This window comes from Enterobacter sp. Cy-643 (assembly GCF_011752815.1).
GTDB lineage: Bacteria > Pseudomonadota > Gammaproteobacteria > Enterobacterales > Enterobacteriaceae > Cedecea.
In genome coordinates, this window is record NZ_VWWV01000003.1 from 115,344 (window position 1) to 173,014 (window position 57,671).

49 protein-coding genes and 1 riboswitch (2 of these 50 cut by a window edge) are annotated in these 57,671 nt (G+C 54.3%); of the genes, 19 read left to right on the plus strand and 30 right to left on the minus strand.

Annotation, left to right across the window (positions count from 1 at the left end):
• From murE to leuO, 9 genes are all read right to left on the minus strand, one after another.
• A protein-coding gene (gene murE / locus F3J29_RS13585) for a UDP-N-acetylmuramoyl-L-alanyl-D-glutamate--2,6-diaminopimelate ligase (RefSeq protein ID WP_166866836.1) crosses the window boundary here: on the minus strand, positions 1-787 show its 5' portion. The gene continues 701 nt to the left of window position 1, outside the view; the window shows 787 of its 1,488 coding nt (coding positions 1-787); the start codon lies at positions 785-787; the stop codon falls past the left edge of the window.
• Positions 774-2,540 carry a peptidoglycan DD-transpeptidase PBP3 gene (gene ftsI, locus F3J29_RS13590; protein ID WP_166866838.1) on the minus strand — a complete coding sequence of 589 codons (1,767 nt, stop codon included), beginning with the start codon at positions 2,538-2,540 and terminating at the stop codon, positions 774-776. The genes murE and ftsI overlap by 14 nt, the downstream gene beginning before the upstream one ends.
• Before the next feature lie 15 nt (positions 2,541-2,555).
• Positions 2,556-2,918: a cell division protein FtsL gene (ftsL, locus tag F3J29_RS13595; protein ID WP_008461776.1), complete on the minus strand. Its 363-nt coding sequence runs from the start codon at positions 2,916-2,918 to the stop codon at positions 2,556-2,558.
• Complete coding sequence (rsmH, locus tag F3J29_RS13600; RefSeq protein ID WP_166866840.1) at positions 2,915-3,856, minus strand: 16S rRNA (cytosine(1402)-N(4))-methyltransferase RsmH; 942 nt, start codon at positions 3,854-3,856, stop codon at positions 2,915-2,917. The genes ftsL and rsmH overlap by 4 nt, the downstream gene beginning before the upstream one ends.
• A gap of 2 nt (positions 3,857-3,858) precedes the next feature.
• Positions 3,859-4,317: a division/cell wall cluster transcriptional repressor MraZ gene (gene mraZ / locus F3J29_RS13605; RefSeq protein ID WP_038475605.1), complete on the minus strand. Its 459-nt coding sequence runs from the start codon at positions 4,315-4,317 to the stop codon at positions 3,859-3,861.
• Positions 4,318-4,879: 562 nt separating this feature from the next.
• On the minus strand, positions 4,880-5,884 hold the full coding sequence (gene cra / locus F3J29_RS13610; protein ID WP_008461770.1) for a catabolite repressor/activator: 1,005 nt from the start codon (positions 5,882-5,884) through the stop codon (positions 4,880-4,882).
• Between the two features lie 176 nt (positions 5,885-6,060).
• On the minus strand, positions 6,061-6,552 hold the full coding sequence (gene ilvN / locus F3J29_RS13615) for an acetolactate synthase small subunit (RefSeq protein ID WP_166867520.1): 492 nt from the start codon (positions 6,550-6,552) through the stop codon (positions 6,061-6,063).
• Positions 6,553-6,554: 2 nt separating this feature from the next.
• Complete coding sequence (gene ilvI / locus F3J29_RS13620; RefSeq protein ID WP_166866841.1) at positions 6,555-8,279, minus strand: acetolactate synthase 3 large subunit; 1,725 nt, start codon at positions 8,277-8,279, stop codon at positions 6,555-6,557.
• A gap of 406 nt (positions 8,280-8,685) precedes the next feature.
• On the minus strand, positions 8,686-9,630 hold the full coding sequence (gene leuO / locus F3J29_RS13625; protein WP_166867523.1) for a transcriptional regulator LeuO: 945 nt from the start codon (positions 9,628-9,630) through the stop codon (positions 8,686-8,688).
• 427 nt (positions 9,631-10,057) lie between these two features.
• On the opposite strand from leuO, the gene leuL reads away from it, so the two are divergent.
• From leuL to leuD, 5 genes are all read left to right on the plus strand, one after another.
• Positions 10,058-10,141 carry a leu operon leader peptide gene (leuL, locus tag F3J29_RS22880; protein WP_139827388.1) on the plus strand — a complete coding sequence of 28 codons (84 nt, stop codon included), beginning with the start codon at positions 10,058-10,060 and terminating at the stop codon, positions 10,139-10,141.
• Positions 10,142-10,231: 90 nt separating this feature from the next.
• Positions 10,232-11,809 carry a 2-isopropylmalate synthase gene (gene leuA / locus F3J29_RS13635; RefSeq protein WP_166866843.1) on the plus strand — a complete coding sequence of 526 codons (1,578 nt, stop codon included), beginning with the start codon at positions 10,232-10,234 and terminating at the stop codon, positions 11,807-11,809.
• On the plus strand, positions 11,809-12,900 hold the full coding sequence (gene leuB / locus F3J29_RS13640; RefSeq protein ID WP_166866845.1) for a 3-isopropylmalate dehydrogenase: 1,092 nt from the start codon (positions 11,809-11,811) through the stop codon (positions 12,898-12,900). The genes leuA and leuB overlap by 1 nt, the downstream gene beginning before the upstream one ends.
• 2 nt (positions 12,901-12,902) lie before the next feature.
• A complete protein-coding gene (gene leuC, locus F3J29_RS13645; protein WP_166866846.1) occupies positions 12,903-14,303 on the plus strand; it encodes a 3-isopropylmalate dehydratase large subunit in 1,401 nt (466 codons plus the stop codon).
• Between the two features lie 11 nt (positions 14,304-14,314).
• Positions 14,315-14,920 carry a 3-isopropylmalate dehydratase small subunit gene (leuD, locus tag F3J29_RS13650; RefSeq protein ID WP_166866848.1) on the plus strand — a complete coding sequence of 202 codons (606 nt, stop codon included), beginning with the start codon at positions 14,315-14,317 and terminating at the stop codon, positions 14,918-14,920.
• A gap of 36 nt (positions 14,921-14,956) precedes the next feature.
• Here leuD and F3J29_RS13655 read toward each other — a convergent pair whose 3' ends face one another.
• Complete coding sequence (locus F3J29_RS13655; protein ID WP_166866850.1) at positions 14,957-16,135, minus strand: sugar efflux transporter; 1,179 nt, start codon at positions 16,133-16,135, stop codon at positions 14,957-14,959.
• 112 nt (positions 16,136-16,247) lie between these two features.
• Positions 16,248-16,427 carry a glucose uptake inhibitor SgrT gene (gene sgrT / locus F3J29_RS13660; protein WP_008461749.1) on the minus strand — a complete coding sequence of 60 codons (180 nt, stop codon included), beginning with the start codon at positions 16,425-16,427 and terminating at the stop codon, positions 16,248-16,250.
• Positions 16,428-16,514: 87 nt separating this feature from the next.
• Between sgrT and sgrR the strand changes: the two genes are divergently transcribed.
• From sgrR to thiQ, 4 genes are all read left to right on the plus strand, one after another.
• Positions 16,515-18,173, plus strand: a complete 1,659-nt coding sequence (sgrR, locus tag F3J29_RS13665; RefSeq protein ID WP_166866853.1) for an HTH-type transcriptional regulator SgrR — start codon at positions 16,515-16,517, stop codon at positions 18,171-18,173.
• 49 nt (positions 18,174-18,222) lie between these two features.
• A riboswitch (TPP riboswitch) is annotated at positions 18,223-18,324 on the plus strand.
• A 31-nt stretch (positions 18,325-18,355) separates the two neighbouring features.
• Entirely contained in the window at positions 18,356-19,339 is a 984-nt protein-coding gene (gene thiB, locus F3J29_RS13670; RefSeq protein WP_166866855.1) for a thiamine ABC transporter substrate binding subunit, read from the plus strand.
• Positions 19,315-20,925, plus strand: coding sequence for a thiamine/thiamine pyrophosphate ABC transporter permease ThiP (gene thiP / locus F3J29_RS13675; RefSeq protein ID WP_166866857.1), 1,611 nt, complete (start codon positions 19,315-19,317; stop codon positions 20,923-20,925). The genes thiB and thiP overlap by 25 nt, the downstream gene beginning before the upstream one ends.
• The gene (thiQ, locus tag F3J29_RS13680; RefSeq protein ID WP_166866859.1) at positions 20,909-21,607 is read left to right on the plus strand and encodes a thiamine ABC transporter ATP-binding protein ThiQ; all 699 of its coding nucleotides are present in this window, start codon (positions 20,909-20,911) and stop codon (positions 21,605-21,607) included. Before thiP ends, thiQ begins: the two co-directional genes overlap by 17 nt.
• On the opposite strand, the gene F3J29_RS13685 is transcribed toward thiQ, so the two are convergent.
• On the minus strand, positions 21,604-22,371 hold the full coding sequence (locus tag F3J29_RS13685; protein WP_166866860.1) for a DedA family protein: 768 nt from the start codon (positions 22,369-22,371) through the stop codon (positions 21,604-21,606). The genes thiQ and F3J29_RS13685 overlap by 4 nt on opposite strands.
• Positions 22,372-22,580: 209 nt before the next feature.
• On the opposite strand from F3J29_RS13685, the gene polB reads away from it, so the two are divergent.
• From polB to rluA, 3 genes are all read left to right on the plus strand, one after another.
• On the plus strand, positions 22,581-24,941 hold the full coding sequence (polB, locus tag F3J29_RS13690; protein ID WP_166866862.1) for a DNA polymerase II: 2,361 nt from the start codon (positions 22,581-22,583) through the stop codon (positions 24,939-24,941).
• Positions 24,942-25,163: 222 nt separating this feature from the next.
• Entirely contained in the window at positions 25,164-28,070 is a 2,907-nt protein-coding gene (gene rapA, locus F3J29_RS13695; protein WP_166866864.1) for an RNA polymerase-associated protein RapA, read from the plus strand.
• A gap of 136 nt (positions 28,071-28,206) precedes the next feature.
• Complete coding sequence (gene rluA, locus F3J29_RS13700; protein ID WP_008461732.1) at positions 28,207-28,866, plus strand: bifunctional tRNA pseudouridine(32) synthase/23S rRNA pseudouridine(746) synthase RluA; 660 nt, start codon at positions 28,207-28,209, stop codon at positions 28,864-28,866.
• A 30-nt stretch (positions 28,867-28,896) separates the two neighbouring features.
• Here the strand turns inward: rluA and djlA are convergent, their stop codons facing one another.
• Positions 28,897-29,715 carry a co-chaperone DjlA gene (gene djlA / locus F3J29_RS13705; protein ID WP_166866866.1) on the minus strand — a complete coding sequence of 273 codons (819 nt, stop codon included), beginning with the start codon at positions 29,713-29,715 and terminating at the stop codon, positions 28,897-28,899.
• Between the two features lie 181 nt (positions 29,716-29,896).
• Between djlA and lptD the strand changes: the two genes are divergently transcribed.
• Genes lptD through apaH form a run of 6 tightly spaced genes read left to right on the plus strand, consistent with a single transcriptional unit; the run spans position 29,897 to position 36,655 of the window.
• Positions 29,897-32,263, plus strand: a complete 2,367-nt coding sequence (lptD, locus tag F3J29_RS13710; RefSeq protein ID WP_166866868.1) for an LPS assembly protein LptD — start codon at positions 29,897-29,899, stop codon at positions 32,261-32,263.
• 58 nt (positions 32,264-32,321) lie between these two features.
• Positions 32,322-33,614: a peptidylprolyl isomerase SurA gene (gene surA, locus F3J29_RS13715; RefSeq protein WP_166866870.1), complete on the plus strand. Its 1,293-nt coding sequence runs from the start codon at positions 32,322-32,324 to the stop codon at positions 33,612-33,614.
• Positions 33,607-34,596: a 4-hydroxythreonine-4-phosphate dehydrogenase PdxA gene (gene pdxA, locus F3J29_RS13720; RefSeq protein ID WP_166866872.1), complete on the plus strand. Its 990-nt coding sequence runs from the start codon at positions 33,607-33,609 to the stop codon at positions 34,594-34,596. The genes surA and pdxA overlap by 8 nt, the downstream gene beginning before the upstream one ends.
• Complete coding sequence (gene rsmA / locus F3J29_RS13725) at positions 34,593-35,417, plus strand: 16S rRNA (adenine(1518)-N(6)/adenine(1519)-N(6))-dimethyltransferase RsmA (protein ID WP_166866874.1); 825 nt, start codon at positions 34,593-34,595, stop codon at positions 35,415-35,417. The genes pdxA and rsmA overlap by 4 nt, the downstream gene beginning before the upstream one ends.
• 3 nt (positions 35,418-35,420) lie before the next feature.
• Positions 35,421-35,798 (plus strand): Co2+/Mg2+ efflux facilitator ApaG/CorD, encoded by a 378-nt coding sequence (gene apaG / locus F3J29_RS13730; RefSeq protein WP_166866876.1) that lies wholly within the window; start codon positions 35,421-35,423, stop codon positions 35,796-35,798.
• Positions 35,799-35,803: 5 nt separating this feature from the next.
• Positions 35,804-36,655, plus strand: coding sequence for a bis(5'-nucleosyl)-tetraphosphatase (symmetrical) ApaH (apaH, locus tag F3J29_RS13735; RefSeq protein ID WP_166866878.1), 852 nt, complete (start codon positions 35,804-35,806; stop codon positions 36,653-36,655).
• 37 nt (positions 36,656-36,692) lie between these two features.
• On the opposite strand, the gene folA is transcribed toward apaH, so the two are convergent.
• From folA to ribF, 13 genes are all read right to left on the minus strand, one after another.
• Positions 36,693-37,172 carry a type 3 dihydrofolate reductase gene (gene folA / locus F3J29_RS13740; RefSeq protein ID WP_166866879.1) on the minus strand — a complete coding sequence of 160 codons (480 nt, stop codon included), beginning with the start codon at positions 37,170-37,172 and terminating at the stop codon, positions 36,693-36,695.
• 205 nt (positions 37,173-37,377) lie between these two features.
• Positions 37,378-39,240 carry a glutathione-regulated potassium-efflux system protein KefC gene (kefC, locus tag F3J29_RS13745; RefSeq protein ID WP_166866881.1) on the minus strand — a complete coding sequence of 621 codons (1,863 nt, stop codon included), beginning with the start codon at positions 39,238-39,240 and terminating at the stop codon, positions 37,378-37,380.
• The gene (kefF, locus tag F3J29_RS13750; protein WP_166866883.1) at positions 39,233-39,763 is read right to left on the minus strand and encodes a glutathione-regulated potassium-efflux system oxidoreductase KefF; all 531 of its coding nucleotides are present in this window, start codon (positions 39,761-39,763) and stop codon (positions 39,233-39,235) included. Before kefF ends, kefC begins: the two co-directional genes overlap by 8 nt.
• A gap of 104 nt (positions 39,764-39,867) precedes the next feature.
• Positions 39,868-40,101: a YgdI/YgdR family lipoprotein gene (locus F3J29_RS13755; protein WP_166866885.1), complete on the minus strand. Its 234-nt coding sequence runs from the start codon at positions 40,099-40,101 to the stop codon at positions 39,868-39,870.
• 139 nt (positions 40,102-40,240) lie between these two features.
• On the minus strand, positions 40,241-43,465 hold the full coding sequence (carB, locus tag F3J29_RS13760; protein WP_166866887.1) for a carbamoyl-phosphate synthase large subunit: 3,225 nt from the start codon (positions 43,463-43,465) through the stop codon (positions 40,241-40,243).
• Between the two features lie 18 nt (positions 43,466-43,483).
• Positions 43,484-44,632 (minus strand): glutamine-hydrolyzing carbamoyl-phosphate synthase small subunit, encoded by a 1,149-nt coding sequence (carA, locus tag F3J29_RS13765; protein WP_166866889.1) that lies wholly within the window; start codon positions 44,630-44,632, stop codon positions 43,484-43,486.
• 459 nt (positions 44,633-45,091) lie between these two features.
• Positions 45,092-45,913, minus strand: coding sequence for a 4-hydroxy-tetrahydrodipicolinate reductase (gene dapB / locus F3J29_RS13770; protein ID WP_166866891.1), 822 nt, complete (start codon positions 45,911-45,913; stop codon positions 45,092-45,094).
• A gap of 159 nt (positions 45,914-46,072) precedes the next feature.
• Positions 46,073-46,990 carry a ribonucleoside hydrolase RihC gene (gene rihC, locus F3J29_RS13775; protein WP_166866893.1) on the minus strand — a complete coding sequence of 306 codons (918 nt, stop codon included), beginning with the start codon at positions 46,988-46,990 and terminating at the stop codon, positions 46,073-46,075.
• Positions 46,991-47,061: 71 nt separating this feature from the next.
• Positions 47,062-48,012 carry a 4-hydroxy-3-methylbut-2-enyl diphosphate reductase gene (ispH, locus tag F3J29_RS13780; protein ID WP_166866895.1) on the minus strand — a complete coding sequence of 317 codons (951 nt, stop codon included), beginning with the start codon at positions 48,010-48,012 and terminating at the stop codon, positions 47,062-47,064.
• On the minus strand, positions 47,993-48,463 hold the full coding sequence (gene fkpB / locus F3J29_RS13785; RefSeq protein WP_039300323.1) for an FKBP-type peptidyl-prolyl cis-trans isomerase: 471 nt from the start codon (positions 48,461-48,463) through the stop codon (positions 47,993-47,995). Before fkpB ends, ispH begins: the two co-directional genes overlap by 20 nt.
• Before the next feature lie 3 nt (positions 48,464-48,466).
• Entirely contained in the window at positions 48,467-48,973 is a 507-nt protein-coding gene (gene lspA / locus F3J29_RS13790) for a signal peptidase II (RefSeq protein WP_039290186.1), read from the minus strand.
• The gene (ileS, locus tag F3J29_RS13795) at positions 48,970-51,786 is read right to left on the minus strand and encodes an isoleucine--tRNA ligase (protein WP_166866897.1); all 2,817 of its coding nucleotides are present in this window, start codon (positions 51,784-51,786) and stop codon (positions 48,970-48,972) included. The genes lspA and ileS overlap by 4 nt, the downstream gene beginning before the upstream one ends.
• A gap of 32 nt (positions 51,787-51,818) precedes the next feature.
• Positions 51,819-52,751 (minus strand): bifunctional riboflavin kinase/FAD synthetase, encoded by a 933-nt coding sequence (gene ribF / locus F3J29_RS13800; RefSeq protein ID WP_166866899.1) that lies wholly within the window; start codon positions 52,749-52,751, stop codon positions 51,819-51,821.
• A gap of 326 nt (positions 52,752-53,077) precedes the next feature.
• Between ribF and rpsT the strand changes: the two genes are divergently transcribed.
• Complete coding sequence (gene rpsT, locus F3J29_RS13810) at positions 53,078-53,341, plus strand: 30S ribosomal protein S20 (protein ID WP_008461694.1); 264 nt, start codon at positions 53,078-53,080, stop codon at positions 53,339-53,341.
• 64 nt (positions 53,342-53,405) lie between these two features.
• On the opposite strand, the gene nhaR is transcribed toward rpsT, so the two are convergent.
• The 4 genes from nhaR to dnaK all read right to left on the minus strand — a co-directional run.
• Entirely contained in the window at positions 53,406-54,299 is an 894-nt protein-coding gene (gene nhaR, locus F3J29_RS13815) for a transcriptional activator NhaR (protein WP_166866901.1), read from the minus strand.
• 66 nt (positions 54,300-54,365) lie between these two features.
• Entirely contained in the window at positions 54,366-55,538 is a 1,173-nt protein-coding gene (gene nhaA / locus F3J29_RS13820) for a Na+/H+ antiporter NhaA (protein ID WP_166866903.1), read from the minus strand.
• 196 nt (positions 55,539-55,734) lie between these two features.
• A complete protein-coding gene (gene dnaJ / locus F3J29_RS13825) occupies positions 55,735-56,868 on the minus strand; it encodes a molecular chaperone DnaJ (RefSeq protein ID WP_166866905.1) in 1,134 nt (377 codons plus the stop codon).
• Between the two features lie 84 nt (positions 56,869-56,952).
• On the minus strand, positions 56,953-57,671 hold the end of the coding sequence (dnaK, locus tag F3J29_RS13830; protein ID WP_166866907.1) for a molecular chaperone DnaK. Its footprint extends 1,204 nt past the window's final position; 719 of the gene's 1,923 nt are visible here — the last part of the coding sequence; the start codon falls outside the window, past its right edge — the gene reads right to left on this strand; its stop codon occupies positions 56,953-56,955.

Here is a 57,671-nt window from a genome sequence, read left to right on the forward strand (position 1 = left end):
TTTCCATGGTGACCGCCACGGCATCCGGCAGGCGCGCCAACCAGCGGTGACCCACTTCGTCATCGGCGTTGATGATCGCCTGACCGCAGTCATGCTCGGAAAACAACAGCCACTTAGCGGCTTCGTAATTCGCCATATCACCGTGATAATCAAGGTGATCGCGGCTTAAGTTGGTAAATACCGACGCAGCAAACTTCAGCGCCGCCACGCGATGCTGAACCAGACCATGGGATGAAACTTCCATGGCACCAAAGGTTGCGCCTTGGGTTTTCAGGCTCGCCAGCACGTGCTGCACGTCTACCGCAGAGCCCGTGGTATTTTCTGTCGGCACAACCTGCCCAAGCAGACCATTGCCCACGGTTCCCATCACGGCACTGGTTTCACCCAACAGCTGCGCCCACTGCGCTAATAGTTGAGTGGTTGTCGTTTTGCCGTTAGTGCCGGTGACGCCAACCAGACGTAAGGATTCAGAAGGCTGATGATAGAAACGGCCAGCCAGCGCAGACAGCCGCTGATGCAGCTGGCTCAGGTAAATGACCGGTACGCCATGCATCTCGCGAACTTCACCATCTGCAGCTTCACCGTCCGCTTCTGCGATCACGGCAGCCACACCCTGTGCTATCGCCTGCGGGATATAACGACGCCCGTCCGCCTGATGACCGACCACGGCCACAAAAAGATCGCCCGCAGCCGCCACGCGACTGTCGAGTGTCATCTCTCGCAGCGCTCTCGCAGGTAGCCCGGCTACCCACGGAGCAAGAAGGTCGCTCAAATTACGATCTGCCACCTGATGCCTCTTTCTGATTAATTACAAATTCGCTTTTCTCACCGGTTGCCAGCGCATCCGGCTCGATGTTCATGGTGCGCAGTACGCCGCCCATGATGGCACCGAACACAGGTGCAGATACGGCACCGCCGTAATACTTACCGCCCTGCGGGTCATTGATAACCACCACCAGCGCGAAGCGAGGCTGGCTGGCTGGCGCAACGCCTGCGGTGTAAGCAATGTATTTATTGATGTACTTACCGTCCGGGCCGACTTTTTTCGCCGTACCGGTTTTAATCGCAATACGGTAGCCCTTAATGGCCGCCTTCACTCCGCCGCCGCCGGGCAGCGCCACGCTTTCCATCATGTGCACCACGGTGCGGACGGTAGATTCAGCAAAGATACGCTCGCCGGGAACCGGCGGGTCAACTTTGGTTATCGACAGCGGGCGATAAATGCCATAGCTGCCAATCGTTGCGTAGACTCGCGCTAACTGTAACGGGGTTACCATTAGCCCATAGCCGAAAGAGAAGGTGGCCCTCTCTATGTCAGACCACCGTTGTTTTTGAGGATATAAGCCACTGCGTTCCCCGACCAACCCCAAATTGGTCGCTTTTCCCAGTCCAAAACGTGAGTAAGTATCTACTAACGCTGAGGAGGGCATCGCTAACGCCAGCTTCGAAACACCGACGTTACTCGACTTCTGTAACACCCCGGTAAGGGTCAATTCGCTGTACCGCGCCACATCTTTGATCTCATGACCATTAATGCGGTACGGAATCGTATTCAGTACGCTATTTTCATTTACTACGCCCCGCTGCAGCGCGGTCATCACCACCATTGGCTTAACGGTGGAACCCGGCTCGAAGACGTCGGTGATGGTACGGTTACGCATCACGTCTTTTGCCGTGCCGGTTAGATTGTTCGGGTTGTAGGACGGGCTGTTCGCCATCGCCAGGACTTCACCGGTATTCACGTCAACCAAAACAGCGCTGCCCGATTCGGCTTTGTTGAAGGCAACGGCGTTATTCAGTTCGCGATAAACCAGCGCCTGCAAGCGTTCATCAATGCTCAAAGCCAGGTTATGTGCGGCCTGGCTGTCGGTGGAGGAAATGTCTTCGATAACGCGCCCGTAGCGATCTTTACGCACAATGCGCTCGCCCGGTTGACCGGTGAGCCATTTATCAAAGCTTTTTTCCACCCCCTCGATCCCTTCGCTGTCCACGTTGGTGAAACCGATGAGGTGAGCGGTCACTTCTCCGGATGGATAGTAGCGACGGGACTCCTGACGAAGGTGGATCCCCGGAAGTTTAAGCTTTTTGATGTAGTCGCCAATATCCGGGTTAACCTGACGCGCGAGATAAATAAATCGCCCATTGGGATTGGTGTTCACGCGGGATGAAAGCTGGTCGAGAGGCATTTTCAGTGCATCGGCCAGCGCCTTCCAGCGGTTGTCCAGCGTCACTCCGCCAGCGTCATGCAATTCTTTCGGGTCGGCCCAGACCGCATTCACCGGGACGCTAACCGCAAGAGGGCGCCCCGCGCGATCGCTTATCATGCCGCGGGAGGTGGAGACCTCCTGTACCCGCAGTGAACGCATATCACCCTGACGTACCAGCATGTCCGGGTTGATTATCTGCAGCCAGGCAACACGGCCCAGCAGAAAAGTCAGCGCCAACAAAATGCAACCGCAGAGCAACGCAAAACGCCAACTCACAAAGTTGGCCTGTTCTTCCTGACGTTTTGGTTTAAGCGTTTTTGCCGCTGCTCTCATCTGCCGCACTATTCCTTATTGCTGAACTACGATGTTTTCCTGCGAAGGATCGACATGCTGCAATTGCAGCTTTTCCGTCGCGATCCTTTCTACCCGGCTGTGATCGCCGAGCGCATTTTCTTCGAGAATCAGGTTACGCCATTCAATATCCAGCGCATCACGCTCGAGTACCATCTGCTCGCGCTGTGCGGTGAGCAGACGAGTATGGTGCGCCGTCGTGACCACGGAAACCGCGGTCACAATAATCGCGACGAACAAGCAAAGTGCCAGTTTCCCATGACGCAGAAGATCGCCACCAATCACGGCAGGCAATGCGTGGCGCTCGTTGCTGCCGAGCTGCGTCACTCTGCTGAGGGTTTCTGTCACCCGATTGATCATGCGTTAGTCCTCTCCGCAATACGCAAAACAGAACTACGGGCGCGCGGATTTTCCGCCACTTCTTCTTCACCAGGCATTAGCTTACCCAGCGCTTTCAACTGGCGACCGCCCAGTTTATTCAGCTGCGCTTCCGTCATCGGTAAACCGGCTGGGACCTGTGGTCCTCGGCTGTTTTCACGCATAAAGCGTTTAACGATGCGATCCTCCAGAGAATGGAAACTGATGATCGATAAACGGCCACCGGGAGATAACGCCTCCAGCGAACCCTTCAGCGCTTTCTCAATTTCATCCAGCTCGCTGTTGATCCAGATACGGATAGCCTGGAATGTTCGGGTCGCTGGGTGCTTAAACTTATCTTTCACCGGCATAGCGGCAGAGACAACGGCCGCCAGCTCTTTGGTACGCGTCATCGGCTCTTCGCGATTGCGTTCAACGATGGCGCGCGCAATGCGCTTACCAAAACGTTCTTCACCAAAGGTTTTAATAACCCAGGCAATATCGGCTTCTTCCGCCGTCATCAGCCATTGGGCTGCGGATTGGCCGCGCGTTGGGTCCATACGCATATCCAGCGGCCCATCACGCATAAACGAAAAACCGCGTTCTGCATCATCCAGCTGAGGAGAAGAGACGCCGAGATCCAGCAAAATGCCGTCAATCTTACCGTCCAGTTCGCGCTCACGTGCGTAATCTGCAAGCGCAGAGAATGGGCCATGAATGATGGAGAAGCGTGGGTCATCGATAGCGCTAGCAGCAGCAATTGCCTGCGGATCGCGGTCGATCGCCAGTAGCCGTCCTTGCTCACCGAGCTGAGACAGAATCAGGCGTGAATGGCCACCGCGACCAAAAGTGCCATCAATGTAGATGCCATCGGGACGAATATTCAGGCCGTTAACGGCCTCGTCCAGCAGCACCGTAGTATGTTTAAAATTTTCCATCATTTCTAAAGTGACAAGTCCTGCAGACGATCCGACAAGGTGTTTGTCGAACCCTGCTCAGCGTCGATATCTTCCTTGACCTGTTGATGCCAGGTCGCTTCATCCCACAGCTCAAACTTATTGAACTGGCCGACCAGCATGACTTCTTTGGTAAGCCCGGCGTGCTGCCGTAAAACGGGCGCCAGCAGCAGTCGCCCGGCGCTATCCATCTGACATTCACTGGCATGTCCCAATAACAGACGCTGTACGCGGCGTTCTGCGGGATTCATGCTCGACAGACGGGCAAGCTTTTGTTCAATGATTTCCCACTCGGGAACGGTATAAAGCAGCAGGCAGGGGTGATGGATGTCGATGGTGCAAACCATCTGACCTTCTGAGGTTTCGATCAGCTTTTCCCTATAGCGGGTAGGTACGGCGAGCCGCCCCTTGCTGTCGAGATTGACTAACGTTGCCCCACGGAACATGCCAGCCTCACCCTTTAATGACCCATTTCACCACTTTAACCCACAAATTCCCACATAAAGGAGTTTACGGAGGGGAGGAAAACCTTGTCAAGCCAGCCAGGCCGCTTACGGGAATAAATTCCCGCGCCTAAGCGATTGATAAATGGCTGGCGTAAAAAAGCCCGCAATGGCGAGGCAAAATTAACGTTATGAATATTTGAAAGAAAAAGACCAATAAACATCAACAGCGTTAAAACGACCAAATACTTGTCTGGAGAAATATTAAGTACCCAGTTTGCGACGCGGGCGGCATTTTAAGGTATTTCAAGGCGGGTGAACAGCGCCAGATGCCCGTCTGGCGCTGGCTCTGTGCAAGACAGAAGTAAAGAGAGGTTGCTAATGATTAATAATCCAACATTTCTTAACTGCTGGTGTGTAACAAAATAATACAAAGAACAGATTTATTTCTCGATGGGGATTTTTTTACCTGATTTTTCCCGCCTAATTAATTGCCTTAAAAAATAAGGGTAAATATACGGGAAAAATCTTAATTAACTTTAAGTGACTGATAATGATCTCTTTATCAGTAACGACTTAAGCTACCCCGACGATAAAGATTGCGGCGAATTCGGGTTAACCCAGGCTTCGGCTTACGTGGCTCATCAAGGCTTGCCAGCACCAATTCCAGCACGCGCTCAGCAACATCGCGGTGACGCTGTGCGACCGCCAATACCGGGCATTGCAGGAAATCCAGCAGCTCATGGTCGCCAAAGGTGGCGATCGCCAACTCCGAAGGCAGCCGTCCCTGGCGGCGCAGTGTAACATCCATCACTCCCTGCAGCAGTGCGAAGGACGTCGTGTACAGCGCATCCGGCATCTCGTGAGTTTCCAGCCATTTTTCAAAAAGCTGAGCGGCAGCTTCACGCTCATAGCTGTTGGCATAGAGGTAATTGACGGTACGAGGATCGTCTTTCCAGGCAGTACGGAACCCTTGCTCACGCAGGAAGCTTACGGACAGTTCAGGTAATGCACCAAGGTAAAGGATATTTTCACCAGGGAATTTCCGCAGTTCTTCTGCCAGCATTTCTGCATCGTCCTGATCGGCACCGACAACGCTGGTGAAATGTTCACGGTCTAAGGCACGATCGAGCGCAATAATCGGGAACGAATCGTTTGCCCAGCGCTGATAAAAAGGATGCTCCGGCGGCAAAGAGGTAGATACAATAATGGCATCAACCTGACGCTGCAGAAGATGCTCGATACAGCGCATTTCGTTGTCAGGTTGATCCTCAGAGCAAGCGATCAGCAACTGATAGCCGCGCTGGCGGGCCTGGCGCTCAAGATAATTTGCTATACGGGTGTAGCTGGTGTTTTCCAGATCTGGGATCACCAGCCCGATAGAACGCGTGCGTCCTGCACGAAGCCCGGCGGCTACCGCATTAGGGTGGTAGTTATGCTCACGTACTACCGCCATAACTTTCTCAACGGTTTTATCGCTGACGCGATACTGCTTTGCTTTTCCGTTGATGACGTAGCTTGCCGTGGTCCGCGACACGCCAGCCAGACGCGCGATTTCATCCAATTTCACTGTAGCCCCTTACTCTCCAGGTGATCCATACCCATGCCATGGCTATGGTTAACGACATTCACATCTAAGCGCAGAATAATAACTCCAGCAACCGCTTTTGCAGGCGGTTGTTTTCTTATTTGCAAAAAAAAGCCCGGCAGTGATTACCGGGCATGTGAATTAGATCACATTCGTGACTAACGCATGATCTTATCGCCGCGCGAAACGCCAACAATGCCTGAACGGGCCACTTCGACAATTTTGGCAACATCGCGGATCGTATCAAGGAAGGCGTTGAGCTTATCGCTGGTGCCGGCAAGCTGGACGGTGTAAAGCGTTGGCGTCACATCAATGATTTGCCCACGGAAAATTTCCGTGCTTCGCTTCACCTCTTCCCGCCCGTATCCGCTGGCCTGCAATTTTACCAGCATGATTTCACGTTCAACGTAGGCTCCCTGCCCCAGCTCGCTGACGCGTAACACATCAACCAGCTTATGCAGCTGCTTCTCAATCTGCTCCAGTACCTTTTCATCACCCACGGTTTGGATAGTCATGCGAGAAAGCGTGGGATCATCCGTAGGCGCTACGGTAAGGCTTTCAATGTTGTAGCCCCGCTGGGAAAACAGACCAATGACCCGGGACAGCGCGCCTGATTCGTTTTCCAGTAATACAGATAATATCCGGCGCATATTCAGGTTCTCTCCGTTTTGCTGAGCCACATTTCATCCATACCGCCACCGCGAATCTGCATCGGATAAACGTGTTCTGTACCATCAACTGTGACATCTACAAACACCAGTCGCCCTCCGCGCACCGTTTCCAGCGCCTGAGCAAGTTTGCTTTCCAGCTCTTCTGGCTTAGTGATACTAATTCCCACATGGCCATACGCTTCCGCCAGGCGAACAAAGTCCGGGAGTGACTCCATATAAGACTGGGAATGGCGGCCCGAGTAAATCATGTCCTGCCACTGCTTCACCATGCCGAGATAGCGATTGTTAAGGTTCAAAACCAGAACCGACAAGCCGTACTGCAGCGCGGTGGAAAGTTCCTGGATATTCATCTGGATACTGCCATCGCCGGTAACGCAAATAACCATCTCATCCGGCAGCGCCATCTTCACGCCAAGTGCTGCAGGAAGGCCGAAGCCCATCGTGCCTAAACCGCCGGAATTTATCCAACGGCGTGGCTTATCGAACGGATAATAGAGCGCGGCAAACATTTGGTGCTGGCCCACATCGGAGGTGACATAAGCATCCCCGTTCGTCAGACGATAAGCGGTTTCAATAACAGCCTGCGGCTTGATAGCCTGGCTATGGCGATCGAACTCAAGGCAGTGACGAGCCCGCCACTGTTCAATCTGTTGCCACCAGTCCCGAATATCATCCCCGGATTGCTGAATATCTTCCTGACCAAGCAAGTCCAGCATTTGTGTCAGAGCCTGACGCGCATCTCCCACAATCGGGATATCTGCCGCTACGGTTTTGGAGATAGACGTGGGGTCAATGTCAATATGCAACACTGTCGCATTCGGGCAGTATTTAGCGAGATTGTTCGTGGTTCGGTCGTCAAAGCGCACGCCAACGGCAAAGATAACGTCCGAATGATGCATCGTCATGTTGGCTTCGTAAGTACCGTGCATGCCAAGCATGCCCAGCGACTGCCGGTGTGTGGCCGGGAATGCACCCAGCCCCATCAGCGATGAGACCACCGGTATATTGAGCTTTTCAGCAAGCACCAACAATTCTGCCTCACAGGCTGAATTGATCGCCCCACCGCCGACGTACATCACCGGTTTTTTAGCCGCAATCAGCGTCTGCAGGGCACGCTTGATCTGCCCTTTATGGCCCTGCGTCGTTGGATTATAAGAGCGCATACTAACGGCGTCTGGCCAGGCATACGGCAACTTATTCAGCGGACTCATGATGTCTTTGGGTAAATCAACGACCACCGGCCCTGGGCGGCCGCTAGAAGCAAGCCAGAATGCTTTTTTGATGATCCCCGGTATGTCCTCGACCTGTTTTACCAGGAAGCTGTGTTTTACAACAGGTCGGGAGATACCGACCATGTCGCACTCCTGAAAGGCGTCGTAACCAATCAATGAAGTTGCAACCTGCCCGGACAACACAACCATCGGGATTGAATCCATATAGGCGGTTGCGATGCCGGTGATGGCATTTGTGGCACCGGGCCCCGAAGTCACCAGCACAACGCCGGTTTCCCCCGTAGCACGGGCCAGGCCGTCGGCCATATGCACGGCAGCCTGCTCATGGCGCACCAGCACATGATCGATTCCGCCCATAGTGTGAAGCGCATCGTAAATATCGAGAACGGCGCCTCCCGGATAGCCGAATACTTGTTTCACGCCCTGATCGATTAACGACCGGACGACCATCTCGGCTCCTGACAACATCTCCATGGTTTTGCCTCCAGGCTCACGTTTTTGACCGCATGCGGAAGTCATTTCCGCACCGTCGCTGCGACAGGTTGTGTCTCTGCCTGTATCATTTTTATAGGTTTAGCCCATTAACATAACCGCTCAAGATCCGTCAGGCAATTACCCACCAGAGCAACCTGAAGAGAAGAAATTACGCTCACCGCTATAAAAATCAGGCATAGCGGAGCGATCGACTAAATAGAGAGGGTGACTAATGACGAATATGCCAAAGATGCGGAGAAACACAGTATGTTATGTATTAATTTAGCATTATTAATGCTGCAAGGACGGTGCCACCAGAAAATGCGAAAGTACAAAATACTGCCTTTCTAACATAAAAAAGTGGAAACGGGCTGTTGAGGCCCGGGAATCCATAATACAAGTAACGTTATTGACATAAGCTTTTTGCTATCTGATTTTGCATCCACAAATGCCCCTTATCTTGCCCGCTTGAGTCATACCAGGATAAATAACAAGTACGCTGACTTTTGATAAAAGGCAAGGTAAACACTTTTAGATTCAATTCATTAGAGGCACCATCAACCAACCAGCGTGGCGCTACAGCCACCAGCCGTGTTTGTGAAACCACGTTTAATACACAGGTCATCGCCATTCCCTGGTAGGCAATCGCATTTTGCTTATTCAACGTGTCATACCACGGCGAACTGAAAGAACCATAACATTCAGGGGAAGTCACCGCATGTTGCTGATTATAGAATTCACGCATCGTTAATGGAGAACAAAAACCAGGATGCTCCGGGCCGGTAACTAAAACGATTTCATCCTCAAACAGTGGAATTTTTTTAAACTCAGAGCGCGAGATTTCATCATAGCAAATCAAAAAATCAACTTCCTGATAGCGTAGCTGTCGCTCAATATCTTCGTTCAAAAAAGATTTAAACATTAATTGAACATTCGGCGCCGTATATTTTATCGTACCTAAAATGCGTGACATTATTTTACTGTCCAAAGGACTGGCAACGCAAAGCGTAAACTGCCGCTTGCTCCTCAAAGGATCAAAGTCCCCTTCCGGTAGCTCATTCTGAACCATTTGTAAGGCATCACGAATCACGTCATAAAGCTGAAAAGCTCTGGCCGTTGCTTGTATCGTCCGCCCATTGCGAACAAATAGCTCATCTTTGAAGGTGGTTTTCAACCGGGACACGGCGTTGCTGACCGCAGGCTGAGACATCCCCAGCAACCTGGCTGCACCGGTAATACTTTGTGCTCTCATTACCGTGTCAAAAACGGTCAGCAGGTTTAAGTCTACATTACGTAACAGAGGTCTTATTGCATCCAGAGTCTCCCGACTCTTATGTATTTTAGAATCCATTTTTACTCCAGTAATAAATTGAGTTCCATTCCACAATGCATAAGCTGGAAGTTTCATTTTAATATCTTTCTGACAAGGATTTATAACGACTCAATTAACCAGAACAGTTATTACTGAAGCAATAAAACCACGCAATAAAAACCAGTAAGTCACCGGATGGGTAATAAAAAATCTGTCAGCCCATGAACAATACATCAGTTCTATCATATTCATAAGATGAATTATTTAAATTCAGCCTGTTCTCAGACGATATTACGCCTTTTAATCTTAATTAATATATTAAGAAAAGACATTTTCTCGGTATCTTTCACTGAGCAAACACGACGAACTCATCGGCCTGGCGATCCCACAGCCAGCCTAAAGGTTGACACCTGCGTTGAGATCAAGTACCAATAAATACATCACGAAATTGCACAGGGCTTGAAACATGAACCGCACCGTCCGCCTACTTGGTCTACTACTAAACGCATCTTACTTGCGCGGTAGACTGGTGGGCGACAATCAGCGTTGATTCAAGCCTCCAGACAGAAAAAACCCGCGCCAATGCGCGGGTTTTTTTATGCTCGTCGCGAAGGCACCCAAAGAGATAAAGGACCGAACCATGAGCCAGCAAGTCATTATTTTTGATACTACATTGCGCGACGGCGAACAGGCTTTACAGGCAAGCCTGAGCGTAAAAGAGAAGTTGCAGATCGCTATGGCGCTGGAGCGTATGGGCGTCGACGTCATGGAAGTCGGCTTCCCTGTCTCTTCCCCGGGCGATTTCGAATCAGTGCAGACCATTGCTCGCAATATCAAAAACAGCCGTGTTTGCGGCCTGGCTCGCTGCGTTGAGAAAGACATTGATGTTGCCGCTGAATCCTTGAAAGTCGCTGAAGCCTTCCGTATTCATACTTTTATTGCCACCTCGCCAATGCACATCGCCACCAAGCTGCGCAGCACACTGGACGAAGTGATTGAACGCGCCATCTATATGGTTAAACGCGCCCGTAATTACACCGATGACGTAGAGTTCTCCTGTGAAGATGCTGGACGTACGCCGATTGCAGACCTGGCTCGCGTAGTGGAAGCCGCCATCAACGCAGGCGCAACCACCATTAACATCCCGGATACCGTCGGCTACACCATGCCGTTTGAGTTCTCTAACATCATCACCGGCCTGTATGAGCGCGTGCCAAACATTGATAAGGCAATCATTTCCGTGCATACCCACGACGATTTGGGGCTGGCGGTGGGTAATGCCATGGCGGCGGTCCATGCGGGCGCTCGTCAGGTGGAAGGCGCAATGAACGGCATCGGTGAACGGGCGGGTAACTGTTCACTGGAAGAAGTCATCATGGCTATCAAGGTGCGTAAGGACATTATGAACCTGCACACCAACATCAACCATCAGGAAATCTGGCGCACCAGTCAGATGGTTAGCCAAATCTGCAATATGCCAATTCCGGCCAACAAAGCTATTGTCGGTACCGGCGCCTTCGCGCACTCCTCCGGAATTCACCAGGACGGCGTGCTGAAAAATCGCGAAAACTACGAAATCATGACGCCAGAATCCATCGGCCTGAATCAGGTACAGCTGAACCTGACCTCACGCTCCGGCCGGGCCGCGGTGAAGCACCGCATGGACGAGATGGGTTACAAAGAGGCTGATTACAATCTGGATAACCTGTATGACGCCTTCCTGAAGCTGGCAGATAAAAAAGGCCAGGTATTTGACTACGACCTGGAAGCATTGGCCTTCATCAACAAGCAGCAGGAAGAGCCAGAGCACTTCAGCCTGGATTATTTCAGCGTGCAGTCTGGTTCTAACGGTATCGCGACGGCATCCGTGAAGCTGGTTTGCGGCGAAGAGGTCAAAGCCGAAGCAGCAAACGGTAACGGCCCGGTGGATGCCGTCTACCAGGCAATTAACCGCATCACCGAATACAACATTGAGCTGGTGAAATACAGCTTAACCGCCAAAGGCCAGGGCAAAGACGCGCTGGGTCAGGTGGATATCGTGGTGGATTACAACGGCCGCCGATTCCACGGTGTGGGTCTGACAACCGACATCGTCGAATCATCAGCCAAAGCCATGGTCCACGTGCTGAACAACATCTGGCGTGCTGGTGAAGTCGAAAAAGAATTGCAACGCAAAGCTCAACATCAGAATAAAGAACAAAATCAGGAAACCGTGTAATGTCGAAAAATTACCATATTGCAGTTTTGCCGGGTGACGGTATTGGCCCGGAAGTCATGGCTCAGGCCCTGAAAGTACTGGATGCAGTCCGCAATCGCTTTGATATTCGCATCAGCACCAGTACCTATGACGTCGGCGGTGCCGCCATCGATCGCCACGGCAGTCCTCTGCCGCAGGCCACGGTCGAAGGTTGTGAACAGGCCGACGCGATTCTGTTCGGTTCCGTAGGCGGCCCAAAGTGGGAACACCTGCCGCCAGCAGAACAGCCTGAGCGTGGTGCCCTGCTGCCGTTGCGTAAACATTTTAAACTTTTTAGCAACCTGCGCCCGGCGCGTCTGTATCAGGGGCTGGAAGAGTTTTGCCCGCTGCGCGCCGACATCGCGGCAAACGGCTTCGACATTCTGTGCGTTCGCGAACTGACCGGCGGGATTTACTTCGGCCAGCCGAAAGGCCGCGAAGGTAGCGGTATACACGAGAAAGCCTACGACACTGAAGTTTACCACCGCTTTGAGATCGAGCGGATTGCGCGCATCGCCTTTGAGTCTGCCCGCAAGCGCCGCAGCAAAGTGACCTCTATTGATAAAGCCAACGTGCTGCAAACGTCTCTGTTATGGCGTGAAATCGTCAACGAAATCGCCAAAGAATACCCGGATGTGTCGCTGTCTCACATGTATATCGACAACGCCACCATGCAGTTAATTAAAGATCCGTCGCAGTTCGACGTTCTGCTGTGTTCCAACCTGTTCGGCGACATTCTGTCCGACGAATGCGCCATGATCACCGGATCTATGGGCATGCTGCCTTCTGCCAGCCTCAACGAACAAGGTTTTGGCTTATACGAACCTGCGGGCGGTTCAGCACCGGATATCGCCGGGAAGAACATTGCCAACCCTATCGCGCAAATCCTGTCGCTGGCGCTGCTGTTGCGCTATAGCCTGGATGCCGAAGAGGCCGCGCAGGCTATCGAAAGCGCCATTAATCGCGCGTTAGAAGAAGGCCACCGTACCGGGGATTTAGCCCGCGATGGTCACGCAGTCAGCACCGACGAAATGGGCGATATCATTGCCCGCTACATCGCTCAGGGGAAATAATCATGGCCAGGACCTTATATCAGAAGTTGTACGACGCCCACGTCGTGTATGAAGCCCCGGAAGAGACACCGCTGCTGTATATCGATCGCCATCTGGTGCATGAAGTGACTTCCCCTCAGGCCTTTGATGGATTGCGCGCCCATGGCCGTCCGGTTCGTCAGCCGGGAAAAACCTTCGCCACTATGGATCACAACGTGTCGACCCAAACTAAGGACATCAACGCCTCCGGCGAGATGGCCCGCATTCAGATGCAGGAGCTGATGAAGAACTGCCAAGAGTTTGGCGTTGAGCTGTACGATCTGAATCACCCTTATCAGGGCATCGTTCACGTTATGGGGCCAGAACAAGGGATCACTCTGCCGGGCATGACTATCGTGTGCGGCGATTCCCATACCGCGACTCACGGCGCATTCGGCGCGCTGGCTTTTGGGATTGGTACTTCCGAAGTTGAGCACGTCCTGGCCACGCAGACCCTGAAACAGGGGCGCGCGAAAACCATGAAAATTGAAGTCCAGGGCAAAGCCGCCCCAGGGATCACGGCTAAAGACATCGTGCTGGCAATCATCGGCAAAACCGGCAGCGCAGGCGGCACCGGTCATGTGGTTGAATTCTGCGGAGACGCTATTCGTGCCCTGAGCATGGAGGGTCGTATGACGCTGTGCAACATGGCCATTGAAATGGGGGCTAAAGCCGGGATTGTTGCGCCGGATGAAACCACTTTCAGCTATGTAAAAGGCCGTTTGCATGCCCCGAAAGGAGCCGACTGGGATGAGGCCGTCGAATACTGGAAAACCTTCAGCACCGACGAAGGCGCACAATTTGACACTATCGTCACCTTAGACGCCGCCGACATCGCTCCACAGGTTACCTGGGGAACCAACCCAGGTCAGGTGATTTCCGTCACCGATATCATTCCTAACCCGGAGTCCTTTAGCGATCCGGTGGAGCGTGCCTCGGCAGAAAAAGCGCTGGCCTATATGGGCCTGAAGCCGGGTATTCCGCTGACCGAAGTGGCTATCGATAAAGTCTTTATCGGCTCCTGCACCAACTCACGTATCGAAGACCTGCGCGCGGCAGCTGAAGTTGCCAAAGGTCGTAAAGTCGCACCAGGCGTGTTGGCAATGGTTGTGCCAGGCTCAGGCCCGGTCAAAGCTCAGGCCGAGTCTGAAGGACTGGATAAGATCTTCATTGAAGCCGGTTTTGAGTGGCGCTTGCCTGGCTGTTCCATGTGTCTGGCCATGAACAACGACCGCCTGAACCCTGGCGAACGTTGCGCCTCCACCAGCAACCGCAACTTCGAAGGCCGTCAGGGCCGCGGCGGGCGTACTCATCTGGTCAGCCCAGCGATGGCAGCTGCAGCCGCCGTTTCCGGTCATTTTGCCGACATTCGTACACTGAAATAAGGGGAACTACCATGGCAGAGAAATTTATCCAACATACCGGCCTGGTCGTTCCGCTGGATGCGGCAAACGTCGATACCGATGCCATCATTCCTAAGCAGTTTTTGCAGAAAGTCACTCGCACCGGTTTTGGCGCCCATCTGTTTAACGACTGGCGTTTTCTGGACGATGCCGGGCAAGTGCCTAACCCTGAGTTCGTGCTGAACTACCCGGAATTTAAAGGCGCTTCAATTTTGCTGGCACGCGAAAACTTCGGCTGCGGCTCTTCCCGAGAGCACGCCCCGTGGGCATTAACCGACTACGGTTTCAAAGTGGTGATTGCCCCAAGCTTCGCGGACATCTTCTATGGCAACTCGTTTAACAACCAGCTGTTGCCGGTTATCTTAAGCGATGAGCAGGTAGATGAACTGTTCAAGCTGGTCGATGCCCAACCCGGCATTAAATTTGTCGTCGACCTTGAAGCGCAGACGGTTCAGGCGGGCGATAAAAGTTATGCGTTTGAGCTGGATAGCTTCCGCCGTCACTGCATGCTGAACGGCCTGGACAGTATCGGCCTGACGCTGCAGCACGAAGCCGCCATCTCAGGCTACGAGCAAAAACTGCCGGCATTTATGCGCTAATTCCTTTTCCCCTCTCGCTCATGAGAGGGGAAAATTTTAAACGTTCTTAACCCGGCTAGTCAGGAACAGCGCGACCACCGCAAGCGACGCCATCAGCCAGTAAACAGAGTAGTGACCAAGACCTTCCGCCAACGCGCCCTGAAGTAACCCAGCCAGAATCACACCCGTTGAAATACTGTTGGTGAATAGCGTCGTTGCAGATCCCGGTCTTCCCGGCATCAAATCCTGGAACCACAGCATACCTATTCCCGCAATGATCCCGATAAACACCGCATTGAACAGCTGTAAGGCAACAAGTGCCGTTTTTGAGTGGAACAGAATCAGCCCAACATAAAACAGGATGCCAGCAGCAACCGCCGCCACCATCATGTTACGTTTTCCAAAGCGCTTCACATAGTAGCCGGCGAGGATCATCGCGGGGATCTCAATCCCTGCAGCCGTCCCCATTAATAACCCCGCCAGCTCATCCGGCAGCCCAAGATCCTGGCTTATCCACAGCGGCATATCGATGATGTACATGGTGTTGCAGGTCCACATCAGCATCGAAGCAATAAACAGCATCCGCACATTACTGTCTTTCCAGCCGCTGACCTGCGTTATCGCCACCTCCGCGGGCTGTTCAGCTCTCGGCACGGACGGCAGCGCGAAAATAATCAGCGCCAGTGAAATAACGAATATCCCGGCAGCGATAAGAAACATCGTGGTAAAGCCATATTTCAGCGCCAGCATAAAAGAGAGCGGCGGCCCAATAACCCACGCCAGAGAAAGCTGCGCCCGCATGATCGAGCTGAACATCACTACTTCACGGGCGGAACGGTCGGCGTACTCACGCGCCAGGGCAAAGATCTGCGGCATTGCGGTATTGGCGATTGAAGCAAACATCACGCCAAGCGTAATCAGCGTCAGATAATGACGATTAAAGGCAAAAAGAACGCAGTTTGCTACCGCCATCGCGCAGCAAACCATAATCAGTTTGCGCCTGTCGCCCCGGCTATCTGACCTTTTAGCCAGCAGCAAACTGACGCCAATCCCGGCAATCGCGTTAACGGTGTAAAACAGGCCAACCCAAAACGGCCGCACTTCAACCTCGCGAGTTAAAAAGAGGCTAAGCGTCGGTGCCTGAAGCGCACCGGCCACGCCAATCATAAAAGAGACGGCCATGAAGGCAGCGTATACAGGGTTAAAACGGCGTGCGCGGGTCAAAAACCAGAGCATGGAGTGTCCTTAAAAGGAGATATCGTCAGAGGTATTTGCTAACTGCATAAAGATTAAACGAAAAAAGCCAGCAGTAAACAGCTGCTGGCCGGTGAAAAGCACCAATACTCAGTCACACATGAGTCGGCGCGTTGGCGTTCTCGGGCATCGGGGTTGTAACCTCCCACTGCATCAAGTCTTCGAGCATCCTTAGTCTTTGCTCCACCGTCAGGCGAGCCAGCCATCCAGAGCAAACAAACTGTGTTGCGGCAAAGTACTGTTGGAAAAACTTCGCAGGTGATGACCGCTTCATAAACACCTCCTCGCTTCATCGACAGTCATTATTGACGTAATATAGGGAGAGTTAAATTGATGAGTTTCCGCCAGGAGTTCCTCTTTTATGTCTTCGTCACGTCTGCAACAACAATTCATCCGCCTGTGGCAATGCTGCGAAGGCAAACCTCAGGAAACCACCCTGAATGATTTGGCAGATTTGCTGAGCTGTTCCCGCCGCCATATGCGCACGCTGCTTAATGCGATGCAGGAAAAGGGCTGGCTAAGCTGGCAGGCGGAAGCCGGACGAGGCAAGCGCTCGCAGCTCACTTTCCTCTATACCGGGCTGGCGCTTCAGCAGCAGCGGGCGGAAGATCTGCTGGAGCAGGATCGCATCGATCAGCTGGTTCAAATCGTCGGCGACAAAGCTGCCGTCCGCCAGATGCTTATCTCTCATCTTGGCCGCAGTTTTCGCCAGGGCCGACATATTCTGCGTGTCCTTTACTATCGCCCGCTGTTAAACCTGCTGCCCGGTTCGGCGCTGCGTCGCTCCGAAACCCACATCGCCCGCCAGATTTTTAGCGGCCTGACGCGCATAAATGAGGAAAATGGGGAACTCGAAGCGGATATCGCTCACCACTGGCAGCAAATTTCCCCTTTACGCTGGCGCTTCTTCCTGCGTCCCGGCATCCATTTTCACCACGGGCGTGAGCTGGACATGCTGGATATCATCTCTTCCCTGCAGCGCATCAACGCCCTGCCGCTTTTTGCCCATATCACGCAAATCACCTCGCCGACTATCTGGACACTGGATATCCACCTTAGCCAGCCGGATGACTGGCTGCCGTGGCTGTTAGGCAGCGTGAACGCCATGATCCTGCCGCGCGAATGGACAACGATGACAAATTTCGCCAGTCAGCCCATCGGCACGGGCCCCTATTCCGTGGCGCGGAACAACCGCAACCAGCTGAAGATCCACGCCTTTGATGATTACTTTGGCTTCCGGGCACTCATTGACGAGGTCAACTTTTGGGTACTGCCGGAAGTTGGCGAGGAGTCCAGCTGTGGCGTGCAGCTCCAGGGCATGCCGGACAGCGAAAAAGCCGTGGAAAGCCGCCCGGAAGAAGGTTGCTACTACCTGCTGTTCGACAGCCGATCCAGCCTGGGCATCAATCAAAGCGTGCGCCAATGGATTGGGCATGTGCTGTCCCCGGTCAACCTTATCTACCGCGCTACAGAGCAGTATCAGCAGTACTGGTTCCCGGCTTATGGTTTGCTCCCCCGTTGGCACCATTCGCGCCCCGGGCCGCTGCTCGCGAAACCTGCCGGGCTGGAGAGCATAACGCTCACCTACTACCGCGACCACGTGGAGCACCGGATAATCAGCAGCATCATGACCGAACTACTGGCAGAGCAGGGCGTGAAGCTGGTTGTGCAGGAGATAGACTATGCTGAATGGCATCAGGGCGAGGCCGAAAGCGACATCTGGTTGAACAGCGTAAACTTCACCATGCCGCTGGAATACTCCCTGTTTGCCCAGCTTTACGAAGTCCCGCTGATTCAAAAATGCATCCCTGGCGACTGGCAGGGCGATGCCCGTCGCTGGCACAGCAAAACGCTGGCTCTGCCGGAATGGTGCAAGCAAATGCTGGAGCGCAATGACGTTATCCCATTGATTCACCACTGGTTGCGCATTGAAGGCCAGCGCAGTATGCGCGGGGTGAGGATGAACACGCTAGGCTGGTTTGATTTTAAGTCAGCCTGGTTTGCCCCACCGGGCCCATAACGCTTTCGTAACATTACTTCCGTAACCCAAAGGAAATCAGTAGAATCCTCCCTGCTCAACGGGGTGCCAGGACAGTTTGTCCGCGCTGAGATAATACCCGTCGAACCTGATCCGGATAACGCCGGCGAAGGGATTTGAGACACTCAACTCAATTCCTTTGCCCCCTTTTACTGAGGTGCAAAGTGTTCAAAAAATTTCTGCCGCTGCTGGCGCTGGCCGCCATGCCTGTTTTCGCTAAACCTGTATTAACCGTTTACACCTACGACTCGTTCGCCGCCGACTGGGGCCCTGGCCCGGCGGTGAAAAAAGCCTTTGAGGCCGACTGTAACTGCGAGCTGAAATTTGTCGCGCTGGAAGACGGCGTTTCTCTGCTGAACCGCGTACGCATGGAAGGCAAGAACAGCAAAGCAGACGTCGTGCTGGGGCTGGACAACAACCTGGTAGAGGCCGCCACGCAAACCAAACTGTTTGCCCCCTCTAACCTGGAAAACGCCACCCTTCAGGTGCCTGGCGGCTGGAAAAACAGCACCTTCGTGCCTTACGATTACGGCTACTTTGCTTTCGTATACGACAAGAACAAGCTAAAAAACCCGCCAAAAAGCCTGAAAGAGCTGGTTGAAAGCGATCAAAAATGGAAGGTCATTTACGAAGATCCGCGCACCAGCACCCCAGGGCTTGGCCTGCTGCTGTGGATGCAAAAAGTGTACGGCGATAAAGCCCCTGAAGCCTGGCAAAAGCTGGCGAAAAAAACCGTCACCGTGACCAAAGGCTGGAGCGAAGCTTACGGCTTGTTCCTGAAAGGGGAAGCTGACCTGGTACTGAGCTATACCACCTCCCCGGCCTACCATATTATCGAAGAGAAGAAAGACAATTACGCCGCCGCGGACTTCAGCGAAGGACATTACCTGCAGGTTGAAGTTGCGGGCCGACTGGCGAACAGCAAGCAGCCGGAACTCGCCGAGAAATTTATCAAATTCATCACCACGCCAGGTTTCCAGAACACCATTGCTACCGGCAACTGGATGTATCCGGTGACCAACGTGGCATTACCTGCGGGCTTCGACAGCCTGGTGAAGCCGCAAACCACGCTGGAATTTCTCCCTCAGCAGGTGGCCACCCAGCGCGCAGTATGGATCAATGAATGGCAACGCGCCGTCAGCCGCTAATCCCAGGCTGGCTGTATCCAGGGCTCTTTGCCGCAACGCTGGTCGTGGCGGTAGCCCTGGCGGCTTTTCTGGCGCTGTGGCTTAACGCTCCGCAGACGGATGTCTTTGCCATATTACAGGACGACTATCTTTGGCACGTCCTGCGCTTCTCCTTCTGGCAGGCATTTCTTTCCGCCGCACTTTCCGTTTTCCCGGCAATATTTTTAGCCCGCGCGCTCTACCGTCGACGTTTTCCTGGCCGGCTGGCGCTGCTGAGGCTGTGCGCCATGACGCTGGTGCTGCCGGTACTGGTCGCCGTTTTCGGCATTCTTTCCGTTTATGGGCGAGAAGGCTGGCTGGCCACGCTCTGCGGCTGGCTGGGCTTTGAATGGCACTTTTCCCCTTATGGCCTGCAGGGCATTCTGCTGGCGCACGTCTTCTTTAATATGCCGATGGCGACCCGTCTTCTGCTGCAGGCGCTGAACAATATCCCTTCGGAACAGCGTCAGCTGGCGGCACAGCTGGGGATGCAGGGCTGGCATTTCTTCCGTTTCGTCGAGTGGCCCTGGCTGCGCCGCCAGATACTCCCGGTTGGCGCCCTGATTTTTATGCTTTGCTTCGCGAGCTTCGCCACCGTGCTTTCTCTGGGCGGCGGTCCGCAGGCAACCACCATCGAGCTGGCCATCTTTCAGGCATTAAGCTACGACTATGATCCCGCCAAAGCGGCATTGCTGGCTCTGCTGCAAGTGGCGTGCTGCCTTGGCCTGGTGTTGTTGAGCCAGAAGTTAAGTAAGGCGATTCCCGTCGGCGTCAGCCAGCTTCAGGGCTGGCGCGATCCGCAGGATTCCCTGCGCCGAAAACTTAGCGATGGCCTGCTCATTTTACTCGCCCTGCTGCTGCTTCTCCCGCCGCTGCTGGCGGTGATGGTCGATGGGATTAACGGCAGCATGGGCAGCGTGCTGCAGCAGCCTGCCCTCTGGGATGCGCTCTGGACTTCACTGAGAATTGCCATTGCCGCCGGGCTTATCAGCGTGATGCTGACGCTGATGCTGCTTTGGAGTTCGCGTGAGCTTCGACTGCGTAACCAGCGCTTCGCCGGGCAGATCATTGAACTTAGCGGCATGTTGATTCTGGCGATGCCGGGCATCGTCCTCGCCACCGGCTTCTTCTTGCTGCTAAACAATACCGTGGGCCTGCCGCAATCCGCCGACGGCATTGTTATTTTTACTAATGCGCTGATGGCGATTCCCTACGCCCTGAAAGTGCTCGAAAACCCCATGCGAGACCTGGCGGAACGTTACTCTCAGCTTTGCCAGTCACTGGATATCCGCGGCTTTAATCGCCTGCGATTTATTGAGTTAAAAGCGCTGAAACGCCCAATAGCCCAGGCGCTGGCCTTTGCCTGCGTCCTGTCGATTGGTGATTTCGGCGTAGTGGCGCTGTTCGGCAATGAAGACTTCCGCACGCTGCCCTTCTGGCTGTATCAGCAGATCGGCTCTTACCGCAGCCAGGACGGCGCGGTCACAGCGCTACTTATGCTGTTGCTTTGTTTTATGCTGTTTACCTTGATTGAAAAACTTCCGGGGCAAGATGCTAACTCTGACTGATGTAACCTGGCTGTACCAGCACTTACCCATGCGCTTTTCACTGAAGGTGGCGACTGGGGAACGAATTGCTATCCTGGGGCCAAGCGGGGCGGGGAAAAGTACGTTGCTGAGCCTGGTCGCCGGGTTCCTGCAGCCGGCCAGCGGCAGCATCGTCATTGACGGCGTGGATCACACCCGGACACCGCCTTCAGCCCGCCCGGTTTCCATGCTTTTCCAGGAAAATAATCTGTTTAGCCATTTGACCGTCCGGCAAAATATCGCCCTGGGCATGCATCCGGGAATGAAACTTGATCAAGCCCAGAGGCAGCGGCTGCGGGAGATAACGGAACGCGTGGGGTTAACTGACATGCTGGACCGCCTGCCGTCTCAGCTTTCCGGCGGCCAGCGGCAGCGTGTTGCCCTGGCCCGCTGCCTGGTTCGTCAGCAGCCCGTTTTGCTGCTGGACGAACCTTTCTCTGCGCTGGATCCGGCACTGCGCAAAGAGATGCTGCAGTTACTCAATGAGCTATGCCGGGAGCAACGGCTGGCGCTGCTGATGGTCTCTCACAGCATTGAAGATGCCGCCCGCATCGCCAGCCGCAGCATCGTGGTGAAAGACGGGCGCATTGCATGGGACGGCGATACCGGCACGTTGCTCAGCGGTGAGGCAAGCGCCTCCGCGCTGATGGGGATCGGCACCTAGTGAGACAGCACCTTCCGCAGGATCTCCCAGTACACAGGCATCAATGGATGCTGCAACAAGGCCACAAAACTGCCAATGCCCGCCACCAGCATAAGCGGAGCCAGCCAGTTTAGTCGGGATGGCGGTAAATAGCGGGTCAGGCGATCCGAGCCGCTCTTACCGCCACGATACCAACGCCAGCATAGCCATGCGGCCAGCCAAAGCAGTAAAGCTACAGCCAAAAGCAGCCACTTGAAGCTGGCGCTTTTCATATCTGCGGGAATATCAATGGCCGCTCCGGCGAGGATCCCCGGCAAAAAATAGAGCGGCGGCCAGAGCAGGCACCCGATGATATTCGGCGGCAGAAACTTCGCCAGCGGTAAATCCAGCATGCCGGCAACCATCGGCACCAGCGGGCGCGTAGGGCCAACAAAGCGTCCCACCAGAATCGTAAACATGCTGTGCTGATGCAGCGCGTGTTCAGTTTTATCCAGCAGCGCCTTATTCTTTTTCATGAATGACCAGCGGTGCAGCGGCCCTTTGAAACGCTGTCCAAGCCAGAACGAGATCCAGTCGCCCAGCAGACAGCCGGCGATCCCGGCGCCCCAGGCATAATAAAAATTCACCTGGCCACTGCCGATCAGCGCCCCAAGTCCGGCCATCATCACTGTACCAGGCAGGATAAGCCCCACCAGCGCCAGCGACTCAAAAAAGGCCACCAGCATCACCGCGAGAAGCGAATATGCAACTGACTGTGTAATAAAGTGTTCCAGTAAGGCTTCCATAAGCTTTCCGTCGATGAGCGAGCGGGCGATTCTCCAGAATTAACGTGACAGGCGTCAAGGTCTCATTTCTATGAATAAAGAATAGACGCTAAAGTTCCGGACATTTCGCACTCTGCATCAACGCATAGCCGACAACACTGTATATAAATGCAGTAACCAACGGGCTTTTGCGCTATAATCGAAACACTTTTCCTGAGAGAGAATGCAGCGTGTCTCAAGCTCGTCAGGGGTTTCTGCTGACCAGGCACTGGCGAGACACCCCGCGCGGTACCGAAGTGGATTTCTGGCTGGCCACGGATGATGGCCCGCTTAAGGTGCGCCTGCCGCCGCAGGAATCTGTGGCTTTTATTCCCCAGTCGCAGGTAGCCCAGGCGCAGCGTCTGCTAGCCGCTGAAAACGCGTTCCGTCTGACGTCCCTTGAACTCAAAGACTTCCATCGCCAGCCGGTGGCCGGCCTTTATTGCCAGCAGCACCGCCAGTTAATGCGGCTGGAGAAACTGCTGCGTGACGGCGGCGTGACGGTCTATGAGGCAGATATTCGCCCCCCGGAACGCTTCCTGATGGAACGCTTTATTACCGCACCGGTCTGGTTTAGCGGCCATCCTCAGGGTGACGTGCTGCTGGATACCCGCCTGAAGCCTGCGCCGGAATACCGCCCGCCGCTGAAATGGGTCTCGCTGGATATCGAAACGAATCGACACGGGGAGCTGTATTGTATCGGCCTTGAAGGCTGCGGGCAGCGTCACGTCTATATGCTGGGGCCTGAAAACGGCGATGCTAGCGGGCTGGACTTTACGCTGGAATACGTCGCCAGCCGCCCTTTACTGCTGGAGAAACTGAATAGCTGGTTTGCCGAGCACGATCCCGACGTATTGATCGGCTGGAACGTCGTGCAGTTCGATCTGCGCGTGCTGCAAAAAATGGCCGAACGCTACCAGGTTCCGCTCCGCCTGGGCCGCGGCAACAGCCCGTTAGAATGGCGTGAGCACGGCTTTAAGCAGGGCGTTTTCTTTGCCCAACTTGCGGGTCGGGTGATTATCGACGGTATCGAAGCGCTAAAATCGGCGTTCTGGAATTTCTCTTCGTTTTCGCTGGAAACGGTCTCCCGTGAACTTCTCGGTGAAGGGAAGTCGATTGATAATCCCTGGGATCGCATGGATGAAATTGACCGCCGCTTTGCCGAAGACAAACCCGCGCTGGCTACCTATAACCTCAAAGACTGCGAGCTGGTCACGCGCATTTTTCATAAGACTGAGCTGATGCCATTCCTGCTGGAACGGGCGACGGTCAACGGGCTCCCGCTGGATAAACACGGCGGCTCGGTAGCCGCTTTCAGCCACCTTTATTTCCCGCGTATGCATCGTGCAGGCTATGTCGCCCCCAATCTGGGCGAGGTTCCGCCGCAGGCAAGCCCCGGCGGCTATGTGATGGATTCGCGCCCGGGGCTGTATGACTCCGTGTTGGTACTCGATTATAAAAGCCTGTATCCGTCGATTATCCGCACCTTTTTAATCGATCCGGTCGGCCTCGTGGAAGGTACAGCCCGGCCAGATGTGACGCATTCCGTTGAGGGGTTCATTGGCGGCTGGTTCTCCCGCGACAAACACTGCCTGCCGGAGATCGTAAGCCAGATCTGGCATGGCCGGGACGAGGCAAAACGCCACGGCAACAAACCGCTTTCTCAGGCGCTCAAGATCATCATGAATGCCTTTTACGGGGTACTGGGCACCAGCGCCTGTCGCTTTTTTGATCCGCGCCTGGCTTCATCGATCACCATGCGTGGTCACGAGATCATGCGCCAGACAAAAGCGCTGATTGAATCCCAGGGCTATGACGTTATATACGGCGATACGGATTCAACCTTTGTCTGGCTGAAAAAGGCCCAGAGCGAAGAGGACGCGGCACAGATTGGCAAGCAGCTGGTTGGGTACGTCAACACCTGGTGGCAACAGCATCTGAAAAACACGCTGAATCTCGACTGCGCCCTGGAACTGGAATACGAGACGCACTTCTGTCGTTTTCTGATGCCAACCATCCGGGGAACGGAGCAGGGCAGCAAAAAGCGCTACGCCGGGCTCATTCAGGAAGGCGACGAGCAGCGTATGGTATTTAAAGGGCTTGAAACGGTGCGCACCGACTGGACGCCCCTCGCCCAGCAGTTCCAGCAAACGCTCTATTGGCGAATTTTCCGCGGTGAGCCCTATCAGGACTACATCCGTGAAACCATTGCCAGCCTGATGGCGGGTGAACTGGATTCACAGCTGATTTATCGCAAACGCCTTCGTCGCCCATTAAGCGAATACCAGAAAAACGTGCCGCCTCACGTTCGTGCGGCAAGGCTTGCCGATGAGCACAACCAACGTCTGGGCAGGCCGGCGCAATACCAAAACCGCGGCACGATAAAATATGTCATGACCCTGAGCGGCCCGGAGCCGGTTGATTATCAGCAATCTCCGCTGGATTATGACCACTACCTTACTCGCCAGCTGCAGCCCGTCGCCGAGGGGATTTTGCCCTTCCTTGAGGACGACTTTGCTACACTGATGACAGGGCAGATGGGGCTATTTTAAAAATACTCTACATAACTCAGCTGACGGCAAGGCGCTAAGAGAGTGCGGTCCGCGCCGTCGTAATTTGAAGCATGACGAGTGCGTGACGAATCCGTTGCCATCCAGTACCATAGCGCCCTTTCTTCGAATCCTTAGACCCAATTTTAAACAACTGCGCCGCCTGTGCGCGGTTGCCATGCTATTGCCTGCAAATTTAAGTCACTGAAATAGAGCCGAAAACTTATGCCTTTTACACTTGGTCAACGTTGGATCAGCGATACCGAAAGCGAACTGGGACTGGGAACTGTGGTGGCGCTGGATGCGCGTATGGTTACCCTGCTCTTCCCGGCAACGGGTGAAAATCGTCTGTACGCCAGAAATGACTCCCCGATCACCCGCGTAATGTTTAACCCGGGCGATGTGATTACCAGCCATGAAGGCTGGCAGCTGAAAGTTGATGAAGTTAAGGAAGAAAAGGGTTTACTTGCCTACCTCGGTACTCGTCTCGATACCGAAGAGTCTGAGGTCCTGCTGCGCGAAGTGTTCCTCGACAGCAAATTGGTCTTCAGCAAACCACAGGATCGCCTGTTTGCCGGGCAAATCGACCGTATGGACCGCTTTGCGCTGCGTTTCCGCGCCCGCAAATATCAGAGCGAACAGTCGCGCCAGATTTGGAGCGGCCTGCGCGGGATGCGCACCAGCCTGATCCCTCACCAGCTGAACATCGCTCATGATGTTGGCCGCCGCCATGCGCCGCGCGTATTGCTCGCGGATGAGGTTGGCCTGGGTAAAACCATTGAAGCCGGGATGATTATCCACCAGCAACTGCTGGCCGGTAGCGCCGAGCGCGTGCTGATTGTAGTGCCGGAAACCCTGCAGCATCAGTGGCTGGTCGAAATGCTGCGCCGCTTTAACCTGCGCTTCGCGCTGTTTGACGATGAACGTTACGCGGAAGCCCAGCACGACAGCAGCAACCCGTTTGACACCGAACAATTGGTCATTTGCTCGCTGGACTTCGTGCGCCGCAATAAACAGCGCCTGGAAAACCTCTGCGAAGCGGAGTGGGATCTGCTGGTTGTCGATGAAGCTCACCATCTGGTGTGGAGCGAAGATGCGCCCAGCCGTGAATACCAGGCCATTGAACAGCTGGCCGAGCATGTTCCTGGCGTCCTGTTGCTCACCGCAACGCCTGAACAGCTGGGCATGGAAAGCCACTTCGCGCGCTTGCGTCTGCTGGATCCAAACCGCTTCCATGATTTCGCCATGTTCGTCGACGAGCAGCAAAATTACCGCCCGGTCGCGGACGCCGTTGCCTTGCTGCTGGCAGGAGATCGCTTGACCAATGAGCAGCTGAATACCATGGGTGAGCTGATCGGCGAGCAGGATATCGAGCCACTGCTGCAAACCGCCAACAGCGACCGCGAAGGCAGCGAAGCCGCGCGCCAGGAGCTGATCGCCATGCTGATGGACAGGCACGGTACCAGCCGCGTGCTGTTCCGCAACACCCGTAATGGCGTGAAAGGTTTCCCAAAACGCGAACTGCACACCATTCGTCTGCCGCTGCCAACCCAGTACCAAACGGCGATTAAAGTTTCCGGCATTATGGCCGCGCGTAAATCCGTGGAAGATCGCGCCCGGGACATGCTGTATCCGGAGCAAATTTATCAGGAGTTCGAAGGTGACACCGGCACCTGGTGGAACTTCGATCCGCGCGTTGAATGGCTGATGGGTTACCTGACCAGCCACCGTTCGCAGAAAGTGCTGGTGATTTGCGCCAAGGCCGCAACGGCGCTTCAGCTGGAGCAGGTTCTGCGCGAGCGCGAAGGCATCCGCGCCGCCGTCTTCCATGAAGGCATGTCCATCATCGAACGCGACCGCGCAGCGGCCTGGTTTGCGGAAGAAGATACCGGCGCTCAGGTCCTGCTGTGCTCCGAGATTGGCTCAGAAGGCCGTAACTTCCAGTTCGCCAGTCAGCTGGTGATGTTTGACCTGCCGTTTAACCCCGACCTGCTGGAACAGCGTATTGGCCGCCTCGACCGTATTGGTCAGGCGCACGACATCCAGATCCACGTTCCGTACCTGGAAAAAACCGCTCAGTCAGTTCTGGTGGACTGGTACCATGCCGGTCTGGATGCCTTCGAGCACACCTGCCCGACCGGCCGTACCATTTATGACAGCGTCTACCCGCAGCTGATCGAATATCTCGCGGCCCCGGAAAATACCGAAGGCTTTGACGCGTTAATCAAGCAGTGTCGCGAACAGCACGATGCCCTTAAGCAGCAGCTTGAGCAGGGCCGCGACCGTCTGCTGGAAATTCACTCCAACGGCGGTGAAAAAGCGCAGGCGCTGGCAGAAGCCATTTCAGCGCAAGATAACGACACTAACCTCGTTAGCTTTGCCATGAACCTGTTTGATATCGTCGGCATTAACCAGGACGATCGCGGCGACAACATGGTCGTGCTGACTCCGTCCGACCATATGCTGGTCCCGGACTTCCCGGGCCTGCCGGAAGACGGCTGTACGATCACCTTCGAACGTGACGTCGCCTTGTCCCGGGAAGACGCGCAGTTTGTGACCTGGGAACACCCTATCATCCGCAACGGCCTGGATTTGATCCTGTCCGGGGATACCGGTAGCTGTGCCTTGTCCCTGCTAAAAAACAAAGCACTGCCGGTAGGTACACTGCTGTTGGAACTGGTGTACGTTGTCGAGGCCAAAGCGCCTAAACAGCTGCAGCTCAACCGCTTCCTGCCGCCGACGCCGGTGCGCATGCTGGTGGATAAAAACGGTACAAACCTCGCGGCGCAGGTGGAGTTTGAAAGCTTCAACCGCCAGCTCAGCGCGGTTAACCGCCATACCGGCAGCAAACTGGTAAATGCAGTGCAGTCCGACGTGCACGCTATTCTGCAACTGGCGGAAGAGAAAGTTGCCGATGCGGCTCAGGCACTGATCGACGCCGCTCGTGAAGAAGCCGATGAGAAGCTGAGCGCTGAGCTGTCCCGTCTGGAAGCGTTAAAGGCCGTTAACCCTAACATTCGTGATGATGAGCTTGCGGCTATCGAAACCAATCGCCAGCAGGTGATGGAAGCCCTGAGCCAGGCGAACTGGCGTCTTGATGCACTGCGTTTGATCGTTGTTACGCACCAGTAAATATGCGTCGCTTTACTCAAATCATTCGAGTTGCAGCAAGGCGGCAAAAGAGAAAATCCCCAGGCGCTTACTCGCGTAAGTGGCTGGGGGGCGAGAGCGCAGCCAACGCGGCTGCAGCTTGAAGGATGCAGAGTAAATGCTGATGGAACCCTACAATCCGCCTCTTGATCCCTGGCTGGTTATCCTTTACCAGGATGAGCACATCATGGTGGTTAACAAGCCCAGCGGACTGCTGTCCGTTCCGGGGCGTCTTGACGAGCACAAAGACAGCGTGATGACGCGTATTCAGCGCGACTTCCCGCTGGCGGAATCGGTGCATCGGCTTGATATGGCGACCAGCGGCGTGATCGTAGTTGCCCTGACCAAAGCGGCAGAACGCGAGCTGAAGCGTCAGTTCCGTGAACGCGAGCCGAAAAAGCAGTACGTGGCTCGCGTTTGGGGCCATCCGCAGCCGGAAGAAGGTTTGGTGGATCTGCCGCTGATTTGCGACTGGCCTAACAGGCCAAAGCAGAAAGTGTGCTACGAGACAGGGAAATCTGCGCAAACTGGATATCAGGTGCTGGAATACGCGGCGGATAATACCGCTCGTGTACAGCTCATGCCGATTACCGGGCGTTCACACCAGCTTCGCGTGCATATGCAGGCGCTGGGGCATCCGATTCTCGGTGACCGCTTCTACGCGACGCCGGAAGCGCTTGCCATGGCACCGCGTCTTCAGCTCCACGCTGAGATGCTCACTATCACGCACCCGAGTTACGGCACGCCCATGACGTTTAAGGCTCCGGCGGACTTCTAAAGAAAAGCCTCTCTCACGAGAGGCTTTTTTCTATTTAAACCCTTTTGCTGTTTTAATCAGATCGTAAGCGCCCTGAATCTCCTGGGCCTTTTGCTTCGCCATCTGCATCATTTCCGGCGGCAGGCCTTTGGCCACCAGTTTGTCCGGGTGGTGCTCACTCATTAACTTACGGTACGCGCGCTTGATAACCGTTGGCTCGTCGCTGCTTTTTACCCCAAGCACTTTACAAGCGTCCTCCAGCGTTGGGCCTCTTTGCTGCTGCGCGAAGCCGCCTTGCGACTGCTGATATTGGTACTGGCCACCACCAAACTGTTGGCCGCCCTCCATCATGCGCAAGAACTGATCGAACTGGGCACGCGAGATCCCCAATTCTTCGGCAATCACATACAGTACCTGACGTTCATTTGGATGCAGAGAGCCATCCGCAAACGCGGCCTGGATTTGTATTTCCAGAAACATCCGAATTAAATCAGAGCGGCCAAAACAGACGCTTCGCATCTGCCCCATTTTTTCTCTGAGCGGATAGTTATTTTCCTTACCGGCGCGAAATGCTCGCTGAGCGGCGGCGCGCCCCTCACCATGAAGCTGCATGCGGTCCATCAATAAAGAAGCGATTTGAATATCAGCTTCCGTTACCCGACCTTTCGATTTGGTGAGGTGCCCCATCACTTCAAAAGTGGTGGAAAAAAAGATCGCCTGACGCTGCTGCTGGTTAGCAAACCAGGCCCCACGGCGGCTCCGTGCCTTATCAAACATATGGCCGATCAGAAAACCTATCACCACGCCCCAAAAGCCGCCGCCCGAGATTAAACCCAAAGCAACACCGAGTACTTTTCCCCAATACTGCATATACTCCCCAAATCGTCATGCTGTCGTCTAGAATTTGCTTTATCATACCCGCCATTGATAGCGCTGCCTAACGGCATACTGCTAATGGGCTGGATTAACACTAGCGCTGTGGTGATGAGTAAGTTAGTCTCTGACCGTTTGCCTTCGCTATACCCTGATGACGGAACAACAAATAACACGTATGAAAAAACGTATTCCCACCTTGCTGGCCACACTGATTGGTTCAGCCCTCTATAGCCAACAAGGTATGGCTGCCGACCTTGCCTCGCAGTGTATGCTGGGTATCCCAAGCTACAATCGTCCATTAGTTCAGGACGACGGCAATAGCCAACCGGTAACAATCCAGGCCGATCACGCCAAAGGTGACTACCCGGACAATGCCGTTTTTACCGGGAATGTTGACGTTCAGCAGGGCAACAGCCGCCTGCAGTCAGACGAAGTTCAGCTTCACCAGAAGCTGGTCGAAGGTCAAACGGATCCCGTCCGCACCGTAGACGCCTTAGGTAATGTGCATTACGACGACAATCAGGTCATCCTGAAAGGTCCGAAAGCCTGGTCAAATTTAAACACCAAAGATACTAACGTCTGGGACGGTAATTACCAGATGGTTGGCCGCCAGGGTCGCGGTACTGCAGACCTCATGAAACAGCGCGGCGACAACCGCTACACGATTCTCGAAAACGGGACGTTCACCTCCTGCCTGCCTGGCTCCAACACCTGGAGCGTGGTCGGGAGCGAAGTGATCCAGGACAGGCAGGAAGAAGTGGCGGAAATTTGGAACGCCCGCTTTAAACTGGGCCCGGTACCGGTGTTCTACAGCCCTTACCTACAGCTGCCAATTGGCGATAAACGCCGTTCGGGCTTCCTGATCCCCAGCGCTAAATACAGCACCAACAGCGGGATTGAGTTCGCGCTGCCCTATTACTGGAACATTGCGCCAAACTTCGATGCCACCATCACGCCTCACTACATAGACAAGCGCGGGGGTATCCAGTGGCAGAACGAATTCCGTTACCTGACCCAGGCAGGTACGGGCCTGATGGAGTTTGACTATCTGCCGTCGGATGACGAGTACAAAAACGAGCCGGGCGTTGCGCCGGGGGAAAAAGATCGCCGCTGGCTGTTCTACTGGAACCACAGCGGGGTCATGGACCAGGTGTGGCGCTTCAACGTCGATTACACCAAGGTCAGCGACTCTCGCTACTTCAACGACTTCAGCTCACCCTACGGTAACAGTACCGACGGCTACGCCACGCAAAAATTTAGCGTCGGCTACGCTAATCAGAACTTTGACGCGACACTGTCCGCTAAACAATTCCAGGTCTTTGCCAACCAGTTGGGTACATTCACCAGCTCTTATCGTGCAGAGCCGCAGCTGGACGTCAACTTCTACCAGAACGACGTGGGCCCGTTTGATACCCGCATTTATGGCCAGGCGGTGAAATTCACTAACGTGAATGACAACATGCCTGATGCAACGCGTCTGCACCTTGAACCGGTGATCAACCTACCTGTCTCCAACGGCTGGGCAAGCCTGAACACCGAAGCCAAGCTGATGATGACCCATTATCAGCAAGGTAATCTTGATGAATATAAGCAGAAGATTAACGCCAATAGCACATTAGAAAACACCGTAAACCGCACGCTGCCGCAGTTTAAAATGGACGGCAAGCTGATCTTTGACCGTGATATGGACTCCGTTGCCGGCTGGACACAGACGCTTGAGCCACGCGCTCAGTACCTGTACGTGCCGTATCGCAACCAAAGTGCTATCAACAACTACGACTCATCGCTGCTGCAGTCTGACTACAGCGGTCTGTTCCGCGACCGCACCTATGGTGGCCTGGACCGCATTGCTTCCGCAAACCAGGTCACGACGGGCTTAACTTCCCGAGTTTATGATGACGCATCGGTTGAACGTTTTAACGTATCCGCGGGTCAAATCTACTATTTCACCCAGTCCCGTACCGGGGATGACAACATTAACTGGGAGAAAGATAAGAAAACGGGCTCCATGGTCTGGGCCGGTGACACCTACTGGCGTATGACCGACCGTTGGGGCCTGCGCGGCGGGGTACAGTATGATGCTCGCCTGGGTAGCGTAGCGAACGGCAGCGGCGCCATTGAGTACCGTCGCGATGCCGATCGTATGGCGCAGTTGACCTATCGTTATGCCAGCCCGGAGTATATTCAGGCTACGCTGCCGGCCGTGTACTCTACCGCCGATCAGTATAGAGAAGGGATCTCGCAGGTCGGTATGGTCGCCAGTTGGCCAATCGTGGATCGCTGGTCAGTTGTAGGGGCCTACTACTACGATACCAATGCCCGACAGTCCGCTGACTCTATGTTTGCCGTACAATACAGCTCTTGCTGTTATGCCATTCGTGTTGGCGTCGAGCGTAAGATCAACGGGTGGGAAAATAACATGAGTAAATACGATAACGTAATCGGCTTTAACATCGAGTTACGTGGCCTGAGCTCCAACTATGGCCTGGGTATTCCGCAGATGCTGCGTACTAACATTCTGCCGTACCAAAGTTCGATGTAATTCACTTTGACGAATTCTCTAAATAATCCGCTTTGCGGCTAAGTAAAATGGAAAAAGTATGAAGAACTGGAGAACGCTGCTTCTGGGTGTCGCGCTTGTGGCGAACACAACTTTTGCAGCCCCGCAGGTTGTCGACAAAGTAGCCGCCGTAGTCAATAACGGCGTAGTCCTTGAAAGCGATGTTGACGGCTTAATGCAGTCCGTCAAAATGAACTCACGCGACGCGGGGCAACAGCTTCCTGACGACGCGACGCTTCGCCATCAAATCATTGAACGTCTGATCATGGATCAAATCATCCTGCAGATGGGCCAGAAGATGGGCGTGAAGATCACCGACGATGAACTCGATCAGGCCATCGCCAACATTGCAAAACAGAACAACATGACCATGGATCAGATGCGCAGCCGTCTGGCCTATGATGGCGTGAATTACAACACCTACCGCAGTCAGATCCGTAAAGAGATGACGATTTCGGAAGTGCGTAACAATGAAGTTCGTCGTCGCGTCTCAATCCTGCCGCAGGAAGTTGATGCCCTGGCGCAACAGGTAGGCAATCAGAACGACAGCAGTACGGAACTGAACCTAAGCCACATCCTGATTGCGCTGCCAGAAAACCCAAGTTCAGCCCAGGTTGATGACGCAGAAAAACAGGCACGTAACGTTGTCGAACAGGCGCGTAACGGGGCAGATTTCGGTAAGCTCGCGATCAGTTATTCTGCCGACCAGCAGGCGCTGAAAGGCGGCCAAATGGGCTGGGGCCGCATCCAGGAATTGCCTTCTATTTTTGCCCAGGCGTTGAGCACGGCGAAGAAGGGCGACATTATTGGGCCTATCCGTTCAGGCGTTGGCTTCCACATTCTGAAAGTTAACGATATGCGCGGTCAGAACCAGAATATTTCTGTGACTGAAGTTCATGCCCGCCATATTCTGCTGAAAACGTCGCCTATCCTGAACGATACTCAGGCACGCCAAAAGCTGGAGCAGATTGCCGCTGACATTAAGAGCGGAAAAACCACCTTTGCCGCAGCGGCAAAATCCTTCTCTGACGATCCAGGTTCAGCAAACCAGGGCGGCGATCTGGGCTGGGCGGCAACGGATATTTATGATCCTGCTTTCCGCGACGCACTGCAGAAGCTGAACAAAGGCCAGATGAGCGCCCCGGTGCACTCTTCCTTCGGCTGGCACCTGATCGAACTGCTGGACACGCGTAAAGTCGACAGAACCGATGCGGCGCAAAAAGATCGTGCCTATCGCATGCTGTTCAACCGCAAGTTCTCCGAAGAAGCGCAAACCTGGATGCAGGAACAACGCGCCAGCGCTTACGTGAAAATCATAGGCAGCAATGGCTAACATCTTTCGTGTGACCATCACTCCCGGCGAACCCGCCGGGATTGGTCCCGACCTGGTCGTCGCGTTAGCGCAACGCGACTGGCCCGTTGAACTGGTCGTCTGCGCTTCCCCAGAATTGTTACTCGCCAGAGCCTCTCTGCTCGGCCTCCCCCTGACGCTCCAGCCTTTCGAGGCAAATCAACCGGCAAAACCACAGGCTGCGGGTACGTTGACCGTGCTGCCAGTGGATCTACGCGCGCCGGTCGTTCCAGGGCAATTGGATGTGCGTAACAGTGCTTATGTCGTCGAGACGCTCGCTCGGGCATGCGATGGCTGCCTGAGCGGAGAATTTGCCGCACTGATTACCGGGCCGGTACATAAAGGTATTATCAACGATGCCGGTATCCCGTTTATTGGTCATACCGAGTTCTTCGAAGAGCGTTCACACAGCGAAAAAGTCGTGATGATGCTGGCCACGGAAGAGCTGCGGGTTGCGCTGGCCACAACGCATCTGCCGTTAAAAGCAATTTCTGACGCCATTACGCCGGATTTACTACGCCAGATTGTCACCATCCTGTATCATGACCTGCAAACCAAATTTGGTATCCCGCAGCCGCATGTTCTGGTTTGCGGTCTCAATCCGCACGCCGGGGAAGGTGGCCATATGGGCACCGAAGAGATAGACACCATTATCCCGGTGTTAAATGAGTTGCGCGCTTTGGGGATGCACCTTTCTGGCCCATTACCGGCAGATACGCTATTCCAGCCTAAATACCTCGATAGTGCTGACGCCGTACTGGCGATGTATCACGATCAGGGTCTGCCCGTGTTGAAATACCAGGGCTTCGGCCGCGCGGTAAACATCACGCTGGGGTTACCTTTTATCCGTACTTCGGTTGACCACGGCACCGCTCTTGAGCTGGCAGGCCAGGGAAAAGCCGACGTCGGCAGTTTTATTACGGCGCTTAATCTCGCCATTAAAATGATTGTAAATAGTCAATGAATACTCGAGTCCACCAGGGCCACCTTGCCCGCAAACGTTTTGGACAAAACTTCCTTAATGACCAGTTCGTTATCGACAGTATTGTTTCCGCTATCAACCCACAGCCAGGCCAGGCAATGGTCGAGATTGGCCCGGGCCTCGGCGCACTGACCGAGCCCGTGGGCGAACGCATGGATAAACTGACCGTCATCGAACTGGACCGCGATCTTGCAGCCCGTTTGCAAACGCATCCGTTCCTGGCCCCTAAGCTGACGATCTATCAGCAAGATGCCATGACCATGGATTTCGGCGAGCTCTCGCAGAAAATTGGCCAGCCTTTGCGCGTCTTTGGCAACCTGCCCTATAACATCTCTACGCCGCTGATGTTCCACCTCTTTACCTATACTGATGCCATTGCAGACATGCATTTCATGCTGCAAAAAGAGGTGGTTAACCGCTTAGTCGCAGGGCCAAACAGTAAAGCTTACGGTCGCCTGTCGGTAATGGCGCAGTACTACTGCAACGTCATTCCCGTACTCGAAGTACCACCTTCTGCGTTTACACCAGCGCCAAAAGTGGACTCTGCCGTTGTGCGCCTGGTGCCACACGCGACCTTACCGCACCCGGTGAAAGAGCTGCGTGTGCTGAGCCGTATCACGACAGAAGCCTTTAACAAGCGCCGTAAAACTATCCGTAATAGCCTTGGCCATCTGTTCAGTGCCGAAGTGCTGGCGGAGCTGGGCGTGGATGCTACACTGCGTGCAGAAAACATTTCTGTTGCTCAATACTGCAAGCTTGCAAACTATCTGGCTGACAATCCGCAGCAGCCGTCGGAGAGCTAAACCATGCTTGATTCGCCCCGCGTATGTGTTCAGGTACAAAGCTTTTATATTGAGTCGCAGTCCTCTCCTGAGGATGAGCGTTTCGTATTTGCGTACACAGTTACCATTCGCAATCTGGGGCGAACGCCGGTTCAGCTACTTGGCCGTTACTGGCTAATCACCAACGGTAACGGTCGGGAAACCGAGGTTCAGGGCGAAGGTGTTGTCGGCGAACAGCCGCACATTGAGCCGGGCAACGACTATCAGTACACCAGCGGAGCGGTTATCGAAACGCCGCTCGGCACCATGCAGGGCCATTATGAAATGGTCGATGCGCAGGGAGAGACCTTCAGGGTCGACATTCCTGTTTTCCGTCTGGCCGTTCCAACCTTCATTCACTGATAACCATGTCTACATATCTGATTGGCGATGTTCACGGCTGCTACGATGAACTTCTCGCGTTGCTGCAGCAGGTTAATTTCAATCCTGAAGAAGATACGCTTTGGCTAACGGGCGATCTGGTCGCTCGCGGGCCGGCTTCTCTGGAAGTACTGCGCTATGTACGCAGCCTCGGAGACAGCGTAAAGGTAGTGTTAGGCAACCACGATCTACATCTGTTAGCCGTTTTTGCTGGCATCAGCCGCAACAAGCCTAAAGACCGCGTTACGCCGCTGCTGGAGGCGCCAGACGCCGATGAGCTCCTCAACTGGCTTCGCCGCCAGCCGCTCATTCAGGTGGATGAAGAGAAAAAGCTTGTTATGTCGCATGCGGGGATCACGCCGCAGTGGGATCTTAATACAGCGCTGGCCTGCGCGCGCGATGTAGAAGCTATTTTATCCAGCGACAGCTATCCGTTGTTCCTGGATGCCATGTATGGCGATATGCCCAACAGCTGGTCCAGCGAACTCTCCGGCCTGGCTCGCCTGCGTTTCATCACTAACTCGCTCACCCGCATGCGCTATTGCTTTCCTAACGGCCAGCTGGATATGTACTGCAAAGACACGCCAGAAAAGGCGCCCTCGCCGCTAAAGCCCTGGTTTGCGATCCCGGGCCCCGTTACCGCAGAATATTCCGTGGCTTTTGGCCACTGGGCATCGCTGGAAGGGAAAGGTACGCCGGAAGGGATCTATGCGCTGGATACGGGATGCTGCTGGGGAGGAGAACTAACCTGCCTGCGTTGGGAAGATAAAACCTGGTTTATACAGCCTTCAAATCGCCAGCAGGATAGCGATGCAGGCCAGGCAGCCGTTGCCTCTTAAAAGCGTGCCCTCTCTCGTGACAAGAGAGGGCTAAAACTTAGCGCCGCTCCAGAATTTCGAAGCAGTAGCCGTGGGAGTTATTCTCGTCGGCATCGTGGAATTCACTGAAGGTTGACTGCCACTCGTCTGGATCGTAATCCGGGAAATGCGTGTCCCCTTCCACTTCCGCATCAATATGGGTCAGGTACAGACGCTGCGCCTTTGGCAGGAACTGCTCATATACGCGACCCCCGCCAATCACCATGATTTCTTCGGCATCACCGCAGGCTTTAATCGCCTCTTCTACCGATTTCACCCACTCAACGCGATCGTCATTTCCGGCCTGGCTGCTGATAACGATATTTTTACGTCCCGGCAGCGGGCGGCCAATAGACTCCCAGGTCAGGCGTCCCATAACGACAGGTTTATTGAGCGTATTGCGCTTGAACCAGGCCAGGTCGCCAGGCAAATCCCATGGCATGGCGTTTTCCATGCCGATAACGCGATCCACCGCCAAAGCAGCAATCAGACTGATCATTTATATAACCTAAGGATGATGAAAAAAATTGCCGCCACTATACGGAAAGCGCAATCTTTCGTCGACAGGGGGCGAGGCGCGTAACGAGAATTTTTTTTATTCTGCTGCAGCCATCGCGCCCTGATTTTCAACTGCGGGATATGGAACAAGGGGTTAGCGTTAACCCCCTTTCACTATAAGGAAAAGTAAATATTTTTCAGCCAGTTCACTCTGCTGGCCTGACAGGCGGTTCATCGGAAAGCTTACCGCTGTGAAGCCCCTCTTTTGTTCCCTGCCAGCCATCACGCTGGATAACGTGCAGGTGCGCACGATCCTCGTTGATAACTTCTGTCAGCATCGCGCTGTTGCGCTTAAAGACATCAGCCCGTTCGGCTGTCTTGTCGTCCGTCGGCACCATTTCTTCAAGCATTTGCAGGTTAAAGCGGCGGAAGTGGTCGGCCCGTTCACGCGCCTCGTATTTGCCGACGCCCAGTCCCTCCAGCGCACGACGGCCAATCTTCAGTGAGCTTTCGAACGTTTCACGTTCCGGCATTTCGACCCCCGCCTGGCGCAGGCGGATGTAGTGATTGATATCGCGCGCGCGGGCAAGGATTTGCAGATGCGGGAAGTGCTCCTTCGCCAGTTCAGTAAGCTGCATGCTTGCTTCGGGATCGTCAATGGCGTTAATCAGCACTTCGGCTCCTGCGGCTCCGGCTGACTCAAGCAGGTCAACGCGGGTGGCGTCCCCGTAAAAGACTTTGGTACCAAATTTACGCAGCGTCTCTATGTGGTCAGGATCGTGATCCAGAATAACCACATTCACTCCGCTGCTCAGCAACAGACGACCGGCAATCTGCCCAAAGCGCCCGAAGCCCGCGATGATGACTCGAGGCTGCTCTTCATCAATTTCGTCGGCCTCTCCGGCCTGTTCGCTGCCCGTTTTTTCCAGCCTGTTCAGCAGCACCAGCAGCAGAGGCGTGGCCGCCATGGATAGCGCCACGGCAAGCGTCAGCGATTTAGACCAGGCGTCGTCAAGCACCTGCGCCATATGCGCCGCCCCGAAGATAACGAAGGCAAACTCACTTCCCTGCCCCAGTAAAACGGCGAACCAACGACGCTGCTTACGCGGTACTTTTAAAGGCTTAGCGACCAGCCAGAGCACCAGCGTTTTGATGACCAGGAAACCGACCAGCAGGACGAGAATGCGCAGCGGATTGTCGAGCAGGGTTCCAAAATCGATAGACATCCCCACGCCGATAAAGAACAGCCCCAGCAGCAGGCCTTTGAACGGCTCAATATCACTTTCCAGCGCGTGACGATATTCGGAGCTGGCTAACAGCACCCCGGCAAGAAACGCCCCCATCGCCATCGACAATCCGGCCTCTTCGAGCAGCAGGCCAAAGCCAAACACCAGGAATAGCGCCACGGCGCTGAACACTTCACGTAGCCCTGAACGTGCCACAAATCTCAGCACTGGCCGGGTGACATAGCGCCCAAGTAGCACAACCAGAGCAAGCGCCGCAGCCACCTTAAGTGCGGAAATTAAGAACGTCGCAAAGGTCATCGTCCCGCCGCTGCTGGCCAGCAGTGGGATCATCGCCACCAGAGGGATCGCTGCGATATCCTGGAACAGCAGCACGGCAAAAGCGCTTCGCCCCATCGGGGTGACGGTCAGGTTACGTTCGTTCATCGCCTGCATGGCAATCGCGGTGGATGAAAGCGCCAGCGTCAGGCCAATCAGTAAGGCGATTTTCCAGTTGAGTCCCATCACGATACAAAACGCGCCGAGCGCCAGCCCGCAGGCCGCCATCTGCAGAAAACCACCGCCAAAAACCGAGGCGCGAAGCGTCCATAGCCGCTGAGGATCAAGCTCAAGCCCAATAACGAAGAGCATCAGCACCACACCAATTTCAGCAAAATGCAGAATGGTTTCGGCGTCGGTCACCAGCCCTAACCCCCACGGCCCAATAATACAGCCGGCAATCAGGTAGCCCAGCACGGAACCTAATCCGAGCCGCACGGCGATAGGCACGATCAGTGCGGCAGAACCGAGGTAAATCAATGCCTGAATTAAGCTATGGCTATCCACGGTGAGCCTCCTGCCAGTCAATCAAGCGTTGCTTATAGTCATCCGCCTGGCGGGCAAGCGTCAATTCATCGCAAACAAAGGTGAAATGAATCGCGAAGGCCGGAAGCCACTGCATTCCGCAGTAGAGCGCCGTGGCCTGCAGAGGCTGGGCGAGAACGTCAAATCCAGGGTGATCGCCCAGTTCAAAATGTTTTTCGCTGCCGCCGGTTGTCACCGCCCACATCACTTCTTTCCCGTGCAGGGCATTTCCGCCTTTGCCGTATGCCCAGCCGTGTGAGAGCACTTTATCTATCCACAATTTCATTAGCGGCGGCACGCTGTACCACTGCATGGGATGCTGCCAGATAACCAAATCAGCGCGGCTTAAGGCCTGCTGCTCGGCGGCGATGTCGATATTAAAATCGGGATAAAGCTCATAGAGGGAGCGAATCTCTACCCCCGGAAGCGCTTTGGCTCGCTCGAGCATTTGCCGGTTGGCATGGGAATGCTGGGGGTAGGGATGCGCATAAATTATAAGAATCATTGTTAAGCCTGTCTTCACTACTGCCTTTAATGACAGTGAGTTTAGTCAGTTAATCGACAGGCTAACAGTCAATATTGCTGAGCGTGTTGTTGGATATTTCTTAACTAGTTATCCAGCTCGCTCATCTCTTTCACCCGATCGCGGTTGATCTGTTCGGTTTTGCCTGTTTCGGCATTTTTGTACGACACCAGGCCCGTGTCCTTATCAACCTGCGGTTTGCCGTCGGTTACGATCGTTTTTCCATCGTTGGTTTTTACCGCCTGATTGGACGAGCAGCCCGCCACGGTCAGCAGCGCTGCGGCAGTGAAAAGGGAAGCAAGTAAAGTTCGTTTCTGCATGGTGTTCTCCCAGCGTGTTTAGTCATTTTCAGTTGTGTGCTGGTTAACTGTAGACTATCTCGCTGGGTATAAAATAAAACGGCCTCTTTTCAGAGGCCGTTGGCGTTATTTTCGGAACATTCTTTCAGGACGAGAAAGCTTAGCCCTTAATTTGGGCATGCATTTCCTGCACCGAAATCACCTTCTCGGTAGCATCGGCATTCAGCGCCATCGCCGTGGCAAAACCGCCATTCAGCGTGGTGTCATAATGCACTTTGTACTGCAGCGCGCTGCGGCGAATCAGCTTGGAGTCTTCGATCGCCTGGCGGCCCGCGGTGGTGTTGATGATGTAGGTGTATTCGCCATTCTTGATACGGTCCTGAATGTGCGGCCGCCCTTCATGCACCTTGTTCACCAGGCGTGGGTTAATACCCGCCTCGCCCAGCACAATCGCTGTACCGTGGGTCGCATCCAGCTCGAAGCCCTGTTTCAGCAGCTTCGCGGCCAGGTCAACTACGCGCTCTTTGTCACCTTCACGCACGGAGAGAAGCGCGCGGCCTGGCTTACGCATGGTGGACTGGCTGCCCAGCATCGCTTTAGAGAAAGCTTCTGCGAACGTACGCCCCACGCCCATCACCTCTCCGGTAGAGCGCATTTCTGGCCCTAACAGCGGGTCAACGCCCGGGAATTTGTTGAACGGCAGCACCACTTCTTTCACCGAGTAATAAGGCGGGATGATTTCTTTGGTGACGCCCTGCTCAACCAGCGTTTTGCCCGCCATGACGCGAGCGGCAACTTTCGCCAGCGGCACACCCGTCGCTTTAGAAACAAACGGCACGGTACGCGCGGCACGCGGGTTAACTTCAATCAGGTAAACTTCGTTGTCCTTCACCGCAAACTGCACGTTCATCAGGCCACGCACCTGCAGCTCAAAGGCCAGTTTCTGCACCTGCTGGCGCATCACGTCCTGGATTTCCTGGCTCAGGGTGTAAGCCGGCAGAGAACACGCCGAGTCACCGGAGTGAACGCCCGCCTGCTCGATGTGTTCCATGATGCCGCCAATCAGCACGGTTTCACCGTCGCAAATAGCATCCACGTCGACTTCAACTGCATCGTCAAGGAAGCGGTCAAGCAGCACCGGCGCGTCATTGGAAACGCTAACCGCGGTCTGGAAGTAACGGCGAAGATCCGCTTCATCGTAAACGATTTCCATTGCGCGGCCGCCCAACACGTAGGAAGGACGAACCACCAGCGGGTAGCCAATCTGGACGGCTTTCTCTACTGCCTGCTCGATAGCCGTTACGGTGGCGTTAGCAGGCTGCTTCAGCTTCAGGCGCTCAACGGCATGCTGGAAGCGCTCACGGTCTTCTGCACGGTCGATAGCATCCGGGCTGGTACCGATAACCGGCACACCGGCCGCTTCCAGCGCACGAGCCAGCTTCAGCGGAGTCTGGCCGCCGTACTGCACGATGACGCCTTTTGGTTTCTCAACGCGAACGATTTCCAGCACGTCTTCAAAGGTGACAGGCTCAAAGTAGAGACGGTCGGAGGTGTCGTAGTCGGTAGACACGGTTTCCGGGTTACAGTTAACCATAATGGTTTCGTAACCGTCTTCACGCAGCGCCAGTGAGGCGTGAACGCAGCAATAGTCGAACTCGATGCCCTGGCCGATACGGTTTGGCCCGCCACCCAGCACCATGATTTTATCGCGGTCGTTGTTCGGATTAGCTTCACACTCTTCTTCATATGTGGAGTACATATAAGCGGTGTCGGTCGCGAATTCCGCCGCACAGGTGTCCACGCGTTTATAGACAGGATGCAGGTTATATTGCTCGCGCAGTTTGCGAATTTCAGCTTCACGCACGCCAGCCAGTTTAGCCAGGCGCGCATCCGCAAAACCTTTGCGCTTCAGCATACGCAGGAAGTCATGATTCAGGCCGGTGATGCCCACTTCAGCCACCTGCTCTTCCAGACGCACCAGCTCTTCAATCTGCACCAGGAACCAGCGGTCGATGTTGGTCAGATTGAAAACGCCATCCACGGACAGGCCCGCGCGGAATGCGTCAGCCACATACCAGATACGCTCTGCGCCCGCGTCTTTCAGCTCACGGCGGATTTTGGTCAGCGCTTCCGGGTCATCCAGGCTGACTTTCGGGTCAAAGCCGGTGGCGCCCACTTCCAGGCCGCGCAGCGCTTTCTGCAGTGATTCCTGCTGAGTACGGCCGATAGCCATGACTTCACCCACGGATTTCATCTGGGTGGTCAGGCGGTCGTTTGCGCCAGCAAATTTCTCGAAGTTAAAGCGAGGAATCTTCGTCACAACATAGTCGATGGACGGTTCGAAGGACGCAGGAGTACGGCCGCCGGTGATGTCGTTCATCAGCTCATCAAGGGTGTAACCAACCGCCAGCTTCGCGGCAACTTTAGCAATCGGGAAGCCCGTAGCTTTAGACGCCAGCGCGGAGGAACGGGAGACGCGCGGGTTCATCTCGATGATGATAAGGCGGCCCGTTTTGGGGTTCACGGAGAACTGAACGTTTGAACCACCGGTTTCCACACCGATTTCACGCAGTACCGCCATCGAGGCGTTACGCATGATTTGGTATTCTTTATCGGTCAGCGTTTGCGCTGGTGCTACGGTGATTGAGTCACCGGTATGAATCCCCATCGGGTCGAAGTTTTCGATAGAGCAGACGATGATGCAGTTGTCGTTTTTATCACGCACCACTTCCATCTCGTACTCTTTCCAGCCAATCAGCGACTCATCAATCAGCAACTCTTTGGTTGGGGAAAGATCCAGACCGCGCTCGCAAATCTCTTCGAACTCTTCGCGGTTATAAGCGATACCGCCGCCGGTGCCGCCCATAGTAAAGGATGGGCGAATGATGCATGGATAACCCACGTCTGCCGCAACCGCCAGCGCTTCTTCCATATTGTGCGCGATACCGGAACGCGCGGTGTCGAGACCAATTTTTTTCATCGCGATGTCGAAGCGACGACGGTCTTCAGCCTTGTCGATAGCATCGGCGGTAGCGCCGATCATGGTGACACCAAACTCTTCCAGCACACCCTGACGCTCAAGCTCCAGCGCGCAGTTCAGCGCGGTCTGGCCGCCCATGGTTGGCAGCACCGCATCCGGGCGCTCTTTTTCGATGATTTTGCGTACCACTTCCCAGTGAATTGGCTCGATATAGGTCGCATCCGCCATTTCCGGGTCAGTCATGATGGTGGCCGGGTTGGAGTTCACCAGAATAACGCGGTAACCCTCTTCGCGTAGCGCTTTACAAGCCTGCGCGCCAGAGTAGTCAAACTCACAGGCCTGGCCGATAACAATCGGGCCCGCACCGAGGATCAGGATGCTTTTTATATCTGTACGTTTTGGCATGGTCTTCTCGGCTCCTGATTATTTAGCGGTAGTACGGTATTGCTTAATCAAATCGATAAAGTGGTCAAACAGCGGCGCGGCGTCGTGTGGCCCCGGGCTCGCTTCAGGGTGCCCCTGGAAGCTGAACGCGGCTTTATCGGTACGATGAATGCCCTGCAGGGTGCCATCGAACAGTGATTTGTGGGTCACGCGCAGGTTAGCGGGCAACGTGGTCTCATCAACGGCGAAACCGTGGTTCTGCGCGGTGATCATTACGCAGTCTTTATCCAGGTCTTTTACCGGGTGGTTGCCGCCGTGGTGACCAAACTTCATTTTCACAGTGTTGGCACCGCTGGCCAGCGCCAACAGCTGATGGCCAAGGCAAATACCAAAGACGGGAATGTCTGTCTCCAGGAAGGATTTGATTGCGCTGATGGCGTAGTCACAAGGTGCCGGATCGCCAGGGCCGTTAGAAAGGAAGATGCCATCCGGGTTCATCTTCAGCACGTCTTCCGCTGGCGTTTGAGCGGGCACCACCGTCAGGCGGCAGCCTCTGTCCACCAACATACGCAGAATGTTGCGTTTCGCGCCGTAGTCATAAGCCACTACGTGGAAAGGTAATTCTTCGGTTTTTGCCGCTTCTGGCAGGTCGCCTTCCAGCGTCCAGCTCCCCTGCTGCCAGGTGTAAGCTTCTTTCGTGGTGACTTCTTTGGCGAGGTCCATGCCGTTCAGGCCAGGGAATGCTTTCGCTTTTTCCAGCGCCAGGGCCGCGTCTACGTTATCGCCCGCGATGATGCAGCCGTTCTGGGCACCTTTTTCACGCAGCAGGCGGGTCAGCTTACGGGTATCAATATCGGCAATCGCCACGATGTTATGGCGCTTAAGGTAAGAAGAAAGGTCTTCGGTGTTGCGGAAATTGCTGGCAATCAGCGGCAGGTCACGAATGACGAGGCCTTGCGCATGAACCTGGGAGGATTCTTCGTCGGCTTCATTGGTGCCGACATTACCGATATGTGGATAAGTAAGAGTGACGATCTGGCGGGAGTAGGAAGGATCAGTGAGGATTTCTTGATAACCGGTCAATGAGGTATTGAAAACGACTTCACCCACTGCCGTACCCGATGCCCCAATGGCCCGACCGTGGAATTGGGTTCCGTCTTCCAGAACCAACAGCGCTGACTTAATCAAAACGTCCTCCAGGGAATAAACATTCAATTTATTCGCATATTAATTCAAAACTAACGCCTGAATCAAATGCAAAAAGCGTCTGCCCTACGGATTTTTGGCAAACGGCGGCATTCTAGAGACTAGTCGGGTAAAAGTCTACCTTAAGACGAAGTTTTTATGTCTATTTCAGCGCTCAGAGTAAAAATATCTGATTTGAAGGTCAAAATAACCAGCTAACCTGGAGAAAGTAATCGGTTGCCGACCATGAATAGTGGAAAACTGAAGGGATGGCAGTAATAAAGTGGACCAAATGGTCAAAATTAACATAACAACAACACAAAAACTAAAGATAAGTGAAAATTAAATCAACCATGTTCAATTTTAAATGCAAAGAACCTATAAAAACAAAAGGGTGAAATTAATCACCCTAAAATCAATCAATTAAAAACAAATAACCACATTTATAAGGATGCTTTTTAACTACAAATTATTGAGATCAAGCACATCTCGCATATCAAAAATACCGTTCTTTTTACCTTTTAGCCATGAAGCCGAACGAACAGCCCCATTAGCGAAGGTCATGCGGCTTGAAGCCTTGTGGGTAATCTCAACGCGCTCGCCTATATCTGCAAACATCGCGGTATGCTCCCCGACGATATCGCCCGCCCGCACGGTTGCAAACCCGATGGTGCCAGGCACACGTTCCCCGGTATGGCCTTCGCGGGCATAAACCGCACAATCTTTAAGATCTTTATCCATCGCCTGAGCGATAGCTTCGCCCATTGCCAGCGCGGTGCCTGATGGGGCATCCACCTTGTAGCGGTGATGCGCTTCGATGATTTCGATGTCGGTATAATCACCCATAACTTTTGCCGCTTTCTCCAGCAGCTTCAGCATGACGTTCACGCCCACGCTAAAGTTAGCCGCGAAAACAATCGGGATCTCACGTGCCGCATCGTTAATGGCCTGCTTGCCGGCGTCATCAAAACCCGTCGTGCCGATAACCATGCCTTTGCCATGCTTGAGGCAAAATGCCAGGTGAGCCAGCGTCCCTTCCGGGCGGGTAAAATCAATAAAGACGTCGAAATCGTTAGCTACCGCATCCAGGTTATCGCTTACCAGAACACCTGTTTTTGCTACGCCGGCCAGTTCACCCGCATCGCTACCTACCAGGGAAGAGCCCGGACGCTCAAGCGCCGCCCCAAGCTGAACGCCATCCAGCTGTAAAGCCGCCTGAATTAACTGGCGCCCCATACGGCCGCCCGCGCCCGCGATGGCTACGCGAATCTGTGCATCATGCATATCATTACTCTTTGGTTAAATAATTCGTAAAAACGTTATCAGGTTAACCAGCCCTCAAGCGGGCCGCCAGCCGAAAACACCCATAATTAGAATTTACTGTCATAGCCCGGCAGTTATCAATAACGCACATAATTCCCCTGGTTTTAACAGGATAATTATTCACGGCGCCAGCGCCAGAACTTCAGAAACCCACGCCTGAAAACCAGGAATATCAATATCCAGAGCAACCTGCGCATTGGCCGGGCGTTCGAGACGATGTTCGAGATCCACCACCGTCGTTCCGCTGGTATAAGTGCCGTGCGTTTCTACCGCGACAAAGCAGGGGAATGTCTGAAACAGTTCTGGCTTCACCAGCCATGCAATGGCGGTCAAATCATGCATTCGCAGCCCGGTTTCCATGCTGCCGCTGCGGTAATGGCTGAATAGCGCGTGCAGCATCTTCCCGGTGCGATTCAATGCTGGCAGCTGAGCCAGAAATTCAGGCGCTAGCATTGCTCGATTTGTGACATCCAGCCCACACATGACAATATCCAGCCCGCTGTCAAAGACGCGCGCTGCCGCCTCGGGATCTATGGCCATATTAAATTCAGCCGTCGGCGTAAAGTTTCCTCGCCCTGCGGAGCCGCCCATCATGACCACGCGTTTAATACGCGCCTTACATTCAGGGTACTGCGTCAGCAGCATAGCGACGTTAGTCAGCGGGCCAATGGTGACCAACGTCACCGGCTCATCGCTGTTTTTCATACAATCGTACATGGCCTGGAATGCAGGCACCGGCAGTTCACGACGAGACGTATCGGTGAAGACATACCCTTCCATCCCCGACTCACCGTGCACATAGGCCGCATCCCGCAGCGGGCGCAGTAGCGGGACAGAAGCCCCTTTAGCCACGGGCGTCTCTTTTTGCCAAAACTCCAGCAGCTGAAGGGCATTGCGCGTGGTTTTGTCCACCGAGACATTTCCGGCCACGGTAGTGATGAGTTTCAAATCCAGCTGGGGTGAAAATAGAGCCGCGGCAAGGGCAACCGCATCGTCAATACCGGGATCGGTATCAAGAATAATCGGGGTTCTGGTCATGCTTTTCTCCATAAAAAATGCCAGCGGGCATACACCAGCTGGCATCTTCTCATAAACGGAAACCCGCGACGCTAATCGACTTCACGGATGTCCACGCGAAGCTCACGCGGTACTTCAAACACGATGTTCTCTTCGCGCCCGGTCAGTTCCTGGGCTTCATCGCCGCCCAGTTCGCGCAGGCGAGCAATGACGTTTTGCACTAATACGTCAGGCGCGGATGCACCGGCAGTCACGCCGACACAATTCACGCCTTTGAGCCAGGCTTCCTGGATATCAGAAGCATCGTCGATAAGCCAGGCGGCTTTCCCCATCCGCTGTGCCAGTTCTGCAAGACGGTTGGAATTCGAGGAGTTTTTAGAGCCTACCACCAGCACAACATCGGCTTCCGAGGCCAGCGCACGAACCGCTTCCTGACGGTTGGTCGTGGCATAGCAAATGTCGTCTTTGCGCGGGCCGATAATTTTCGGGAAACGCTGGCGCAGAGCGTCAATCACATCCGAAGTATCGTCCACGGAAAGCGTAGTTTGGGTCATAAACGACAGATTGCTTTCGTCTTTGACCTCAAGCGTCCAGACATCGTCCGGTGACTCCACCAGGTACATGCCCCCTTTCGGGTTGCTGTACTGGCCCATGGTGCCTTCTACTTCCGGGTGGCCGGCATGGCCAATCAGAATAGACTCTTCACCACGGCGGCTGGCTCGAGCCACTTCCATATGCACTTTAGTCACTAACGGGCAGGTGGCGTCGAAGACGGTCAGCTCACGGCTTTTCGCTTCGTTACGCACCGCCTGAGAAACACCGTGCGCGGAGAAAATCAGGATCGCACCGTCAGGCACTTCGCTAATTTGCTCGATAAAAATCGCCCCGCGCGCGCGCAGGCTGTCCACTACATAGCGGTTATGTACCACTTCATGACGAACGTAGATAGGCGCGCCGTAAATCTGCAGTGCGTTTTCCACAATGCTGATAGCGCGGTCGACCCCGGCGCAAAAGCCTCTGGGATTAGCCAACAGGATCTGCATTCAACGCCTCCAGGACCGGATCAACTTCCAGCACTTCAATATCAAAATGGATAGTCTGCCCGGCCAGCGGATGGTTAAAGTCGACGGTGATCGAATCACCGTTAACTTCGCGCACAACGCCCGGCATTTCGCTGCCATCCATAGCGGTAAAGAGCATGATGGCGCCCGGTTCAGGTTCGCCTGCTTCGACAAACTCGCGGCGCGAGAAGTACTGGATCATATCCGGGCTTGGAATGCCAAAAGCGGCCTCAGGCGCCAGCGAGAACGCTTTTTTATCGCCAGCTTTCAGGCCAACCAGCTGGTCTTCCAGACCCGGCGACAATGTTTCATCCCCAAGGCGGAACAGCGCGGGCTTACCGTTAGCGCGGGTTGACTCCGCGGTGGAGCCATCCTCAAGCTTAAGCGTAAAGTGCACCAGCACCGCGCTGTTAGTTTGTACGGACTCAGCCATGGATTACCCTTTTTGCTTCGCGGGCTTGTCGGAGGAGACAAAGAACCCCTCCAGCACAATCAGCGCCGCGCCGATACAAATTGCGGTATCGGCCAGATTGAAGGTGGCAAAATGCCAGTCACCAACGTAGAAATCGATCATGTCGACGACAAAGCCGTGCCACAGACGATCGAACAGATTCCCGAGCGCACCGCCAATGATTAACGCATAGGCGATGTTATTCAGTTTCTGGCTGGCTTTAGCGCGATACATCATCCACACCAGCGCCACGCAGATACCGATAGCGATACCCGCGAAGAACCAGCGCTGCCAGCCGCCTTTGTCGGCCAGGAAGCTAAACGCCGCGCCATAGTTACGCGCATAGTGCAAATTCAGGGACGGAAACAGGGAAACCGTATCCCCCAGCATGAAATGCTGGAGGATCAGATATTTACTGCCCAGGTCCACAATCAGCACTACCACCACCAGCCACAGCCAGCGCAATCCGGTAGAGAAAATGGGTTTCATCAAGCAAACTTACGTTGTTCGCCGTCGCCGGCTACGTTGCTGACACAGCGGCCGCAGATTTCTGCGTGTTCCGCTACCTGACCGATATCGGTGGTGTAATGCCAGCAGCGCGGGCACTTCTCACCGTCGGCTTTACGCAGGGCCACTTTCAGCCCTTTGAGGATTTCGCTCTGCTGAGCGTCCTCGCTCGCCTGCGCATAATCGGCAACGGCAGCGGCCGAGGTCAACAGGACAAATCGTAATTCGTCGCTCAGGCTGTTGAGCTTCGCCGCCAGCTCAGCGTCAGCGTACAGAGTGACTGCCGCTTCCAGAGACCCACCAATACGCTTATCCGCACGAGCCTGCTCGATAACCTTGTTCACTTCGCCACGCACGGTCAGCAGCGTGTCCCAGAACTCACCGTTCATCGCTTCGCTTTCCGCCAGGCCAAACAGACCTTCGTACCATTCACCGGTGAACACATACTTCTCGCGCGAGCCTGGCAGGTAGCCCCAGATTTCGTCGGCGGTGAAGGACATGATCGGCGCCATCCAGCGGACCAGCGCTTCAGAGATATGGTACAGCGCAGTCTGGCAGCTGCGACGCGCCACGCTGTCGGCCTTCGCGGTGTACTGACGATCCTTGATGATGTCGAGGTAGAACGAGCCCATTTCCACGGAGCAGAAGCGCATCAGGCGCTGCACCACTTCGTGGAAATCGTAGTTTTCGTAAGAAGCGAGAATATCCGCCTGAGCTTCTTGCGCACAGCCAACGGCCCAGCGATCCAGCACCACCATATCTTCCGGTTTCACCATATCGGTTTCTGGATTGAAACCGTTCAGGTTAGCCAGCAGGAAGCGCGCGGTGTTACGGATACGACGGTAAGCGTCAGCGGAGCGCTTCAGGATCTCGTCGGAAACGGCCATCTCGCCAGTGTAATCCGTTGATGCCACCCACAGACGCAGAATGTCCGCGCCGAGTTTGTTCATCACGTCCTGTGGGCTAACGGTGTTGCCGATAGATTTGGACATCTTGCGGCCCTGACCATCCACGGTAAAGCCGTGGGTCAGTACCTGACGGTAAGGCGCTTTGCCTTTCATCGCCGTGGAGATCATCAGGGAAGACATGAACCAGCCGCGATGCTGATCCGAACCTTCCAGGTACATATCCGCCGCGTGACCGTGGAACTCTGGACGCACGTCGACAACGGAAGAGTGAGTAGATCCTGAATCGAACCATACGTCCAGGGTATCCGGCACTTTAACGTAGTTGTCTGCGTCATCACCCATGATGTCGCGCGGATCGAGATCCCACCACGCCTGGATACCGTCCTGCTCAACGCGCTTAGCGACTTCTTCCATCAGCTCGAGCGAGCGTGGGTGCAATTCTTCGGTATCTTTGTGCACGAACAGTGACATCGGCACACCCCAGGTACGCTGACGCGAGATACACCAGTCAGGGCGATTTGCCACCATGGATTCGATACGCGCCTGGCCCCAGTCAGGGATCCACTGCACGCCTTTGATCTCTTTCAGGGACTGCGCGCGCAGGCCTTTCTGATCCATGCTGATAAACCACTGCGGCGTTGCGCGGAAGATGATAGGCGTTTTGTGGCGCCAGCAGTGCGGGTAGCTGTGCAGCAGTTTTTCAACGTGCAGCAGGGCACCTTTATCACGCAGGATATTAACGATCAGATCGTTCGCTTTGAACACCAGAACACCGTCCAGACCTTCATAGGTCCCCGGCAGATAGCTCCCGTCCGGGCCTACCGGGTTTGCGATTTCCAAGCCGTATTTCTGGCTGATAGTGTAATCGTCCGGGCCGTGACCACCGGCGGTGTGAACCGCACCTGTACCCGCGTCCAGAGTAACGTGATCGCCCAGAATAGCCGGAACGTCGAAGCCCATGAACGGATGCTTAAAGCGCAGCAGCTCAAGCTCAGCGCCTTTCACGGTACCGAGAACCTGGTAATCAGTTACGCCAGCGCGCTTCAGCACGCTTTCCAGCAGGTCTTTCGCCACGATCAGCGCCTGGCCTTCAATCTGCACCAGCACGTAATCGAACTCGGCGCCCAGAGAGATAGCGCGGTTAGCAGGCAGCGTCCACGGCGTTGTAGTCCAGATAAGCAGGGAGATCGGGCCATTAACGGCAGAGGCACCAAACTTAGCTTTCACCGCATCGGCATCAACGGCATTGAACGTTACGTCGATGGATGGGGACGTTTTGTCGTAGTACTCAACTTCAGCCTCTGCCAGCGCAGAACGGCAGTCCACGCACCAGTGAACCGGCTTAGCGCCTTTGTGCAGATGGCCGTTGCCGATGATTTTGCCCAGCGCACGAATGATGTTGGCTTCAGTGTTGAAGTCCATGGTCAGGTACGGACGAGACCAGTCGCCCAGCACGCCCAGACGGATGAAGTCTTCGCGCTGGCCATCAACCTGCTCAGCGGCATATTTACGGCACGCGGCACGGAACTCGGCGGCGGACACTTTCTCACCCGGCTTGCCGATCAGTTGCTCTACTTTCAGTTCGATTGGCAGACCGTGACAGTCCCAGCCCGGCACGTACGGCGAGTCGAAGCCGGAAAGCCCTTTAGACTTGATAATAATATCTTTCAGAATCTTGTTAACTGAGTGACCAATGTGAATGCTACCGTTCGCATAAGGAGGGCCATCATGCAAAATAAAGGTTTTTTTGCCTTTTTTCGCATTACGGATGATGCCGTACAGATCGTCATCATTCCAACGCGCCAGCATACCCGGTTCGCGCTTGGCTAAATCGCCGCGCATCGGGAACCCTGTTTCAGGCAAATTTAGGGTAGATTTAAAGTCACTCATTAGATTCTCGGTTCCGTATTTCGGTTAGCCTTTCAGGCATTTGACTCAAAAAATTCTCGGGCTGACACCACATCTCTGGCGATTTGCGCCTTCAGCTCATCGAGTGAAGCAAATCGCTGCTCATTACGTATCTTTTTACGCAGCACTACTTCTATATGGCGACCATAAAGGTCCATTACAACGTCCAGTAAATGGACTTCAAGCTGCTGGCGTATTCCCGCCACCGTAGGGCGAGTACCGATGTTTGCCACGCCGGCAATCGGCTTTTCACCAAGGCCTGAGACTTCCACCGCATAAACCCCTTTTACCGGGGAAACATGGCGACGCAGCGGCAGGTTTGCCGTCGGGAAGCCAATAGTGCGCCCCAATTCATCCCCATGCACGACGCGGCCAGAGATCATAAACGGATGCCCCAACAGATTTTCAGCCTGCTGCAGGTCGTCATCGGCCAGCGCCTGGCGCACTGCGGTACTGCTGATACGCACTCCATCGTCACAAAACGTTTGGGTGCTGGTGATATCAAACCCGTACTCGCGGCCAGCCTTCTGTAATAACAAGAAATCCCCCTGGCGACCAGCGCCAAAGCGGAAATCATCGCCCACGGCGAGGAATTTCACCCCGAGTCGGTCAACCAGAAGGTCGCTCACAAAGTTTTGTGCGCTCAGCGCAGCAAAGCGGCGATCAAAGCGCACGCACAGCACGTAGTCCACGCCACACTCGGCCAAATAGCGCAGCTTTTCTCGCAGGCGAGTCAATCGGGCAGGGGCTTTTTCCGGTGCAAACAGTTCGAGCGGTTGAGGCTCAAAAATCATGACCATTACCGGAAGGTTGCGCGCGCGCCCTTCTTCGCATAGACCCTTTAATAGCGCCTGATGGCCACGATGCACGCCGTCGAAATTACCAATGGTGAGTACACACCCGTGGTGCTCCCGGCGCAGATTATGTATACCGCATATCAGCTTCATGGCTGGCTCAAAACAGTGGAAATTGGCGGATTATACCAACTACCGCGATTAAGGTTAACCGGCGATTAGCGCCTTTAACGTAAAGCTTGAATGAATTCATTGTGCTGGGAAGGGCTTTGCACAAACTTCGCATTTGTCTTGACGAATTTTGATGCGAAAGACTGTATTCCGAAGCCCGATGCTGGTAGAATCCGCGCCATCACACGTAAGAGGTGTCGGAAATTTAACGACGCTTATTTGCACAAATCCATTGACAAAAGAAGGCTAACGGGGCATATTCCTCGGCCTTTGAATTGTCCACATAGATCATATTTGGGAGTTGGACCTTGGCTAATATCAAATCAGCTAAGAAACGTGCCGTACAGTCTGAAAAGGCTCGTAAGCACAACGCAAGCCGTCGCTCTATGATGCGTACTTTCATCAAGAAAGTATACGCAGCGATTGAAACTGGCGATAAAGCTGCTGCACAGAAAGCATTTAACGAAATGCAACCAATCGTGGACCGTCAGGCTGCTAAAGGTCTGATCCACAAAAACAAAGCTGCGCGTCATAAAGCAAACCTGACTGCGCAAATCAACAAACTGGCTTAATCGCCTTTTTGCTGTAAGCTTTGATAAAAAAACCGGCTAACGCCGGTTTTTTTATGCCTGTTATTCAGTCAACTTTAAACAACGCTGAGTAATCCTTGCTGCAGATACGTTGTACCGCAGGGTGCTGAATCATGCGTTCGGCAAAAATGGCATGGTACTCCTCCAGCACGTTATCCATTCTGCCTATCTCGACGATATCGTCATCGCTGTAGATATCCTGCGCATACAGCGTTGGCGCCACAAAGATAGCGTTATGCGCGGCACCAAACGCCTTCATCAGCGCGGCATCATCAAACTCGCCCAGAATCTCAACCTTCAATCCCTGGATGTTAATCCAGTTGAGCAGTTTGCGCCCCAGCATTGAGCGGCGCCCGGGAATAAGCAGGCGACGGGTTTCAAGACAGGCGGGGAAAGGCTGCTCAGGCTTTGGTCCCTGACACCAGAAACTGATCCCGCACTCGCCGAGTTTCACCGAGAACAGCCCTTCCTGCTGAGTCGAGTCAATCGGGCAGTCCGAAATGATCATATCCAGCTTATGCTGACTAAGCTGCTCCAGCAGCATTTCATGGGTGGATTCAAAGCAGCGCAGGTGGATCTGCTCATCCCCAACGACGGCCGCATCCAGCACGCCGCTAACCAGGCGTTTGGATAACGCATCCGCTACGCCAACATCAAACAAAATGTTAGCTTCTTTACGGTAGTTAACGATATCCAGCATTTCCTGGCTCAGGGTGAACATTCTGTCGGCGTAGCGGAACACCAGTTGCCCCAACTCCGAAGGGACAAGTCCCCTGCCCTGACGGCGGAATAGTTTGCCCTGCAGGCGCTCTTCAAGCGCTTTGATTTGCCCGGTGATCGTTTGCGGGGTCAGGAACAATGCCTCAGCGGCACCGACAACCGACCCTTCTTTGCAAACGTGCCAAAAATAATAAAGATGATTGTAATTGATATGGGACATACCCTTCACTCCCTGAGAATTAATCCATTATCGGGTCATCTGGCGATGACCCGGCAGCCAGTAACGTCATGAAGTCGCCTTAGGCAATCGTACTTTTAGCATCATGAAGCCGACGACTGCAGAGAGTAACGACCCCAGCAAAATGCCCAGTTTCGCCCAGGTAATCAGCTCCGCGTCAACGTCGCCAAAGGCCAGTGAAGCAATGAAAATTGACATCGTAAACCCGATACCACACAGCACGCCTACCGCCATAATATCCCTGAAGCTTGTTCCCTCTGGCAGTGAGGCAAGCTTAAACTTCAGCGCCAGCCAGCAAAACAGGCTGATGCCCAGCGGCTTACCGATGAACAACCCGGCGATAATGCCCAGCGGCAGAAGCGACGTCAGCCCCTGCATGGTCACGCCGCTAAGAGAAACGCCGGCATTAGCAAAAGCAAACAGCGGCAGGATCAAGAAAGCAACCCATGGATGCAGCACATGCTCCAGATCCTGAGCTGGCGAACGCCCTTTCTCTTCTTTCAGCGGGATAAAGAAACCAATAATCACGCCCGCAAGCGTGGCATGCACGCCTGATTTCAATACCGCGGTCCAGAGTATGATGCCTACCAGAATGTAAACGCCGGTCCGGCGCACGTTAAACAGGTTCAGCAATGCCAGTACAGCAATAGCCGCAGCCGCTACGCCCAGCGACATCATCGAGAGATCGTGGGTATAAAACAGCGCGATAATCACAATCGCCCCAAGATCGTCGATAATCGCCAGCGCCATCAGGAAGACCTTCAGCGCCAGCGGAACACGGTTACCCAAAAGCGCCAGGATCCCCAAAGCAAACGCGATATCCGTTGCCGCAGGGATGGCCCAGCCTTCACGCGTTACAGGATCAGCATAGTTGAAAACCAGATAAAGCAGAGCCGGCACGACCATCCCGCCGAGGGCGGCAATGACCGGGAATGAAGCCTGGCGGCGATCGGCCAGTGAGCCGATAACCATTTCCCGCTTCACCTCAAGGCCGATCATCAGGAAGAAAATCGCCATCAGGGCGTCATTCACCCACAGCAGCAGATTTTTACTGATATCCAGCGGCCCAATTCTTACCTCGACGGGCGTGGCAAGGAATGCCTCATAGCCGGCGCTGGTCGATCCCATATTTGCCAGCAGCATTGCCAGCGCGGCGGCAACAATCAAAAAAATACCGCCGGCGGCATCATTTTGAAAAAAACGTTGCAGATTTTTAGTCATTATTTCACCCAACTCTCTAAGTAGCGTATTCATCCTGAACACTAATAGGTTAGCCAGCATAGCGATAATGACACATCGTTAAAAACAGCTTATATTGCAAGTAACGATCGAAAAAACCGATCGATATAAAGAGACATAAAAAAACCTGAACCGAATGAAGCAGTTCAGGTTTTTTAAGCATAGCGACAGGAAGAAATTACCGAGTTAAATCATCAAAGAATTTCTTCACGCCGTCGAAGAAACTCTTCGAGCGCGGGCTATTGTTCGCCCCTGTTGGGCCACCGAAGCTCTCTTCTAAATCGCGCAGCAGCTTTTTCTGTTTTTCATTCAGACTCACCGGCGTCTCAACAACAACCCGGCACAGCAGATCGCCCTGCGCACCGCCGCGCACGGACTTCACGCCTTTACCACGCATTCTGAACAGTTTCCCGGTTTGCGTTTCGCCCGGAACCTTGAGGTTAACCCGACCGTCCAGAGTTGGAACTTCAATTTCCCCGCCCAGCGCAGCCATCGCAAAGTTGATCGGCACTTCGCAGTAGAGGTTATTGCCTTCACGTTCGAAGATTGGGTGCTGTTTCACCTGAACCTGAACGTACAGATCGCCTGATGGCGCGCCGTGCTCGCCAGCTTCACCTTCGCCAGACAGACGAATGCGGTCGCCGGTATCCACGCCCGCCGGAATTTTCACCGACAGCGTTTTGGTTTTCTCTACGCGGCCGTGACCGTGGCAGCTGTTGCACGGATCTTTAATGATGGTGCCGCGGCCCTGACAGTGCGGGCAGCTTTGCTGCACGGTAAAGAACCCCTGACGCATTTGCACCTGGCCCTGTCCGTGACAGGTTGGACAGGTCTGCGGAGAAGAGCCTTTTTTCGCGCCGCTGCCGTGGCAAACTTCGCACTCTTCCAGCGTCGGGATACGGATCTCTTTGGTGACGCCACGAACCGCTTCCTCAAGCGTTAAGTCCATGTTGTAGCGCAGGTCTGCACCACGGGAAGCACGCTGGCGGCGTCCGCCACCAAAAATGTCGCCAAATACGTCGCCAAAGATATCGCTGAAATCCGCACCGCCGCCGCCAAAGCCGCCACCGCCGCCCATACCACCCTGCTCAAACGCAGCATGGCCGTACTGATCGTAGGCCGCACGTTTTTGATCGTCGGTAAGGATTTCGTAGGCTTCTTTAATCTCTTTGAACTTTGCCTCGGCCTCTTTATCGCCCTGGTTACGGTCCGGATGGAACTTCATCGCCAGGCGCTTGTAAGCTTTTTTGATTTCACGCTCTTCCGCTGACTTCGGAACGCCTAAAACCTCGTAATAGTCTTTCTTCGCCATCTCTTTTTTCTGCCCTTAACATACGAGCACGGGCGTGGAGTAAACTCCGCGCCCGTGCCGGTTAATTACCCTGCATCAGGGCGATTATTTTTTATCTTTAACTTCTTCGAACTCGGCATCAACAACATCGTCGTCTTTGCCGGCGTTAGCGTTGCCTGCATCTGCAGCATTGCCAGCCTGCTGCTCAGCGTGCTGCTGCTGAGCCAGTTCCATCAGCTTCTGAGACACTTCAGCCAGAGCCTGGATTTTTGCTTCGATGTCCGCTTTGTCTTCGCCCTTCAGGGACGCTTCCAGCGCGGTCAGCGCAGACTCAATAGCAGTTTTGTCGTCAGCCGGCAGTTTGTCGCCTGCTTCTTCAACCTGCTTACGGGTGCTGTGCAGCAGATGGTCGCCCTGGTTACGGGTCTGAACCAGCTCTTCGAACTTACGGTCAGCTTCAGCGTTAGCTTCTGCGTCACGAACCATTTTCTGGATTTCGTCTTCGTTCAGGCCAGAAGATGCTTTGATGGTGATCTTCTGCTCTTTGCCGCTGTTTTTGTCTTTCGCTGAAACGTGCAGGATACCGTCAGCATCGATGTCGAAGGTGACTTCGATCTGCGGCATACCGCGCGGTGCCGGGCTGATACCGTCAAGGTTAAACTGGCCCAGATCTTTGTTATCCGCAGCACGTTTACGCTCACCCTGCAGCACATGGATGGTTACCGCAGACTGGTTGTCTTCGGCAGTAGAGAACACCTGGCTGTGCTTGGTCGGGATAGTGGTGTTTTTATTGATGAGCGCAGTCATCACGCCGCCCATGGTTT

Excerpts from the sequence above, each read along its gene's own strand:
- nhaA (WP_166866903.1), bottom strand. The coding sequence starts at position 55,538 with ATGACTAAAAATCTGCAACGTTTTTTTCAAAATGATGCCGCCGGCGGT.
- F3J29_RS13755 (WP_166866885.1), bottom strand. The coding sequence starts at position 40,101 with ATGCAGAAACGAACTTTACTTGCTTCCCTTTTCACTGCCGCAGCGCTG.
- surA (WP_166866870.1), top strand. The coding sequence starts at position 32,322 with ATGAAGAACTGGAGAACGCTGCTTCTGGGTGTCGCGCTTGTGGCGAAC.
- mraZ (WP_038475605.1), bottom strand. The coding sequence starts at position 4,317 with ATGTTCCGTGGGGCAACGTTAGTCAATCTCGACAGCAAGGGGCGGCTC.
- rsmH (WP_166866840.1), bottom strand. The coding sequence starts at position 3,856 with ATGATGGAAAATTTTAAACATACTACGGTGCTGCTGGACGAGGCCGTT.
- leuD (WP_166866848.1), top strand. The coding sequence starts at position 14,315 with ATGGCAGAGAAATTTATCCAACATACCGGCCTGGTCGTTCCGCTGGAT.
- ispH (WP_166866895.1), bottom strand. The coding sequence starts at position 48,012 with ATGCAGATCCTGTTGGCTAATCCCAGAGGCTTTTGCGCCGGGGTCGAC.
- thiP (WP_166866857.1), top strand. The coding sequence starts at position 19,315 with ATGGCAACGCGCCGTCAGCCGCTAATCCCAGGCTGGCTGTATCCAGGG.
- rihC (WP_166866893.1), bottom strand. The coding sequence starts at position 46,990 with ATGACCAGAACCCCGATTATTCTTGATACCGATCCCGGTATTGACGAT.
- leuC (WP_166866846.1), top strand. The coding sequence starts at position 12,903 with ATGGCCAGGACCTTATATCAGAAGTTGTACGACGCCCACGTCGTGTAT.
- apaG (WP_166866876.1), top strand. The coding sequence starts at position 35,421 with ATGCTTGATTCGCCCCGCGTATGTGTTCAGGTACAAAGCTTTTATATT.
- fkpB (WP_039300323.1), bottom strand. The coding sequence starts at position 48,463 with ATGGCTGAGTCCGTACAAACTAACAGCGCGGTGCTGGTGCACTTTACG.
- rapA (WP_166866864.1), top strand. The coding sequence starts at position 25,164 with ATGCCTTTTACACTTGGTCAACGTTGGATCAGCGATACCGAAAGCGAA.
- ileS (WP_166866897.1), bottom strand. The coding sequence starts at position 51,786 with ATGAGTGACTTTAAATCTACCCTAAATTTGCCTGAAACAGGGTTCCCG.
- folA (WP_166866879.1), bottom strand. The coding sequence starts at position 37,172 with ATGATCAGTCTGATTGCTGCTTTGGCGGTGGATCGCGTTATCGGCATG.
- F3J29_RS13685 (WP_166866860.1), bottom strand. The coding sequence starts at position 22,371 with ATGGAAGCCTTACTGGAACACTTTATTACACAGTCAGTTGCATATTCG.
- thiQ (WP_166866859.1), top strand. The coding sequence starts at position 20,909 with ATGCTAACTCTGACTGATGTAACCTGGCTGTACCAGCACTTACCCATG.
- leuO (WP_166867523.1), bottom strand. The coding sequence starts at position 9,630 with ATGGATTCTAAAATACATAAGAGTCGGGAGACTCTGGATGCAATAAGA.
- leuA (WP_166866843.1), top strand. The coding sequence starts at position 10,232 with ATGAGCCAGCAAGTCATTATTTTTGATACTACATTGCGCGACGGCGAA.
- carB (WP_166866887.1), bottom strand. The coding sequence starts at position 43,465 with ATGCCAAAACGTACAGATATAAAAAGCATCCTGATCCTCGGTGCGGGC.
- kefF (WP_166866883.1), bottom strand. The coding sequence starts at position 39,763 with ATGATTCTTATAATTTATGCGCATCCCTACCCCCAGCATTCCCATGCC.
- ftsL (WP_008461776.1), bottom strand. The coding sequence starts at position 2,918 with ATGATCAATCGGGTGACAGAAACCCTCAGCAGAGTGACGCAGCTCGGC.
- ilvI (WP_166866841.1), bottom strand. The coding sequence starts at position 8,279 with ATGGAGATGTTGTCAGGAGCCGAGATGGTCGTCCGGTCGTTAATCGAT.
- leuL (WP_139827388.1), top strand. The coding sequence starts at position 10,058 with ATGAACCGCACCGTCCGCCTACTTGGTCTACTACTAAACGCATCTTAC.
- lptD (WP_166866868.1), top strand. The coding sequence starts at position 29,897 with ATGAAAAAACGTATTCCCACCTTGCTGGCCACACTGATTGGTTCAGCC.
- rsmA (WP_166866874.1), top strand. The coding sequence starts at position 34,593 with ATGAATACTCGAGTCCACCAGGGCCACCTTGCCCGCAAACGTTTTGGA.
- dnaJ (WP_166866905.1), bottom strand. The coding sequence starts at position 56,868 with ATGGCGAAGAAAGACTATTACGAGGTTTTAGGCGTTCCGAAGTCAGCG.
- ilvN (WP_166867520.1), bottom strand. The coding sequence starts at position 6,552 with ATGCGCCGGATATTATCTGTATTACTGGAAAACGAATCAGGCGCGCTG.
- sgrR (WP_166866853.1), top strand. The coding sequence starts at position 16,515 with ATGTCTTCGTCACGTCTGCAACAACAATTCATCCGCCTGTGGCAATGC.
- ftsI (WP_166866838.1), bottom strand. The coding sequence starts at position 2,540 with ATGAGAGCAGCGGCAAAAACGCTTAAACCAAAACGTCAGGAAGAACAG.
- apaH (WP_166866878.1), top strand. The coding sequence starts at position 35,804 with ATGTCTACATATCTGATTGGCGATGTTCACGGCTGCTACGATGAACTT.
- djlA (WP_166866866.1), bottom strand. The coding sequence starts at position 29,715 with ATGCAGTATTGGGGAAAAGTACTCGGTGTTGCTTTGGGTTTAATCTCG.
- leuB (WP_166866845.1), top strand. The coding sequence starts at position 11,809 with ATGTCGAAAAATTACCATATTGCAGTTTTGCCGGGTGACGGTATTGGC.
- sgrT (WP_008461749.1), bottom strand. The coding sequence starts at position 16,427 with ATGAAGCGGTCATCACCTGCGAAGTTTTTCCAACAGTACTTTGCCGCA.
- nhaR (WP_166866901.1), bottom strand. The coding sequence starts at position 54,299 with ATGTCCCATATCAATTACAATCATCTTTATTATTTTTGGCACGTTTGC.
- rluA (WP_008461732.1), top strand. The coding sequence starts at position 28,207 with ATGCTGATGGAACCCTACAATCCGCCTCTTGATCCCTGGCTGGTTATC.
- ribF (WP_166866899.1), bottom strand. The coding sequence starts at position 52,751 with ATGAAGCTGATATGCGGTATACATAATCTGCGCCGGGAGCACCACGGG.
- pdxA (WP_166866872.1), top strand. The coding sequence starts at position 33,607 with ATGGCTAACATCTTTCGTGTGACCATCACTCCCGGCGAACCCGCCGGG.
- dapB (WP_166866891.1), bottom strand. The coding sequence starts at position 45,913 with ATGCATGATGCACAGATTCGCGTAGCCATCGCGGGCGCGGGCGGCCGT.
- F3J29_RS13655 (WP_166866850.1), bottom strand. The coding sequence starts at position 16,135 with ATGCTCTGGTTTTTGACCCGCGCACGCCGTTTTAACCCTGTATACGCT.